The sequence below is a fragment of the Streptomyces flavochromogenes genome (assembly GCF_000717595.1).
Lineage (GTDB): Bacteria > Actinomycetota > Actinomycetes > Streptomycetales > Streptomycetaceae > Streptomyces > Streptomyces flavochromogenes.
Window position 1 is genome coordinate 1 of the sequence record NZ_JNZO01000005.1, and the last position, 55,695, is coordinate 55,695.

General features: G+C 72.2%; 53 protein-coding genes and 1 tRNA gene (1 of these 54 only partly in view). 22 read left to right on the top strand and 32 right to left on the bottom strand.

Annotation, left to right across the window (positions count from 1 at the left end):
* A partial coding sequence (locus IF00_RS43445; protein ID WP_167346846.1) for an acyl-CoA dehydrogenase family protein occupies window positions 1-135 on the bottom strand: 135 nt, incomplete at its 3' end.
* A gap of 126 nt (window positions 136-261) precedes the next feature.
* Here IF00_RS43445 and IF00_RS0106395 point away from each other — a divergent pair.
* Window positions 262-1,587 (top strand): UDP-glucose dehydrogenase family protein, encoded by a 1,326-nt coding sequence (locus IF00_RS0106395; protein WP_030315161.1) that lies wholly within the window; start codon window positions 262-264, stop codon window positions 1,585-1,587.
* Between the two features lie 55 nt (window positions 1,588-1,642).
* Here IF00_RS0106395 and IF00_RS0106400 read toward each other — a convergent pair whose 3' ends face one another.
* The 4 genes from IF00_RS0106400 to IF00_RS0106415 all read right to left on the bottom strand — a co-directional run bounded on the left by IF00_RS0106400 (window position 1,643) and on the right by IF00_RS0106415 (window position 5,619).
* On the bottom strand, window positions 1,643-2,575 hold the full coding sequence (locus IF00_RS0106400; RefSeq protein ID WP_030315164.1) for a membrane dipeptidase: 933 nt from the start codon (window positions 2,573-2,575) through the stop codon (window positions 1,643-1,645).
* Window positions 2,576-2,711: 136 nt separating this feature from the next.
* On the bottom strand, window positions 2,712-3,938 hold the full coding sequence (locus IF00_RS0106405; RefSeq protein ID WP_030315166.1) for a dipeptidase: 1,227 nt from the start codon (window positions 3,936-3,938) through the stop codon (window positions 2,712-2,714).
* The gene (gene purE / locus IF00_RS0106410) at window positions 3,935-4,432 is read right to left on the bottom strand and encodes a 5-(carboxyamino)imidazole ribonucleotide mutase (RefSeq protein ID WP_051819961.1); all 498 of its coding nucleotides are present in this window, start codon (window positions 4,430-4,432) and stop codon (window positions 3,935-3,937) included. The genes IF00_RS0106405 and purE overlap by 4 nt, the downstream gene beginning before the upstream one ends.
* Before the next feature lie 47 nt (window positions 4,433-4,479).
* Complete coding sequence (locus tag IF00_RS0106415; RefSeq protein WP_078944570.1) at window positions 4,480-5,619, bottom strand: 5-(carboxyamino)imidazole ribonucleotide synthase; 1,140 nt, start codon at window positions 5,617-5,619, stop codon at window positions 4,480-4,482.
* A gap of 188 nt (window positions 5,620-5,807) precedes the next feature.
* Here IF00_RS0106415 and IF00_RS0106420 point away from each other — a divergent pair, with 188 nt between their 5' ends.
* Window positions 5,808-6,323 carry a GtrA family protein gene (locus IF00_RS0106420; protein ID WP_030315173.1) on the top strand — a complete coding sequence of 172 codons (516 nt, stop codon included), beginning with the start codon at window positions 5,808-5,810 and terminating at the stop codon, window positions 6,321-6,323.
* 107 nt (window positions 6,324-6,430) lie between these two features.
* On the opposite strand, the gene IF00_RS0106425 is transcribed toward IF00_RS0106420, so the two are convergent.
* Window positions 6,431-7,702 (bottom strand): ATP-binding protein, encoded by a 1,272-nt coding sequence (locus IF00_RS0106425; protein WP_030315174.1) that lies wholly within the window; start codon window positions 7,700-7,702, stop codon window positions 6,431-6,433.
* A 51-nt stretch (window positions 7,703-7,753) separates the two neighbouring features.
* The gene (locus IF00_RS0106430; RefSeq protein ID WP_030315177.1) at window positions 7,754-8,431 is read right to left on the bottom strand and encodes a response regulator transcription factor; all 678 of its coding nucleotides are present in this window, start codon (window positions 8,429-8,431) and stop codon (window positions 7,754-7,756) included.
* A 429-nt stretch (window positions 8,432-8,860) separates the two neighbouring features.
* Here IF00_RS0106430 and IF00_RS0106435 point away from each other — a divergent pair, with 429 nt between their 5' ends.
* Window positions 8,861-10,381: a peptide MFS transporter gene (locus IF00_RS0106435; protein ID WP_030315178.1), complete on the top strand. Its 1,521-nt coding sequence runs from the start codon at window positions 8,861-8,863 to the stop codon at window positions 10,379-10,381.
* A gap of 72 nt (window positions 10,382-10,453) precedes the next feature.
* Here the strand turns inward: IF00_RS0106435 and IF00_RS0106440 are convergent, their stop codons facing one another.
* From IF00_RS0106440 to IF00_RS0106465, 6 genes are all read right to left on the bottom strand, one after another.
* Complete coding sequence (locus tag IF00_RS0106440) at window positions 10,454-11,890, bottom strand: hypothetical protein (RefSeq protein WP_030315180.1); 1,437 nt, start codon at window positions 11,888-11,890, stop codon at window positions 10,454-10,456.
* A 14-nt stretch (window positions 11,891-11,904) separates the two neighbouring features.
* Window positions 11,905-12,957 (bottom strand): hypothetical protein, encoded by a 1,053-nt coding sequence (locus tag IF00_RS0106445; RefSeq protein WP_030315182.1) that lies wholly within the window; start codon window positions 12,955-12,957, stop codon window positions 11,905-11,907.
* A complete protein-coding gene (locus IF00_RS0106450) occupies window positions 12,954-13,829 on the bottom strand; it encodes a COG1361 family protein (RefSeq protein WP_030315183.1) in 876 nt (291 codons plus the stop codon). Before IF00_RS0106450 ends, IF00_RS0106445 begins: the two co-directional genes overlap by 4 nt.
* On the bottom strand, window positions 13,829-14,530 hold the full coding sequence (locus tag IF00_RS0106455) for a peptidase (protein WP_037637713.1): 702 nt from the start codon (window positions 14,528-14,530) through the stop codon (window positions 13,829-13,831). The genes IF00_RS0106450 and IF00_RS0106455 overlap by 1 nt, the downstream gene beginning before the upstream one ends.
* A 100-nt stretch (window positions 14,531-14,630) precedes the next feature.
* The gene (locus IF00_RS0106460; protein WP_030315187.1) at window positions 14,631-15,050 is read right to left on the bottom strand and encodes an ATP-binding protein; all 420 of its coding nucleotides are present in this window, start codon (window positions 15,048-15,050) and stop codon (window positions 14,631-14,633) included.
* Between the two features lie 90 nt (window positions 15,051-15,140).
* On the bottom strand, window positions 15,141-15,509 hold the full coding sequence (locus IF00_RS0106465) for an STAS domain-containing protein (protein WP_030315190.1): 369 nt from the start codon (window positions 15,507-15,509) through the stop codon (window positions 15,141-15,143).
* A 219-nt stretch (window positions 15,510-15,728) separates the two neighbouring features.
* On the opposite strand from IF00_RS0106465, the gene IF00_RS0106470 reads away from it, so the two are divergent.
* The 3 genes from IF00_RS0106470 (at window position 15,729) to IF00_RS0106480 (ending at window position 20,250) form a co-directional block, all read left to right on the top strand.
* A complete protein-coding gene (locus tag IF00_RS0106470; RefSeq protein WP_030315192.1) occupies window positions 15,729-16,667 on the top strand; it encodes an RNA polymerase sigma factor SigF in 939 nt (312 codons plus the stop codon).
* 176 nt (window positions 16,668-16,843) lie between these two features.
* On the top strand, window positions 16,844-18,001 hold the full coding sequence (locus tag IF00_RS0106475; RefSeq protein WP_030315195.1) for a DegT/DnrJ/EryC1/StrS family aminotransferase: 1,158 nt from the start codon (window positions 16,844-16,846) through the stop codon (window positions 17,999-18,001).
* Window positions 17,998-20,250: a lipopolysaccharide biosynthesis protein gene (locus IF00_RS0106480; protein ID WP_030315196.1), complete on the top strand. Its 2,253-nt coding sequence runs from the start codon at window positions 17,998-18,000 to the stop codon at window positions 20,248-20,250. Before IF00_RS0106475 ends, IF00_RS0106480 begins: the two co-directional genes overlap by 4 nt.
* 45 nt (window positions 20,251-20,295) lie before the next feature.
* On the opposite strand, the gene IF00_RS0106485 is transcribed toward IF00_RS0106480, so the two are convergent.
* The 6 genes from IF00_RS0106485 to IF00_RS0106510 all read right to left on the bottom strand — a co-directional run bounded on the left by IF00_RS0106485 (window position 20,296) and on the right by IF00_RS0106510 (window position 27,511).
* Window positions 20,296-21,357: a glycosyl hydrolase gene (locus IF00_RS0106485; protein ID WP_030315198.1), complete on the bottom strand. Its 1,062-nt coding sequence runs from the start codon at window positions 21,355-21,357 to the stop codon at window positions 20,296-20,298.
* Window positions 21,354-21,818, bottom strand: a complete 465-nt coding sequence (locus tag IF00_RS0106490) for a hypothetical protein (RefSeq protein WP_030315200.1) — start codon at window positions 21,816-21,818, stop codon at window positions 21,354-21,356. Before IF00_RS0106490 ends, IF00_RS0106485 begins: the two co-directional genes overlap by 4 nt.
* Window positions 21,819-21,894: 76 nt before the next feature.
* Window positions 21,895-23,928, bottom strand: coding sequence for a hypothetical protein (locus IF00_RS0106495; RefSeq protein ID WP_245234447.1), 2,034 nt, complete (start codon window positions 23,926-23,928; stop codon window positions 21,895-21,897).
* 119 nt (window positions 23,929-24,047) lie between these two features.
* Complete coding sequence (locus IF00_RS0106500) at window positions 24,048-24,857, bottom strand: polysaccharide deacetylase family protein (RefSeq protein ID WP_030315206.1); 810 nt, start codon at window positions 24,855-24,857, stop codon at window positions 24,048-24,050.
* Window positions 24,854-26,221, bottom strand: a complete 1,368-nt coding sequence (locus IF00_RS0106505; protein WP_051819925.1) for a glycosyltransferase family 2 protein — start codon at window positions 26,219-26,221, stop codon at window positions 24,854-24,856. Before IF00_RS0106505 ends, IF00_RS0106500 begins: the two co-directional genes overlap by 4 nt.
* Window positions 26,222-26,428: 207 nt before the next feature.
* Window positions 26,429-27,511 carry a GNAT family N-acetyltransferase gene (locus tag IF00_RS0106510; protein ID WP_030315210.1) on the bottom strand — a complete coding sequence of 361 codons (1,083 nt, stop codon included), beginning with the start codon at window positions 27,509-27,511 and terminating at the stop codon, window positions 26,429-26,431.
* A 124-nt stretch (window positions 27,512-27,635) separates the two neighbouring features.
* Between IF00_RS0106510 and IF00_RS0106515 the strand changes: the two genes are divergently transcribed.
* From IF00_RS0106515 to IF00_RS0106530, 4 genes are all read left to right on the top strand, one after another.
* Entirely contained in the window at window positions 27,636-28,331 is a 696-nt protein-coding gene (locus IF00_RS0106515) for a phosphotransferase (RefSeq protein ID WP_051819926.1), read from the top strand.
* A 164-nt stretch (window positions 28,332-28,495) separates the two neighbouring features.
* Entirely contained in the window at window positions 28,496-28,867 is a 372-nt protein-coding gene (locus tag IF00_RS0106520; protein ID WP_030315219.1) for a hypothetical protein, read from the top strand.
* Between the two features lie 9 nt (window positions 28,868-28,876).
* The gene (locus tag IF00_RS47590; protein WP_280922605.1) at window positions 28,877-29,002 is read left to right on the top strand and encodes a hypothetical protein; all 126 of its coding nucleotides are present in this window, start codon (window positions 28,877-28,879) and stop codon (window positions 29,000-29,002) included.
* Window positions 28,999-29,349 carry a VOC family protein gene (locus IF00_RS0106530; RefSeq protein WP_030315221.1) on the top strand — a complete coding sequence of 117 codons (351 nt, stop codon included), beginning with the start codon at window positions 28,999-29,001 and terminating at the stop codon, window positions 29,347-29,349. The genes IF00_RS47590 and IF00_RS0106530 overlap by 4 nt, the downstream gene beginning before the upstream one ends.
* A 27-nt stretch (window positions 29,350-29,376) precedes the next feature.
* Here the strand turns inward: IF00_RS0106530 and IF00_RS46790 are convergent, their stop codons facing one another.
* From IF00_RS46790 to hutU, 5 genes are all read right to left on the bottom strand, one after another.
* Window positions 29,377-30,090, bottom strand: coding sequence for a hypothetical protein (locus IF00_RS46790; RefSeq protein ID WP_245234448.1), 714 nt, complete (start codon window positions 30,088-30,090; stop codon window positions 29,377-29,379).
* Window positions 30,091-30,158: 68 nt separating this feature from the next.
* Window positions 30,159-31,406: an imidazolonepropionase gene (hutI, locus tag IF00_RS0106540; protein ID WP_051819928.1), complete on the bottom strand. Its 1,248-nt coding sequence runs from the start codon at window positions 31,404-31,406 to the stop codon at window positions 30,159-30,161.
* A gap of 26 nt (window positions 31,407-31,432) precedes the next feature.
* Window positions 31,433-32,773 carry a formimidoylglutamate deiminase gene (locus tag IF00_RS0106545; protein ID WP_030315227.1) on the bottom strand — a complete coding sequence of 447 codons (1,341 nt, stop codon included), beginning with the start codon at window positions 32,771-32,773 and terminating at the stop codon, window positions 31,433-31,435.
* The gene (locus IF00_RS0106550; RefSeq protein ID WP_209439738.1) at window positions 32,764-33,960 is read right to left on the bottom strand and encodes an allantoate amidohydrolase; all 1,197 of its coding nucleotides are present in this window, start codon (window positions 33,958-33,960) and stop codon (window positions 32,764-32,766) included. Before IF00_RS0106550 ends, IF00_RS0106545 begins: the two co-directional genes overlap by 10 nt.
* Window positions 33,961-33,977: 17 nt before the next feature.
* Window positions 33,978-35,642 carry a urocanate hydratase gene (gene hutU / locus IF00_RS0106555; RefSeq protein ID WP_030315231.1) on the bottom strand — a complete coding sequence of 555 codons (1,665 nt, stop codon included), beginning with the start codon at window positions 35,640-35,642 and terminating at the stop codon, window positions 33,978-33,980.
* A 103-nt stretch (window positions 35,643-35,745) separates the two neighbouring features.
* Between hutU and IF00_RS0106560 the strand changes: the two genes are divergently transcribed.
* From IF00_RS0106560 to IF00_RS0106585, 6 genes are all read left to right on the top strand, one after another.
* On the top strand, window positions 35,746-37,086 hold the full coding sequence (locus tag IF00_RS0106560; protein WP_030315233.1) for a type III PLP-dependent enzyme domain-containing protein: 1,341 nt from the start codon (window positions 35,746-35,748) through the stop codon (window positions 37,084-37,086).
* Between the two features lie 32 nt (window positions 37,087-37,118).
* Window positions 37,119-37,604, top strand: coding sequence for an SRPBCC family protein (locus tag IF00_RS0106565; protein ID WP_030315236.1), 486 nt, complete (start codon window positions 37,119-37,121; stop codon window positions 37,602-37,604).
* A gap of 152 nt (window positions 37,605-37,756) precedes the next feature.
* The gene (locus IF00_RS0106570; protein ID WP_030315238.1) at window positions 37,757-38,149 is read left to right on the top strand and encodes a roadblock/LC7 domain-containing protein; all 393 of its coding nucleotides are present in this window, start codon (window positions 37,757-37,759) and stop codon (window positions 38,147-38,149) included.
* A complete protein-coding gene (locus IF00_RS0106575; RefSeq protein ID WP_030315241.1) occupies window positions 38,146-38,940 on the top strand; it encodes a hypothetical protein in 795 nt (264 codons plus the stop codon). The genes IF00_RS0106570 and IF00_RS0106575 overlap by 4 nt, the downstream gene beginning before the upstream one ends.
* Before the next feature lie 41 nt (window positions 38,941-38,981).
* A complete protein-coding gene (locus IF00_RS0106580; RefSeq protein ID WP_030315243.1) occupies window positions 38,982-39,374 on the top strand; it encodes a roadblock/LC7 domain-containing protein in 393 nt (130 codons plus the stop codon).
* A gap of 96 nt (window positions 39,375-39,470) precedes the next feature.
* Window positions 39,471-39,842, top strand: coding sequence for a hypothetical protein (locus IF00_RS0106585; RefSeq protein ID WP_030315245.1), 372 nt, complete (start codon window positions 39,471-39,473; stop codon window positions 39,840-39,842).
* A 22-nt stretch (window positions 39,843-39,864) separates the two neighbouring features.
* On the opposite strand, the gene IF00_RS0106590 is transcribed toward IF00_RS0106585, so the two are convergent.
* Window positions 39,865-40,710, bottom strand: coding sequence for a MurR/RpiR family transcriptional regulator (locus tag IF00_RS0106590; RefSeq protein WP_030315246.1), 846 nt, complete (start codon window positions 40,708-40,710; stop codon window positions 39,865-39,867).
* Window positions 40,711-41,171: 461 nt separating this feature from the next.
* Window positions 41,172-42,563 (bottom strand): cystathionine beta-synthase, encoded by a 1,392-nt coding sequence (locus IF00_RS0106595; RefSeq protein ID WP_030315247.1) that lies wholly within the window; start codon window positions 42,561-42,563, stop codon window positions 41,172-41,174.
* 103 nt (window positions 42,564-42,666) lie between these two features.
* Between IF00_RS0106595 and IF00_RS0106600 the strand changes: the two genes are divergently transcribed.
* From IF00_RS0106600 to IF00_RS0106610, 3 genes are all read left to right on the top strand, one after another.
* Window positions 42,667-43,692, top strand: a complete 1,026-nt coding sequence (locus tag IF00_RS0106600) for an SGNH/GDSL hydrolase family protein (protein WP_209439736.1) — start codon at window positions 42,667-42,669, stop codon at window positions 43,690-43,692.
* A gap of 112 nt (window positions 43,693-43,804) precedes the next feature.
* Entirely contained in the window at window positions 43,805-45,025 is a 1,221-nt protein-coding gene (locus tag IF00_RS0106605) for an acetyl-CoA C-acetyltransferase (RefSeq protein ID WP_030315249.1), read from the top strand.
* Window positions 45,026-45,323: 298 nt separating this feature from the next.
* Window positions 45,324-46,166: a hypothetical protein gene (locus IF00_RS0106610; protein ID WP_030315251.1), complete on the top strand. Its 843-nt coding sequence runs from the start codon at window positions 45,324-45,326 to the stop codon at window positions 46,164-46,166.
* A 121-nt stretch (window positions 46,167-46,287) separates the two neighbouring features.
* On the opposite strand, the gene IF00_RS0106615 is transcribed toward IF00_RS0106610, so the two are convergent.
* Window positions 46,288-46,617, bottom strand: a complete 330-nt coding sequence (locus IF00_RS0106615) for a hypothetical protein (protein WP_030315253.1) — start codon at window positions 46,615-46,617, stop codon at window positions 46,288-46,290.
* 118 nt (window positions 46,618-46,735) lie between these two features.
* Here IF00_RS0106615 and IF00_RS0106620 point away from each other — a divergent pair, with 118 nt between their 5' ends.
* Entirely contained in the window at window positions 46,736-46,966 is a 231-nt protein-coding gene (locus IF00_RS0106620; RefSeq protein ID WP_030315254.1) for a DUF4287 domain-containing protein, read from the top strand.
* A gap of 123 nt (window positions 46,967-47,089) precedes the next feature.
* Here IF00_RS0106620 and IF00_RS0106625 read toward each other — a convergent pair whose 3' ends face one another.
* A complete protein-coding gene (locus tag IF00_RS0106625) occupies window positions 47,090-47,992 on the bottom strand; it encodes a Bax inhibitor-1/YccA family protein (RefSeq protein ID WP_030315256.1) in 903 nt (300 codons plus the stop codon).
* Window positions 47,993-48,192: 200 nt separating this feature from the next.
* Window positions 48,193-48,277, bottom strand: a tRNA-Leu gene (locus IF00_RS0106630).
* A gap of 374 nt (window positions 48,278-48,651) precedes the next feature.
* Here IF00_RS0106630 and IF00_RS0106635 point away from each other — a divergent pair.
* Both IF00_RS0106635 and IF00_RS0106640 read left to right on the top strand, forming a co-directional pair.
* A complete protein-coding gene (locus tag IF00_RS0106635; protein ID WP_030315258.1) occupies window positions 48,652-49,422 on the top strand; it encodes an ABC transporter ATP-binding protein in 771 nt (256 codons plus the stop codon).
* Window positions 49,423-49,510: 88 nt separating this feature from the next.
* Window positions 49,511-52,042 carry an ABC transporter permease gene (locus IF00_RS0106640; protein ID WP_030315260.1) on the top strand — a complete coding sequence of 844 codons (2,532 nt, stop codon included), beginning with the start codon at window positions 49,511-49,513 and terminating at the stop codon, window positions 52,040-52,042.
* A gap of 62 nt (window positions 52,043-52,104) precedes the next feature.
* Here the strand turns inward: IF00_RS0106640 and IF00_RS0106645 are convergent, their stop codons facing one another.
* The 3 genes from IF00_RS0106645 to IF00_RS0106655 all read right to left on the bottom strand — a co-directional run.
* Entirely contained in the window at window positions 52,105-53,412 is a 1,308-nt protein-coding gene (locus IF00_RS0106645) for an SAM-dependent methyltransferase (protein WP_030315261.1), read from the bottom strand.
* Between the two features lie 204 nt (window positions 53,413-53,616).
* Complete coding sequence (locus IF00_RS0106650; protein WP_030315263.1) at window positions 53,617-54,996, bottom strand: NAD(P)/FAD-dependent oxidoreductase; 1,380 nt, start codon at window positions 54,994-54,996, stop codon at window positions 53,617-53,619.
* A gap of 370 nt (window positions 54,997-55,366) precedes the next feature.
* Window positions 55,367-55,695 carry the 3' portion of a Ppx/GppA phosphatase family protein gene (locus IF00_RS0106655; protein ID WP_030315264.1) on the bottom strand. 583 nt of this gene lie beyond the right edge of the window, so only the last 329 of its 912 coding nucleotides appear in the window; the start codon falls outside the window, past its right edge; it ends in the stop codon at window positions 55,367-55,369.

Below are 55,695 nucleotides of genomic sequence, written 5' to 3' on the forward strand. Positions count from 1 at the left end.
CGGGAACCGGCCCTCCTCGTCCACCGCCGCGGCGAACGGCACGATCTTCGCCTCCGCGAGCGCACGCACCGACTCCCGGAGCATGTCGTGCTCCTCGGACGGCCGATACAGGTCGAAATCAGACGAACCTGACACTCTCACTCACTCCCACGCTTGCTAACTACCGTTAAGTAACTCAAAGCGTAGGGCGTGCCCCGGCCTCGGGCCAGAGCGCGACTATGCTCGGGCAGGCATTCCGCCCGACGTTCACTGGAGACCCGCATGGCCCTCAAGATCACCGTGATCGGCACCGGCTACCTCGGCGCCACCCACGCCGCGGCCATGGCGGAACTGGGCTTCGAGGTCCTGGGGCTCGACGTCGTCCCCGAGAAGATCGAGCTGCTGTCCTCCGGCCGGGTCCCGATGTACGAGCCGGGCCTGGAGGAACTCCTCGCGAAGCACGTGGCCGGCATCGAGGGTTCGAGCGGCCGGCTGCGCTTCACCACCTCCTGGGAGGAGGTCGGCGCCTTCGGCGACGTGCACTTCGTCTGCGTGAACACCCCGCAGAAGCACGGCGAGTACGCCTGTGACATGAGCTACGTGGACGCCGCCTTCGCCTCCCTCGCCGAGGTCGTACGCGAAGGGGCCCTGGTCGTCGGCAAGTCGACCGTGCCCGTCGGCTCGGCCGAGCGGCTCGTGGGCGTGCTCCCGGAGGGTGTGGAGCTGGCCTGGAACCCGGAGTTCCTGCGCGAGGGCTTCGCCGTGCAGGACACCCTGCACCCGGACCGGATCGTCGTCGGCGTGCAGGACGAGCGGGCCGAGAAGCTGATGCGCGAGGTGTACGCGGGGCCGGTCGGCGACGGTTCGCCCTTCGTGGTGACCGACTTCCCCACCGCCGAGCTGGTGAAGACCTCCGCGAACTCCTTCCTCGCCACCAAGATCTCCTTCATCAACGCGATGGCCGAGGTGTGCGAGGCCGCCGGCGGCGACGTCGTCAAGCTGGCCGAGGCGATCGGGCACGACGACCGGATCGGCGCCAAGTTCCTGCGCGCCGGCATCGGCTTCGGCGGCGGCTGCCTGCCCAAGGACATCAGGGCCTTCATGGCCCGCGCAGGGGAGCTGGGCGCCGACCAGGCCCTGACCTTCCTCCGCGAGATCGACTCCATCAACATGCGGCGCCGCGGCCAGATGGTCGAGATGGCGCGCGAGGCCCTCGGCGGCAGCACCTTCCTGGGCCGCCGGGTCGCCGTCCTCGGTGCCACCTTCAAGCCGGACTCGGACGACGTCCGTGACTCCCCCGCGCTGAACGTGGCCGGTCAGATACACCTCCAGGGCGGCCAGGTCACCGTCTACGACCCGAAGGGCATGGACAACGCCCGCCGCCTCTTCCCGACCCTCGGCTACGCGGAGTCCGCCCTCGAAGCGGTGCGCGGGGCGGACGTCGTGCTGCACCTGACGGAGTGGCGCGAGTTCCGCGAGCTGGACCCGGCGGCGCTCGCCGAGGTCGCCGCCTCGCGGGTGATCCTGGACGGCCGCAACGCGCTGGACTCCGAGCGCTGGCGGACGGCCGGCTGGACCTACCGGGCGATGGGACGCCCCCGCGCCTGAGCCGCGGACACGAGGACGAGGGGGCGCCACGGCGCCCCCTCGTCCGTTCGCGCGGTCAGGCCGCCGCCGGCCTGATGCGGTTCGTCCGCGACAGGAACTCCGTCTCGCGCAGCGCCCGCGTCACGTTGGCGTGCGCGAGGCCGACCAGTTCCTGGGCCGACCAGCCCCGGCGGAGGAGCTCCGCGAAGAGCGGGACGTAGCCGACGGCCGGGGCGGTGGTGTGGGAGACGCCCACGCAGTGCGCGCCCGCCTCCGCACGCACCCGGTCCAGGACGTCGGCGACGGCGGCCGGGTCGTCGGTCACCGTGACCATGCAGACGGCGCCGTTCTCGCCGAGCAGGCCCAGGACGGCGTCGGGCAGGTCTTCCGGGGCCGCCCTGGTGAGCAGGGCGGGGGCGCGGGTGACCGCGAGGGCGCTGCGGAGCGTGTCCTGGTCGGCGCCGGAGAGGTCCACGGCCAGGCCGATGCGGTTCATCTCCCGTACCGCCTCGCGGGCGAAGGGGTCGAAGCGGGTGAGGTTGACGACCCGCACGCCCAGGGCGTGGTAGGCCCGCAGGGTCGCGGCGGAGGCGCCCAGCGCCGTCCAGCTGACCGGGCCGAGCAGGGCGGCCACGCGGCCGCAGTTGCGGGCGTGGGCCATCTCGGAGGTCGTGTGGGCGAGGCGCAGGTCCTCGGGGCAGGAGGCGACGAGCGCGCGGATCGCGTCGATGCGCCGCAGGGTCCCGATGACGCCCGCCGCGTCTTCGCCGGGTCCGACGAGCAGTGACCAGAACTGGGCTCCGGCCTCCGCCGCGCGGACGGGTGGGAGGTCCTCCGGGTCGAGGGACCGGGGCAGTTCGGTGTGGCCCTCGACGACGGGCTGGGCCGCCAGGATGGCGCGGGCGCGGGACGGCTCGTCGAGCGGCGGGGGTGGCTCCGGGGGGCCGGGCTCCCCGGCGGCGGCGGGGACGGTGGAGAGGGTGGGATGGTCGTCTAGCAGTTCCGCCATGGTCTTACTCCAACTCGGCGATGCAGTACCGCCCCGCCGAATCGGGCGGGGCGGTACCGTCCACCGTGCCACCGGGCCCGTGCGGGGGCTCGGCGGGCTGAGCCGTCCGGGTGAACGCCGGGGCGTTCACACGCCGTCAGGCGCCCGGCGCGTCCAGGGAGTCGATCGTCGCGTTCGACGGCGCCGTACGGCCGCGCAGGTCGCGCGAGACCGCTTCCGCGTCGCGGAGGGCGCGGACGGCGTTGGACCAGGTCAGCTTCGCCAGGTCCGGGTGCGACCAGCCGCGGTGCAGCAGCTCCGCGACCAGGTTCGGGTAGCCGGCGACGTCGTCCAGGCCGGCCGGGGTGAAGGCCGTGCCGTCGTAGTCGCCGCCGATGCCGATGTGGTCGATGCCGGCGGCCTCGCGCATGTGGTCGAGGTGATCGGCGGCCGTGGCGGCGGTGGCGATCGGACGCGGGTTCTCCTCCTCGAACGCGCGGTGCAGCTTCATCGCCTCGGCGGTGGTGTCGAGGTGGTCGAAGCCGTGCGCCCGGAGGTTCTCGTCGGCCCGCGCGGTCCACTCGACGGCCGCGGGGAGGATGAACTTGGGCACGAACGTGGCCATCGCGACCCCGCCGTTGGCGGGCAGCCGCTCCAGGACGTCGTCCGGGATGTTCCTCGGGTGGTCGCAGACGGCCAGGGCCGAGGAGTGCGAGAAGATCACCGGCGCCGCCGAGGCGTCGAGCGCGTCCCGCATGGTCGTCGCGGCGACGTGCGACAGGTCGACGAGCATGCCGGAGCGGTTCATCTCGCGGACGACCACCCGGCCGAAGGCGGAGAGCCCGCCGACGCCGGGCGCGTCGGTCGCCGAGTCCGCCCAGTCGTTGTTGTCGTTGTGGGTGAGCGTCATGTAGCGCACGCCGAGGGTGTGCAGGGCGCGCAGGGTGGCGAGGGAGTTGTTGATCGAGTGGCCGCCCTCGGCCCCCTTGAGGGAGGCGATACGGCCCTGCTCGCGGGCCGCCTCCATGTCGTCGGCGGTCAGGGCCGGGGCGAGGTCGCCCGCGTACCGCTCCAGGAGCTGGTCGACGATGTCGATCTGCTCCAGGGTCGCGCTGACCGCGTCGTCGCCGGCCAGGCGGCAGGGCACGTACACCGACCAGAACTGGGCGCCGACACCGCCGGCCCGCAGCCGCCCGAGGTCCGTGTGCAGCGCGCCGGTCTGGTCCGCGCCGATGTCCATCCGGTCCAGGTCGTAGCGAACGTGCTCGCGCAGCGCCCACGGCAGGTCGTTGTGGCCGTCCACGACGGGATGGGCGGCCAGCAGGTCGCGGGCCTCGGCGAGGCGGTCGGCCGCGCCGCCGGAGGCCCCGTCCGCGGCGCTCACTTGGCGAAGCCGAACGACTCCGCGCCCTCGACCTTGGCCCGCAGCCGCTTGCCCTTCTCGGTCGCCTGGTCGTTCAGCTCCTGCTGGAACTCACGCATCCGGACGAGCAGTTCGGGGTCGTGCGCGGCGAGGATGCGGGCCGCGAGCAGGCCGGCGTTCCGCGCGCCGCCGACGGAGACCGTGGCGACCGGCACACCGGCCGGCATCTGCACGATGGAGAGCAGCGAGTCCATGCCGTCGAGGTACTTCAGCGGTACCGGCACGCCGATGACCGGCAGCGGAGTGACGGAGGCGAGCATGCCGGGCAGGTGGGCGGCGCCGCCCGCGCCCGCGATGATCGCCTTGATGCCGCGGCCCGCGGCCTCCTCGCCGTACGCGATCATCTCGCGCGGCATCCGGTGCGCAGAGACGACGTCGACCTCGTAGGGGATCTCGAACTCGTCGAGGGCCTGCGCCGCGGCCTCCATGACGGGCCAGTCGGAGTCGGATCCCATGACGATGCCGATCACGGGGGCGGTGTCGGTGGCGGGGCTCGTGCTGCTCACTCGGTGATCGTTCCTCGCAGATAGCCGGCGGCGTGACGCGCGCGCTCCAGCACGTCGTCCAGGTCGTCGCCGTAGGTGTTGACGTGCCCCACCTTGCGGCCGGGCTTCACGTCCTTGCCATACATGTGGATCTTGAGCTGCGGGTCCCTGGCCATGCAGTGCAGGTACGCGGAGTACATGTCCGGGTAGTCGCCGCCCAGGACATTGCACATCACGGTCCATGTCGCGCGCGGGCGCGGATCGCCGAGGGGCAGGTCGAGGACCGCCCGGACGTGGTTGGCGAACTGCGAGGTGATCGCGCCGTCCTGGGTCCAGTGGCCGGAGTTGTGCGGGCGCATCGCCAGTTCGTTGACGAGGATGCGGCCGTCCGTGGTCTGGAACAGCTCGACGGCCAGGTGACCGACGACGCCGAGCTCCTTGGCGATGCGGAGGGCGAGCTCCTGGGCCTGTCCGGCGAGGTCGCCGTCGAGGTCGGGCGCCGGTGCGATCACCGTGTCGCAGACGCCGTCGACCTGCCGGGACTCGACGACCGGGTAGGCGACGGCCTGGCCGTGCGGGGAGCGGACGATGTTCGCGGCGAGCTCGCGTGTGAAGTCGACCTTCTCCTCGGCGAGGACCGGGACACCCGCCAGGAAGGGGTCGCGGGCGTCCTCGGGCTTGCGGACGAACCAGACGCCCTTGCCGTCGTAGCCGCCGCGCACCGTCTTGAGGATGATCGGGAAGCCCCCGACCTCGGCGGCGAAGGCCGCCGCGTCCTCGGGGTCCGCCACGATGCGGTGCCGGGGGCTGGGCGCGCCGATCTCGTCGAGCTTCGCGCGCATCACCCCCTTGTCCTGGGCGTGCACCAGCGCGTCGGGCCCAGGGCGGACGGGGATGCCGTCCGCTTCGAGGGCCCGCAGGTGCTCCGTGGGGACGTGCTCGTGATCGAAGGTGATCACGTCACATCCGCGCGCGAAGTCACGCAGCGTAGCCAGGTCGCGATAGTCGCCGATGACGACCTCGCTCACCACCTGCGCCGCAGAGTCCTGCGGGGTGTCACTGAGGAGCTTGAACTTGATGCCGAGGGGGATGCCCGCCTCGTGGGTCATTCGGGCGAGCTGACCGCCACCGACCATGCCGACTACCGGGAACGTCACCCTCTTAGGGTATCCGCACCATCCGGGAACACTCGTCCGGCTGTGGTTTGGCACAAGAACGACGCTGGTGGGGCGTGGGTTCGCCGGCGGTTTCCCAGGTACACGGGCGGGTGACAGGAGCGCTGGTTAGCATGGTTGGGTTGACGTCACCCGGACGTCATCCGGACGGACGGGACAGAGCCATCACCATGAGTGAACCCGGCGCGCTGCGCACGCGACTCGACCGGCTCGCCCGGGAGGTCGCCAAATTCGGGGTGGTGGGCGGTCTCGGCGTCCTGGTGAACCTCGGCGTCTTCAACATCGTCCGGGGTGCGACGGACATCCCGATGGTCCGCGCCAGCCTGATCGCCACCGTGGTCGCGATCGTCTTCAACTACGTGGGGTTCCGCTACTTCACGTACCGTGACCGGGACAAGTCCGGGCGCACCAAGGAGATGTCGCTGTTCCTGCTGTTCAGCGTCGTCGGCATGGTCATCGAGAACGGTGTGCTCTACGCGGCGACGTACGGCTTCGGCTGGGACGGCCCGCTCGCGAGCAACTTCTTCAAGTTCTTCGGCATCGGGATCGGGACGCTGTTCCGCTTCTGGTCGTACCGCACGTGGGTGTTCCGCGCGCTGCCGGCGAAGGAGGCGGTGCAGACCGCCGAATCGTTCCTTGAGCAGGCACCGCGACAGGCGGCCCGGCGGCAGCCCGACCGCGTCTGAGCCTCAGCTCTTCGAGACTCCGAAACCCCTGGCCGGAACATCCGGCCAGGGGTTTCGTCCGTGTGGGCGGGCCCCCGCCCGTGCGCCCGTGGGCGGGCACGCCCGTGTCAGCGAACGGGGCGCTCCCGCTGCCTGTCCGAGACGCTGCGGACCTCCCGGCTCAGGAACAGCGCGAAGACCGGCGGCTGCTGCTGGAGGAGCTCCAGACGGCCGCCGTCCGCCTCCGCGAGGTCCCTGGCGACCGCCAGGCCGATGCCCGTGGAGCTGCGGCCGCTGACGGCCCGCTCGAAGATCCGTGCGCCGAGGTCGGCCGGGACGCCCGGGCCCTCGTCGGTGACCTCGATCACCGACTGGTTGCCGGTGACACGGGTCCGCAGGGCGACCGTGCCGCCGCCGTGCATGAGCGAGTTCTCGATCAGGGCCGCGAGGACCTGGGCGACCGCGCCCGGGGTGCCGACGGCCCGCATGCCCTGCTTGCCGGAGTGGACGATGGCCCGGCCCGCGCTGCGGTAGGCGGGCCGCCACTCCTCGATCTGTTGCTTGATGACCTCGTCGAGGTCGAAGGCGACGGCGGAGCCGGTGCGGGGGTCGCGGGAGTTCGTGAGCAGTCGCTCGACGACGTCGGTGAGCCGCTCGACCTGGGTGAGCGCGATCGTCGCCTCCTCCTTGACAGTGTCCAGGTCGTCGGCGAGCGCGACCTCCTCCAGGCGCATGGAGAGGGCGGTGAGGGGCGTACGGAGCTGGTGCGAGGCGTCCGCGGCCAGGCGGCGCTCGGCGGTGAGCATCCGGGCGATGCGCTCGGCGGAGGCGTCCAGGACGTCCGCGACGCGGTCCAGCTCGGGCACGCCGTACCGCTTGTGCCGGGGACGCGGGTCGCCGGAGCCGAGGCGCTCGGCGGTCTCCGCGAGGTCGGTGAGCGGGGATGTCAGCTTGTTGGCCTGCCGTACGGCGAGGAGGACGGCCGCGATGACGGCGAGCAGCGCGACCGCGCCGATGATCATGAGGGTGCGGCCGACCTCGGCGGTGACCGCCGAGCGGGACTCCTCGACGACCACGGTCTCGCCGCGCTCGCCCTCGGCGAGGCCGCGGGTGACGTCGCCCTCCGGGCGGGTGCCGATCTCGATCGCGTCGCGGCCGGGGATGTGGATCTGGGCGTACCGCTTGGCGCCGCTCTGCTCGGCCAGGATGTCGGGGTTCACCGGCTCGCCGCCGATGAGCCGGCTGTCGACGATGGAGACGATGCGGAGCGCCTCCAGGTCCACGCTCTCCTGGGCGCTGCTGGAGATGGTGCGGGTCTCGACGATGACGAGGGAGACGCCGAAGACGGCGATGACGACGAGGACGACGGCGAGGGTGGAGTTGATGAGGCGGCGACGCACGGCTGCCCTCCGGGCGGGAACGGGAGACGCTCCCGACCTTACGGGCCCCGGCTAGCTCTTCTCGAAGCGGAAGCCGACGCCTCGCACCGTGGCGATGTAGCGGGGGTTCGCCGCGTCGTCCCCCAGCTTCTTGCGGAGCCAGGAGATGTGCATGTCCAGGGTCTTCGTGGAGGACCACCAGGTGGTGTCCCAGACCTCGCGCATCAGCTGGTCGCGGGTGACGACGCGGCCCGCGTCGCGGACCAGGACCCGCAGCAGGTCGAACTCCTTGGCCGTGAGCTGGAGCTCCTCGTCGCCCATCCAGGCACGGTGCGACTCGACGTCGATGCGTACGCCGTGGGTCGAGGGGGCGACGACGGGCTCGGTGGAGCCGCGCCGGAGCAGCGCCCGGACGCGGGCGAGGAGTTCGGCGAGCCGGAACGGCTTGGTGACGTAGTCGTCGGCGCCCGCGTCGAGCCCCACGACCGTGTCCACCTCGTCGGCGCGGGCGGTGAGCACCAGGATCGGGACCGTGTGGCCCTCGGCGCGCAGTCGCCTGGCGACCTCCAGGCCGTCCATGCCGGGCAGGCCCAGGTCGAGGACGACCAGGTCCACCCCGCCCTGGAGGCCGGCGTCGAGGGCGGTCGGGCCGTCCTCGCGGACCTCGACCTCGTACCCCTCCCTCCGCAGGGCGCGGGCCAGCGGCTCCGAGATGGATGCGTCGTCCTCGGCGAGCAGTACACGGGTCATGGGGTGATGGTAGTCCGCACGGGTGGGGGGCCGGGGTGTGATCCTCGGGGATGACGGGAACCCTGGAGATCTTGTGGGTATCTTGCACATGACCTTCGAATGACCCTGCGCGGTTGCATCCTCACCTGTGATCCATCTCTCAAGTCCTTCCATATCCGGCACTGTCGTGTCGTATGGTGGCTCGACGTCTGTAGCGGTAATCGGGGACCTTTGGCCAGCTTCGCGCGCCAAGGTCCTCTTTCTGCGTGAGGTCGGCTCAGCCGAACCTCGAGGACGGTGAACGACCTGTGGGCCGGGTTCCGGGACGCGAAGACGCATCTCCCGGGGCGTGGATCCCGGTGGAGTCCACTCCGATTCCGCCGGTGCCGGCCTCCCCCACCGGGCGCACCACGCTCACAAGGCGCGCGTCCCGACAGAGCAAGGATCGACATGGCGTCCAGCCTGACGAAGGACTCGGCCGAACCCCTCGGCTACGAGAAGACCTTCCTCGGCCACCCCCGTGGTCTGGCCACTCTCTTCATGACCGAGATGTGGGAGCGTTTCTCCTACTACGGCATGAGGGCCCTTCTCGTTCTGTACCTGGTCTCCGGCGGCGTGGACGCCGCGACGGGCAGCCAGGGCGGCGGCCTCGCGATGACCGCGGCGACGGCGACGGCGATCTACTCCGTCTACGTCTCGATGGTCTACCTGATGGCCATGCCCGGCGGATGGTTCGGCGACCGCGTCTGGGGCGCCCGCAAGACCGTCGCGATCGCGGCCTCCGTGATCATGCTCGGCCATGTCTCGCTGGCCCTCCCGGGCCAGGCGATGTTCTTCGTCGGCCTCGCGCTCGTCGCGGTCGGCTCCGGCCTCCTGAAGGCCAACATCTCGACGATGGTCGGCCACCTCTACAAGGGCGCGGACGACCCGCGCCGTGACGGTGGCTTCACGCTCTTCTACATCGGCATCAACCTCGGCGCGTTCTTCGCCCCGCTGGTCATCGGCACCGTCGGCGAGAAGGTCAACTGGCACCTCGGCTTCGCCCTCGCCGCCATCGGCATGGGCCTCGGCCTCGCCGTCTTCCTGATCTTCGGCAAGACGCTGAACCCGAAGAGCAGCGAGGTCCCGAACCCGCTGTCCGGCGAGGAGCGCAAGTCGGTCATCACCAAGGTCGCCGTCGGCGCCGTCGTGATCGCCGCCTTCTACGGCGCCGTCGTCGCGATGGGCATGTACACCCTGAACTGGGCGATGGTCCCGATCACCCTCGCCGGCCTGATCATCCCGGTCGCCGTCCTGGCGCGCATCAAGCGCGACAAGGACCTCGACTCGGGCGAGAAGTCGCGGGTGACCGGCTACATCTGGTTCTTCGTCGCCGCCGCCATCTTCTGGATGATCTACGACCAGGGCGGCTCGACGCTGTCGCTGTTCGCGGACGACAAGACCGCCGACACGATCTTCGGCCTCGGCTTCCCGGCCACCTGGTACCAGTCGCTGAACCCGCTGTTCGTGATGGCGCTGGCCCCGGTCTTCGCCTGGCTGTGGCTGTGGCTGGCCCGCAAGAACCAGGAGCCGAACACCATCGTGAAGTTCGCGATGGGTCTGGTCCTCGTCGGCGCCTCGTTCTTCGTCTTCATCGTCCCGATGAACATGGCGGGCGACGGCACCAAGGTCTCCCCGATGTGGCTGGTCACGATCTACATGATCCAGACCATCGGTGAGCTGTGTCTCTCCCCCGTCGGCCTCTCCGTCACCACGAAGATGGCGCCGAAGAAGTACGCCTCCCAGATGATGGGTGTCTGGTTCCTCGCCGTCACCGCCGGTGACTGCACCACGGGTCTGCTCTCCATCGCGGGCGTGGACCTGAACGGGACAGGGATCATCGCCATGCAGGCGGCGCTCGCCGTCGCCGCGGGCTTCGCGATCTACATGTACCGCAAGAAGGTCCAGACGCTCATGGGCAGCGTCCACTGACCTTCCCCGTACGGCCGTGAGGGCCGCCGCACCGATCCGGTGCGGCGGCCCTCCGCCGTTTCCGGCCCCGCGTCAGCGCCTGAGGCGTGCCCAGGGGGTGAAGGTGAACACGGCGCCGCCGAGCAGGATCACCGTGCCGGCGACGAGGGCGAGGGCACGCAGGGCGCCGTCGCTCTCGGCACCGGTCTCGGCGAGGTTCCCGCCGTCGGAGCCGCCGGAACCGCTGCCGGAGCCGCTGCCGCTGCCCGACCCGCTGCCGGCGCCCGAGTCGTCGCCGGAGCCGCCCGAGGCGCCGCCCGCCTGCTTGCTCGTGTCCAGTTCGAGGGAGGCCTTGACGGCGCCCTTCACCTGGCACGGGATGTCCATCCCCGAGCTGCCGAGGGTGACCTTGATGGTCAGCGTGCCGGGGCTGAGCGTGGACTTGCCGGTCGCTCCGGGCTTGTACGTGCCCTTCATGTCCGGCAGGTCCACCGGGTCGCCCAGCTTCAGCGCGGTGGGGTTCGGGGGTCCCGAGACGTTCACCGTGCCGCTGTCGGCCCCGCCGATCCTGACCGCCATGGAGCCCCTCAGTGCGCCCGCGGGGAGGGCGGCAGGGCTGTTCATGACGCCCTTGGCCGTCCTGACCGTGAGGTCGTACACGCCGCCGTTCTTCTTCGCGTCGATCGTCACCTTGCCGTTGATCGGGTCCGGGCCGGGGGCCTGACAGCCGAACGTGACGGAGACCTCCTTGCCGGGGAAGGACGTCTCCCCGCCGCCACCGCCGCTGGAGGATCCGCCGGAGGAGGATGCGGAGCCCGAGCCGGAGGATCCACCGGATCCGCCGGAGGACGAGCTCGCCGAGCCGCCGGTGTTGTTCGAGCCGCCGCCGGTCGTGGTCGAGCCGCCCGTGGTGCTGCCGCTCGCGTTCCCGCCCGACGTCGTCGTACCGCCGGTGGTCGTCGTGGACCCGCCGTTCGTGCCGCCGGTCGTCGTACCGCCGCCACCGGCGGTGACCTTGATCCTGGCGGCGACCGGCACCGTCTCCTTCGGGGCGCACTTCGTGTCCGTCGACAGCGGCTTGGACACGTTGATCGTGTACTTGTCGGGGGTGAGGGTGATCTCGCCCGCCTTCGTCAGCTTCAGCTTCCCCTTCATCTCGGGCAGCACCATCGGGCTGTTCTTGGGGATCGGCGGGTTCTTCCGGGGGCCCTCCATCGCGACGGTGCCGGTCCCCGCGCCGCCCACGGTGAGGACGCCGGTCGGCTTGACCGTGTCCGCGCCGAGGTCGAGCACGTCGGGGTTCTTCGAGGCGGCCTGGACCGTCTTCCAGACGATCTCGACCTCGTCTCCGACCTTGGCCTCCGCGGGCGCCGTGATCAGCACCTTCGTCGTGCCCTGCACGGGCGGAAGCCCGGAGATGGACGGCGGGATGCACTCCGTCTTGTACGAGACCTCGGCGGCCTGGGCGGGGCCGGCGGAAATCATGATCCCCGCGCCGCCGAGCATCAGCGCGACTCCGGCCGCGCTCATCCTCCGTTGCGTACTCACGCATGTCCCTTCGTCGTCGGGCTGCTCTCTGGGGCTGACGGTGCGGAGTCAGGACTGAACCACGGCAGGACCGCGGTCGGTTCGTCGTCCCCCGGGCCCCGCGGCGCGGAGTCGCGGGCGGGGTCGGGGGCACGTGTACGGAGCCGGGCCAGGGGCGCGGTCCGGGGCCGGGGCCGGGCGGGGTTCGTCGCCGGGCGGACCCGGTCCACCACGGCCATCCCGATCCGGAACAGCGCCGCCGGGACGACCACGGCGAGCAGCAGCCAGAAGAGCGTCACGCCCCAGGGCCTGCCGACCCCCCACGGCTGCTCGACCAGGACCTTGCCCCCGTACCGCACGGAGACCTGGTAGTCGCCGTGCGCGCCCGCCGTCAGTTCGACGGGGAGCCGGACGAGGGCCTTCGCGCCGGGGGCGATCGTGCCGCGCCACTGCCGTTCCTCGTACTGCGGCGCGAACACGCCGTGGCTGGAGCCGACCTGGAAGACCGGGTCCTGCACGGGGGCGGAGCCGAGGTTGCCGACGGTGAAGACCACATGGCGGCTCGGCGGTGCCCCGAACCAGGTGAGGAGGCCACTGGAGCCGTCGAGGCGTACGGCGGCGAGGACCGCGAGCCGGCCGTCGCCCGAGGCCTCGGGGAGCGGCGCGACGGGGTGTCCGGCGACGGTGAACTCCCGGTCGACGGCGTCCTGCCGGCCGGTCACCCCGGCGACGTGCACCACGCAGGGACACGGCTTGGGCGGTTCGGCGACCGGAAGCTTCGCGCTGAAGCCGCCCCGGGCGTCGACGGTGGCGGCCCGTCCCTCGGTGTTGGCACAGGAGTTGGTGCCGCCGATGACGCCCTTGCCGGGCGCGGCCTGGCCGCAGATCAGCAGCATGAGCAGCGCGCCCGGTTTCCAGCCGCTGCCGCTGACGGTGACCTCGCCGCCCTTGCCGCCCTCCGCCTGGGAGAGCTCGACGGCGGGACCGGGGGCCGCGACGGCGGGGACGGCCGGGAGGAGACCGAGGGCGAGCACGGTCACCAGCGCCGCCGCTGTACGTATCCACCTCATGTGTTCGCTCCCGCCGAGGCTCGCTGGGTACGGGACCTGCCGCGCCGCCGTACCGCGTATCCGCCGCCGCCCGCCACGAGCAGCAGCGATCCGGCCGCCCCGGCGAGCGCCGGGCCCGAGGTGAAGGAGGCCTCGGCGCGGGCGGTGGCCGGGGCCGCGCCCTCGGCGGTGGCGGTCAGCCGGACGGTGACGGAGTCGAGGGCCGGCGGGTCGGGCCAGGCTTCGATGCGGGTGGCCCGCTGACCGGGCTTCAGGGTGAGCGGCAGGGGTCTGCCCGGCCGGTCGAGGACGGTGCCGAGGACGCCTTCGGCGCGCACCGCGAGGTGCGGGGCGAGGACGGTGGTGCCCCGGTTGACCAGGGTGTAGCGGAGGGCGCCCGTCGCGGTGTCGACGTGGACGTCCTCGACGGTGAGCGCGGCGAGCCGTGGGCCGCTGACCCGTAGCCGCAGGTCGACGCGTAGCTCCCGGCCGGCCGCCGAGGCCCGTACCGTCCCCCGGTGTTCGCCGGGCGGGGTGTCCGCGGTGACGGTCACGGCGAACGGCACGTCCGCCCGGGTCCTGGCGGGCACGGTCACCGTCCGGGCGGCGAAGGACACCGGTGCGCCCTGCCCGCTGAGCCGTACCGTGAGCGGCCGGGCGCCCGGATTGGTCAGCGACAGGGTGTCCTGGAGGACGCTGCCCGCGGGGCCCTCCAGGTAGGCGTACGGCCGCCCGGCGGCGGGCGCCGCCGTCCAGGTGGCCGTGGCGCCGGACGAGGCGAAGGCCCGGACGTCCGAGGGGGCCGCGGTCCGGGCGTCCGAAGGCGCCGCCGCGACCGCGCCGACGAGGGCGGTCGCGACGGCCACGAGCCCGGTGCGTGCCGCCGTCCGCATCAGCGAGCCGTGCGCCGCGTGAGCCAGAGGACTCCGGCCGCGCCGGTGAGGAGGACGGTGCCGCCGAGGGTGCCGAGGGCCATGGCGGAGTCGAGCGGTCCGGTCTTGGGCAGCTCGGCGCCCGTGCTCTCGTCGTCGCCCCCGTCGGCGGGCGGCGGGGTGTCGGAGCCCCCGGAGAGCCCCGTCACCTCCAGTTCGAGGGAGGGCCCGGGGTTGTTCTTCGGGGTGCAGACGGCCGCGTCCATGCCGAGCGCGTGCACGGTCAGCGTCCCGGCCGTGAAGGTGACCTTGCCGTTCTTCTTCGGGGTGTACGTGCCCGTGAGCGTGCCGATGCTGATCGGGGTGTCGGGCGGGATGGCGGCCGTGTTCGGCGTTCCCTTGACCTTCACGGTGCCGGAGTCGGCGCCGCCGAGGACGAGGTCGGCGCGCGGCGTCATGACGCCCTTGGGCAGCTCGACCGGGCTGTCGGAGACGCCCTTCTCGAACGACATCGTGATCGTGTACGCGCTGCCGTTCTTGACGGCCTTGATGTCGACGGGCGAGACGGCGCCCTTGGGGCCGATCTTCGTCTCACAGGCGTAGTTGACGTCGACGACGGCCGCCTGGGCGGTCGGCGCGCCGGCGAGCACGGCCGCGCCCGCCACCGCGACCGCAGCCGTGAGCGCGGCGGTCGTTCTCCTCCGGTTCGGCTCCTTGGACACCCCGAGCACCCCTCACCGCAATGGAACTGACGGTCTTTCAGATTGGGCGTCAAGGTACGCCCGGGGCCTTGCGGAGGGAAGAAGAGGGACGGTGAAAGTCCTAGGCGGGTGCGGAGAGTTCGGCCCAGACCGTCTTGCCGGGGGCGCCGGGGGTGCGCTCGATGCCCCAGTCGAGGCAGAGCCGCTGCACGATGAACATGCCGTGGCCGCCCGGGCGCCCGGACCGGTGCGGGGTGCGGGGCGCGGGAGTTCCGGCGCCCCGGTCGGTGACTTCGAGGCGCAGGGCCTTGGGCAGGCGCAGCACACGGAGGCGTTCGGGGCCGTCGGCGTGCAGACAGGCATTGGTGACGAGCTCGGAGACCACGAGCAGGACGTCCTCGGCGGCGGCCCTGCGGTCGGCGGTGGCGGCCGGCAGCCAGCCCCACTCGTGGAGCGCGGACCGCGTGAAGTCACGGGCGAGCGGCACGGTGCCGCTGGTCTCGCCGAGGGCGAGCGTACGGACGTCGGAAGCTTGGTCCATCAGCGCTTCACCTCACCGATCGACGGGACAGAGGGCGGGACGTGCGGGCGGTGCGGGGACGGGTCGTGGGGACGGGCCCGGCCGGACGGCTCAGCCGGGCAGGGCTGTGGCGAGTGTCTCGTGCACGGTGAAGACGGCCTCCGCGCCCGTGATGTGGAACACCCGGGCCACCGCGGGCCGCATCCCCACGAGATGGACGCCACCACCGGCGGCCTCCGCCCTCAGCCGGGCGCCGAGGAGCACGTTGAGCCCGGTCGAGTCACAGAACTCCAGACCCGAGCAGTCGACGACGAGCCGCGCACGGCCCGCGTCCAGCGCCTGGTCCAGGGGGGAGCGCAGCAGTTCGGACGTGTAGTGATCGAGCTCACCCACCGGAGCGAGGAGTTCACTCTCGTCCACGGTCCGGACCTCGACCCGCAGCCGCGCGGGCGGTGCGCTGCCGATGTTCTCGCGGTCCATGGCCGTGCCTCTTTCGCTCTCGCGGTTGCCGACTGACGTGTCCCGAACCCTACAAGCGGGGCACCCTCCTCTGCACACGAGGTCCACCACATAACCGGACAAAGCGGATTATCGATACTTGCGGCCTCCGCCGTTGAGCAGGTAGGGCTAGTAGGGAACACCCGACACGACCGGCTCGGAGGCGCCGCAAACCGCAGCAAGAACCCACGAAGGAGACCCATGTCACCCCGGCTCGACGCCACGCGTACCCCCGACGCGCCGTCGGCAGCAGTCCCCCACGACCACTCGTTCGGCCACCCCGCCGAACTCCCCCACGAGATCCTCCCCGAGCTCCCTCACGACCGGGCGCTCGGACTCCCCTTCGACCGGTCCCTCGACGGCATCGGACCGGTCGACGCGCGCGCCCTGTCGAAGCAGCTCTTCGCCCGGCTCGCCGAGCTCGAAGAGGGCACCCACGACCACGCGTACGTCCGCAACACCCTCGTCGAACTGAACCTGGCCCTGGTCAGGTTCGCCGCAGCGCGCTTCGGCACCCGCAGCGAGCCGATGGAGGACATCGTCCAGGTCGGCACCATCGGCCTCATCAAGGCGATCGACCGCTTCGAGCTCACCCGCGGCGTGGAGTTCCCCACCTTCGCGATGCCCACGATCATCGGCGAGATCAAGCGGTTCTTCCGCGACACGTCGTGGTCGGTGCACGTGCCCCGCAGGCTCCAGGAGCTGCGGCTCGACCTCGCCAAGGCGGGCGACGCGCTCGCCCAGCGCCTGGACCGCGCCCCGACCGTCGCCGAACTCGCCGAGGAACTCGGCATCGCGCCGGAGGAGGTCGTCGAGGGCATGGCCGCGAGCAACGCGTACACCGCGAGCTCGCTCGACGCGCAGCCCGACGAGGAGGAGGGCCCCGGCGGCGAAGCCACGCTCGCCGACCGGCTGGGCTACGAGGACCACGGCCTCACCGGGATCGAGTACATCGCCTCCCTGAAGCCGATGATCGCCTCGCTGCCCCTTCGCGAGCGGCACATCCTCTCCCTCCGCTTCGTCTCCGGCATGACCCAGTCGGAGATCGGCACGGAGCTCGGCATCTCACAGATGCACGTGTCCCGTCTGCTCGCCCGCACGCTTTCCAAACTGCGCCGGGGGCTCACTCTGGAGGAATGACCTCCACCGGCTTCCCCGAGCCGCCAAAATGGCTGCGGAAAGGGCCCGTTCACGGTCTTTCGACCCGTGGCGGGCCCTTCCGCATTCCCCCTCCCGAGCCCCTCCGGGGGCCGCGCGCCGGACCCCACCGCGCCACCGGAGGGCCTTGTTGACGCGGCGGCAGGGAGTGCCTCTACGTGCCGTCGTGCCGCTTCGGGCTCTATCTCGCACTGCGGCACTGGTGCCGGCCCGGCGGGAAGGTGCTGATGTCTCCGGTCAACGACGACGTCATCTTCTTCGTCGTCCTGGCCGCCGGGCTGCGCCCCGTCCAGGCACCGCTCGACCCCCGGGACGGCTCGATCGACACGGCCGCCGTGCCCGAGTCCGTCTGGCGGGACCTCTCCGCCGTCCTCACCACCAATCTGTACGGGAACCCCGACCCGGCTCCCGAGCTGCGGGGCCACTGCGACCGGCTCGGCATCCCGCTGATCGAGGACGCGGCCCACGCGATCGGGTCCACCGTCGGCGGGCGTCCGGTCGGCACGTACGGCGAGGCGTCCGTCTTCAGCCTCTCGAAGCACACCGGCGCCAAGACCGGCGGCTTCCTGTCCCTCGCCGACCCGTCGCTGCGCGAGGAACTCGCCGCCGCCCGCGACGCCTTGCTGCACCCGACCCGCCCCTCCGCCGAACTCGCCCACCTCGTACGGCCGTACGCCGAGTCCACCCTGCGCGGACTGCGCCTGGTCGGGGCCGCGCGGGCGGCCGTCCGGCGGCTCGGCCTGGAGGAACGGGAGGAGATCCGGATGCCGCTCCGCGCCGAGGAGCTGGCGCGGGCCCTCACGGCGGCGCCCGCGCTCGAACCCTTCCACTCCTGGGTCCGGGTCGACATGCACGACTACCGGCTGCGGCCCGGAGCCGGCCGGCTCCGCCGCACCACCCGCAGGTTCGCCCGGCTCGACGACGTCCTCGACGCCCACCGGGCGGGCACCGCCCTGCTTCTGGCCGGCGGGTACGGCACGGCGGAGGCGTTCCCCGGCGGCGTGCCGGAGGAGTCCCCGGCCGGCACGTCGCCGCAGCCGCTCTACCGGGTGCCGCTGCTCGTCGAGGACCGGGACGCCGCCGTCGCCGCCCTCGCCCGGCGCCGCATCACCACCGGGTACCTCTACGACCCGCCGCTCGACAGCTACGCGGGAGCGGCCTTCACGGACCCCTCCCCCGCGCCGGAGCCGGCCGCCTGGTTCGCCCGGCACGCCCTGCCGGTGGACCCGCGCCGCGCGGCCGAGGCCCTCGCGGTACTGCGCGGCGCCGGGATCAGCCCGGCGCGGCCTTCGATGGTCCCCGGCGGGTCACGGTGACGGAGACGGTACGGCTGCGGGGGTCCGACCGGGACGACGCGGCCGGTACGGCGGCCACGGAAGGCACGTCAGGCACGTCAGGCACGTCAGCCACGGAAGGCACGTCAGGCACGGCGAGCCACGAACCGGAGCCGGCCGGGGCGAGGAACGGTGAAGACCGCGGCAGCGGCGGGGACGGCACGGTCTCCGGCGCGGGCCCGGCCTCCGGTCCCGGCTCCGGCTCCGGCGACAACTCCATGTTCCGCAACGCCTACGCCCTGATGCTCTCCACCGGCGTCTCGGCGGCACTCGGGCTCGGCTTCTGGCTGATCGCCGCCCGCTACTACTCCGAGGAGGCCGTCGGCCAGGGCTCCGCCGCCATCGCCGCGCAGCGGATGCTCGCCTCGATCACGGCGACCACCCTGTCCGGCGCGGTCGTCCGGTACGTGCCCCGGGCCGGCCGCGCCACCGGCCCGCTGGTCGTGCGCCTGTACCTGGTCAGCACGGTCGTCGTCGCCGTGGCCTGCGGGATCTTCCTGCTCACCCTCGATCTGTGGGGACCCTCGTACGCCCCGCTCGGCACCGTCTCCGCCGGGATCTTCTTCACCGCGTCCGCGGTCGGCTGGGCCCTGCTCACCCTCCAGGACGGGGTGCTCACCGGGCTGAGACGGGCGTTCTGGGTCCCCGTCGGCAACGCCGTCTTCTCGCTCGGCAAGCTCGTCCTGCTCGTCCTGCTCGCGACCGCCGTGCCGATCCTCGGCGTCTTCGTGTCCTGGGCGGCGGCGATCGTGCTCTCCGTCCTGCCGCTGGGCTGGCTCGTGTTCCGCCGGCTCATCCCCCAGCAGGCCCGTGCCGACCGGGACCGCGAGCCGCCGAGCATGCGGGAGATCGGCCGGTTCATCGCAGGGGACTCCGTCGGCGCCTTCTTCAGCCTCGTCATGATCAGCCTGCTGCCGGTGATGGTCGCCGTCCGCTTCGACGCCGCCCACAACGCCTTCTTCTACACGGCGTACACCGTCGGCGGCACCATGGAGTTCATGGCCATCAACATGGCCTCCTCGCTCACCGCGCACGCCTCGCACAGCCCCGAGTCCCTCGCCGAAGGGGTGCGGGGCGCGCTGCGCCGCATGGTGCTGCTGCTCGTCCCCGTCGTCCTCGTCCTCGTCGTCTTCGCGCCGCTGATCCTGGCCCCCTTCGGCCAGGGCTACCAGGAGAACGGCTCCACCGTGCTGCGGCTCCTCGCCGCGGCCGCGCTCCCCCGGGTCGCCGTGGAGCTCTACATCGGCGTGCTGCGGGTCCAGGGCCGTACGGGCATGCTCGCCGTCCTCCAGGGCGCCATGTGCGTCCTCGTGCTCGGCAGCGCGACCGTGCTGCTCGGCCCGTACGGCATCAGCGGGGCCGGGATCGCCGTCCTCGGCGCGATGACCCTGATGGCGGTGGCCTGTGTGCCGGGCCTGCGGGCCACCCTCAAGGGCCGGACACCGGCCGAGCGCCCCCGGGCGGCGGCCCGGGTGAAGGAGCGCGAGGAGGACGGCTACGGCACCAACTGGGCCCGGGAGAGCGCCTATCTGCGCGGGGCGCACGAGTCGGTGACGCCGGCCTTCGGCATCCCGGTGTACGTACCCCGGCAGCGCGACGACGGGCCCACTGGCCCGCTCGCCCGGCCCCTGCCGCCCCCGGTGTCCCGGCCGGGGGCGCCGGACGCGCCCGACCGGTGGGGGACCTGGCTGTGGCTGTCGCTCGGCCTGGCGGCCGGGCTCTTCTGGTTCCCGCTCGCCCGGTCCGGCGAGCTGGACGTGGCGACGCTGTCCGGCACCGGACTGCTCGCCGCGCTGCCCCCCGTCACCCTCCTCGCCGGGCTGCTCCTGGTGGCCCTCCAGGGCGCCGCCGTCGGACTCCGCTTCTTCCGGCCCCCGTTCGCCGCGGCGGTCCTGCTCGCCACCTTCCTGGCCCTGCACACGGCCCCGCCTCTCCTCGGCCTGCGGCCGGCCGACGCGGCGGGTCCCGGGGCGACGCTCCTGGGCGAAGGCGTCGAGCGGGCGGTCGTCCCGATCGCGCTCCAGGCCCTGAGCCTGCTCCTGACGGCCGTGCTGCTGCGGGTGGTCGGGGTGGGCGCGCGGGTCACGGCCGGTGTCGTGTGGGTCCTGGTCTGGGCGGGCTGGGCGGGCCAGCAGGCCTTCGCCACCGCCCCGCTCCCGCTCTTCCTGGGCCTGGCCGGCGGCACGATGGCGGTGTGCGCCTTCCGGGGCCTGACGTCGGGGCGCCGCTGAGCGCACCTGCCCGCCGGTCGCCGGTTCGGTGCGGGAGGCCGTGCGTCAGCGGTCCGGTACGTCCTGCCGGAAGTACGGGTCGCGCCCGGCGGTCCGGTAACCGTCCAGGCCGGGCCCGGAGTCGACGGTCAGATCGCAGCCGGGCCCGGGAACGGCGCGGTTCCAGTGCACGTACGCCCGTGCTTCCGGCAGGGTCGGCGCCACCTTCGGGATCGCGGTGTACCAGTCGCGCTGCCGCTCGGGGTTCTTCGGGTCGGGGGCGGTGGAGAACTCGGAGAGCATGATCGGCTTGTCGTCGGAGATGTTCTTCCGGAACCAGTCGTAGCTGGGTCGCTGGCTCCTGTCGAAGTCGAGCCAGTCCGGCGATTTGTGGCAGAGGTAGTAGTTGTACTGATCCATGCCGATCCAGTCGACGTAGTCGTCGCCCGGGTAAAGCGCCTTCATCTGCTCGGCGTTGCCGAGCCAGCCGGACACGGTCCACACCCACACCACGTTGGTGACGCCCAGCTTCCGGAAGCGGTCGTGGAGGTGACGGTAGGCGGCGACGTACTCCTCGGGGGTCCCGGCGCCCTCGGGGATGCGGAAGTCCGCCTCCTGGTCGAAGGAGAAGAAGACCCGCTTGCCGTACTCCTTGATCCGCCGGGCCTGCGGGTCGATGACGGAGGCGTCGTACCTGCCCGAGGCGATGTTCTTCCAGCCGAGCTGTCTCTCGGTCCAGTCGGCGTGGTGCTTCTCTGTCCACACGGTGGACTCCCAGGCCAGCATGAGGAGTCGCTCGCGGCCGAGTTCGCGCTCGTCGGGGGTGAGCAGTTCTCCGTCGGCCTTGCTCCCCGACATGTCGTGGTACGTGTACACGAGGTCGAGCTTGCGGCCGATCTTCTTCTCGAAGGCGTACACGGGCCGGGTGAGCGAGCTGTCCTCGTCGTGCGGGATGTACGCGCCCCACCAGGCCCCGCACGGGGCGACGAGGGTGGCGCCGGGGGTGCAGCGGTCGTCGCCCTCGGCGAGGGTCGACCAGACCCCGATGCCGGCGGTCACCGCCCCGACGGCGGCGAGCGTGATCACGAGCCGGGTCCAGGGGCCGCCCTGGGCGTGCCGCCCGGTCATCCGCCCCCACCGGCCCCTCGTTTGCGGAACGGCGGCACACGGAACCGCGGTGTGCGGGTCCGGGAGGGCCGGGCGCCGTCGCGCTCGACGGCTCCGCGCGTGGCGGCGGGCAGCGGGACTCCGGGGAGGATCGCGACGACGCTGACGAAGAGGGCGAGGACGACGACGAAGAGGGTGAGCGAGAAGGCCTTCGTCAGGAACAGGGTGGTCGCGACGAGGGTGGCCACGGACAGGCTGACGGGCGCGGCCAGCGCCAGCGCTTCGAGACGGGCGCCGGGGCGCAGCCCGAGCGGCTGCGGGAGCAGCAGGGCCAGGCCGGGCGCGAGGACGACGAAGGCGAGGACGGGGATCCAGCGCGCCGGGGAGCCGCCGGGGAGCGCGGTCGCCGCGAGGGCGACCCATCCGGAGGCCGCGAGCGCGGCTCTGCGCTGGACGCGCGGGGTCAGGCGTGGGTGGGCCATGGCGTACCTGCTCCTCGTACGGGTGGGCCGACGGGCGTGCCGTCGGAAGGGTTCGGCCGGCGGTGGGCGGTCGTGTTCAGCCGGTGGTCGTGGGCCGGTAGCGCAGGACGAGCCCGTACCGGCTCTCCTCCACGACCGCGAACAGCGGCGAAGCCTTCAGCGCCTTGCCGAGGCGGTCGAAGCCGCCCTCCGGGAGGTAGCCCTCGCCGATGACGGCCTCGCCCTGGGTGGGGGTGAGGATCACATAGGCCGGGCGGCCCGCGGGAATGCCGCCGGAGAGGTAGCCGGCCGGGTCCTTCAGCATGCGGAGGTTCTCGTCGACCTCCTGCTCGGTGAAGAACCAGCGCTCGTAGTGGTCGTAGCGGTAGTACGAGTCGGCGAACGCGCCGGTCGCGGCGAGGATCAGCGCCCCCTCGGGCGCCCGGTCGAAGGCGCGGCGGGTGAGCGCGGTCTCGCCGGGCGGCGCGTAGTGCATGCCCTCCTTGCCGTAGTACGAGGGCAGGAAGCCGGCGAGCATGGCGACGAGGGTGAGGGGCAGGGCGACGGTGGCCGTGCGGCGGGCGATCGTGGCGGCGCGGCTCGCGGCCCCGGCGGCGGGGACGAGCGCGGCGGCCGCGAAGAAGGCGGCGCCGGGAAGACCGAAGAGATAGACCCGGAAGATCATCTCGCCGCCGTAGTCGTTCACGGCGAACATCGGGAGCGGCGCCGCGGCGGCGAGCAGCAGCGGCAGCGCGCTGCGGACCAGCCTGCGGCGGAGGAGCACGGCGGCGGCGGCGAGACCGCCGAGGGCGAGCACCATCAGGATGTTGGCGCTGCCGACGAGTTCGGGGCCCGGCCCGGTGGGGTCGCCCGCGAAGCCGGGGCGCGAGTTGCCGAGCAGGTCGCCGGCCTTCTCTCGCAGGGTGCCGAGCGTGTCGAGGAACAGCTCCCGGCCCATGGTCAGGTTCCAGATCAGCATGATCAGGCCGCTGACGGCGAGGAGCCCCAGGTTGCGGTAACGCCGGGTGAGGCAGAGGGCGAAGAGGCTCGCGCACAGCATCACCGGGGTGAGCTGGTGCGAGGCGTTGATGGTGGCGATGACCGGTACGAGGAAGAGGACGGCGACGGCCCGCTGCCGGGTGGTCGTGGGCGGCGGCACGGCCGCGGCGGCCGGGTCGAGCGTGGCGCGGTCGCGGAGCGTTCCCGCCGAGCCGGGCAGGACGAAGTGCCGGACGACGACGGCGAAGACGGTGAGGTAGAGCAGGTACGAGAAGCCCTGCGGGGAGAGGTAGTCCTGGCCCACCCAGTTCGCGAGCTGGAAGATCCACACGCCGGTCCACACGAGCCGCCAGTCGTCGCTGAACGTGCGGTAGACGAGGATCAGGACGGGGACGGTCAGCAGGCCGAGCGCGACGGGCGCCCAGTTGATGAACGAGGCGGCGGCGTCCACGCCGAAGGCCCGGACGAGGGCGGCGTCCAGCGAGAAGAAGCCGGGCCACTGGTCGTAGGCGGACATGCCGCCGGAGAGCTCGGTGCCGGGGTGGACGGTGCCCTGGTCGAGCAGCCTGCTGATGATCGCGTCGTGCTTGGACGCCCAGGCGTAGCGGACGGTGTCGTAGAGGATCGCGGGCGGCGCCTTGAGGGCGACGAGCATCGCCGCGCAGTAGGTGGCCGGCCAGAGGGGCGCGGTGCCGGCCCGGCGCAGGGTGATGACGAAACCACAGGTGAGGACGGCGAGGGCGGCGTAGAAGGTGAGCGGGAAGCGGTCGAGGAGGCCGAACTCGTCCATGCTCCGGAAGTCGATGCCGGGCAGGGCCCAGAGCCAGAGGGCGCCGGCGACGAGGAGGGGGACGAGGTTGAGGGCGTCGGGGGAACGAAGGGCTGCGGTGAGCCGGCCCCGGGCGGCGGCGCCGCCGGTCCGGCCGTTCTCGCCGTCGGGGCGCGCCGCTCCGGCCTCCGGCCCGGCCGTCCGCCGGCCCGCCGTCTCCCGGCCGGCCGTCTCCTGCCCTCCGGTGTCCCGCTCCCCTGCCGCCCGCTCGCTTGTCTCCCGGTCCTCCGCCCCCCGGTCCGTGGCGGAGGGCTGCGGTGGCACACCGCTCCCGGTCACCGGTGCGGGCCCCTGACGCTGCACGGCCTCTCCCCCCACGAACTGTCCCTTTCGCCGAAGTACAGGAAAGTACTTCGGTTTTGTTCGGGCTTTCAACTGCCGGACCGATCGCCGGAGTTGTCGATCTTCGGACACACCGGCACTCAACCGGCGAACTCGGGCCCCTTCATCAGGGCACGGGCTCTGCGGTACATCCGCCAGCCGACCGTGGGCAGCGAGTCGGGGTACGGTGCGGCCTTCGCGCCGCGGCCCTCCATCCACTGCTCGACGTCGGCGACGGTGTGACCGCGGCGCAGGATCAGCCGGGCGATGCGGTAGATCTCGTCGTTCCCGGAGCTGAGGGCGTGCCGGACGGCGACGGCCGAGGTGTACCCGGCGGCCGCGGCGGCCCGCCGTACGGCCGGGCTGTTGTAGCCGTGCGGGTAGGCGAGATGGCGGACCTCGTGCCCGAGGACGTCCTCCAGCACCGCTTTGGACTCGCGCAGTTCCCTGCGGAGCGCGGCCGGCGCGAGGGTGTCGAGCTGCGGGTGGGTGGCGGTGTGCGCGCCGACCTCCATCCCGTACTGCTCCAGGAGCGGAGCCTGGGCGAGGGTCATCATCGGCGCGGGCGGCAGCAGACAGGGCCGGCCGCGGGTGATGGCCCCGGTGGTGAGGTAGGCGGTGGACGGCAGGCCGCGGGCGGCGAGGGCCTCGGCGGTCGGCCCCACCAGGTCGGCGAAGCCGTCGTCGAAGGTGAGGACGACCGGCCGGGGCGGCAGCGGGGCGCCGGTGGCGAAGTACGCGGCGAGGGTGCCGACGGTGACGGCGGTACGGCCGCTGGCGACGATCGCGTCGAGCTGGGCGGCGAACTCCTTGGGCGAGACGGTGAACTCGGCGATCCAGTCCGGGGGGTCCTCCATCACGGCGTGGTAGAGGAGGACGGGTATGCGGGAGCGCGCCGCGGTGCCGGTCATCGGGCCACCGCCGCACCACCGCGCGGTGCCTGCGCGCCGGCCCCTGCGCGAGCCGTGGCGCGGGCCTGCGTACGGGCCCGTGTGCGGGCCTTGGCGTATCCGATCGGGCCGTAGAGCATGCCGCGCCGCTCCAGCCGGGAGAGCGAGGCGGGCCAGGGGTGGTGCTGGGTCCCGTGCTCACCGGGAACGCCGCCCTCGGGGGTCTTCTCCCCCCGCTGGGCGGTCATGGTCCGGGCGTACGCGAGGCCGCGCGGCAGCCGGGCGAGCAGGGCGGGCAGCAGGCGGGGGCTGCGTACCAGGGTGGCGGTGAGGTACGCGGTGAGCCCGGCGCCGTAGCCGTACGCCTGATTCCGGAGGTCCTGCCAGGTGTCGCGGTGGTGGTGCCAGACGAGGGCCTCGGAGGTGTAGCGGAGGCGGAAGCCGGCGGAGAGGACGGCGACGAAGGCGTACAGGTCGTCGCCGCCGCGGGCGGCGGTCCCCGTGCCGGTCGCCGGGTCGAAGCCGCCGGCCCGGCGGAGCGCTTCGGCGCGGAAGGCCATGTTGGCGCCGGAGCCGAAGCTGCCGGCGGTGAAGGGGAAGAGCGGCTCGTCGGCGGGCGGGTGCGCCGGGTCGTAGAGACGGGGCGCGAAGCCCTTGGCGAAGCCGCCGTGCGATTCGAGGAGGATCTGGGCGGGGGTGCCGAGGCGGGCGGGCAGGATCAGTCCGGTGACACAGCCGAGTCCGGGATCGGCGGCGAAGGGCGCGGTGAGGGCGCTCAGCCAGCGTGGGTCGGCGATCACGTCGTCGTCGGTGAAGGCGAGGACGGCCCCCTCGGCGGCGGCGAGGCCGGTGTTGTGGGCGGTGGCGAGGCCGGGCGTGTCCTCGCGCACGTAGCGGACGCGGTCGGCGTGCTCGGCGTACTTCCGGGTGACGAGCTCGTGGGTGTCGGTGGTGCGGGGCGCGTTGTCGACGACGATCAGCTCGAAGTCCGGGTGGTCCTGGGCGAGCAGCGAGTCGAGGGCGCGGGCGAGGGACGCGGGGCGCTCGCGGGTGGCGACGACGACGGAGGTGCGCGGCGGGGTGGACACGTCGAGAGCGAGGGGCCGCGTGGCGGCGAGGTGTTCGGCGTCGGTTCCGGGCCCGCCCGCCTCGGCGAGCCGTCGCCGGGCGAGGGCGGCGAGCACCTCGGCGGGGTCCTCACCGGCGGGGACGGTCCCGACGACGGTGGCGGCGGGTCGGCCCCGGAGCCGTACGAGCGCGTAGACGTCACCGGGCACGACGGCCGGCGCGCCGGGCGCGGGCCGGAAGTCGAGGAGGGGCCCGTCGGGCGCGTCGAGATCGAGCTCGGCGACGGAGAGGGGCCGGGGGGCGGGGGTGCTGCTCATCGGGGGTCTCCCCAGAGACGTACGGAGGCGGGTGCGACGGGTGCGACGGGTGGGGTGGATGGGGCGCGTTCGGCGAATGGGACGGGCACGGCGGGCGTCCGCCCGGCGCACGCGGACGCGCACACGGGAACGGACGCAGGCACCGGCACAGGCACGGATGCGTACACGGGCACGGGCACGGACGCGATCGGCGGCACCGTGGTGGGGCTAACGGTGGCCCCGCAGGCGCGCGAGACCGTTGAGGACGGCGCGCCCTCGGGCGGCGAGCGCCGGCCGGGTGCGGACGAACCGGTGTACGCGCAGCGGGGGTTCCCGGCGCAGCCAGTGCACCGCGCCCAGCACACCCGGCCGGACGACGGCACCCTCGTGCACCGTCAACTCCCCCGTCTTCAGAGCGTCCTTGTACTCGGCGGCGCCGCGCCCCAGATCCAGCATCCCGATTCCGGCGGCGGCCGCGGCCTCCGCCATCCGCAGATGGAGGACGAGCCCCGGCGAGTACTTCGCGAACTCGGTGTCGTACGCCGGGAACCAGCAGGACAGCACGGTCCGGGACCGCAGCCCGAAGTGGGCGGCGATCGGGCGCTCCCCCACGTACAGCACGGACAGGACGCCGGAACAGCCGGGCGTACGGAGCGTGTGGAGACGGCGGACGAGCGCGCTGATCCACTCCTGGGCGAAGCGGTCGCCGCGGCCGGTCCTGCGGTACTGGGCGGACTTCCACGCCATGAGGGTGCGCAGGGCGGCCGGATCGCGTTCGTCGAAGACGAAACGCACCTCGCCGTCCGCCTGGCGGCCGAGCTTGCGCTCCTTGGCGAGGGTGGTCCTGAGGAACTTGGGCGACTGGACGCGGAGCAGGGCCTCGTAGGCCGCGTACCCCTCGCCGACGTCGATCACGGGCGAGGCGAAGGACTCGGTGGCGGCGCCCTCGAAGACCGGCTGCCCGTCCTCCAGGTTGTCGAACTGCCAGACGGCGAGACCGCAGGCGCGCAGCAACGCCCGTGCGCCCGGCCGCAGTCCGGAACGCAGGACTGCTCCCTGGCTGTCGGAGACCCCGAAGCCGATGGCACGGCCCCCGCCGAACAGGCCCTTCTCGTACGGGAAGAAGCCGACCGGCTCGCCGTCCTCCCACCAGACGGCGACCCGCGAGCGCGGGCGGACCTCGGCGACCGCGCGGGTGAACTCCGGTTCCATGAAGGGATTCGCTGGCCCGTCGGCTTTGGCGCGCAACTCCCGCCACACCTCGACCTCGCGCTCGCGCAGCTCCCCCGGCCGCACGACGCGCACGCTCACAGCACCCACTTGCCGACCCCCCGGTCTACCCCCTGAGCACTACCAGGACAGGACGGTACCGGTCCGTGGTCACCCGTGACAGGGATACTGGGCCTTTCCGTGACCAACCCGTGAAGGAGGGGACATGACGGGGATCCGTGGTGATCAAGAGGCTCGCGGGGTGGACGAGTGGGAGATCATCGGGTGGGGCAGGGCCGCGGACGTGTACGCGCTGCCGGGGGACGGCGCGTGGGTGCTGCGGCGCAACCGGAACGGTGGTGACACGGCCCGGGAGGCCGCGGTCATGGCGCGCCTGGCACGCCGGGGATACCCGGTCCCGGCGGTGCTGCGCGCGGAGGGCCCCGATCTGGTGATGGAGCGCCTCGCGGGGCCGTCGCTCCTGGACGCCCTGCTGGCCGGCACGTACGAACCGGAACCGGCGGGCGCACTGATCGCGGAGCTCCTGGCGAGGCTGCACGCGCTGCCGGGGACGCCGCCCGCGCATCTGGACCTGCACCCCGGCAACGTCCTCCTGACGGCCGACCGGGGGCCCGTCGTCATCGACTGGGAGACGGCCGAGGAGGGCCACCCGCCGGGCCTCGACCACGCGATGTCGGCGCTGCTCCTCGCGGAGGTGGCGGCCTCCCCGGCGCCGTACGCCCCGGGCGCCCGGGCGGGCCTGGCCGCGCTCCTGTCGGCCGCCAAGGCCCCGGTCCTTCCGCACATCGGCGCGGCACGGGTCCGTCGCGCGGCGGACCCGTGCCTCACGGAGGGGGAGGTGGCGGCGCTGGGCGCGGCGTCGGAACTGGTGACGGAGCTGGCGGCGTCCCGGGCCGCCTGAACGGCGGGGCGTGACGACCACGGGCCGCACGCGTGCCCGGCCCACCGGTCGGCACCCCGCCGCCCGGCGCACCCACCGGAATCCGGTGGCCCGCCGACCGGCCCGTCGGTACCGTCGAGCCCCACCGACCGCGGCCGCGGCCGCCCCGCCTGGAGAGTGAACCCGTGACCGCCGCCCACCGCCCGACGACGACCCTGTGGCGCCCCACCGGCCCGGCCGAGCTGGACCTCGTGCGGGAGCTGGACTGGCGGGCCTGGCCGCCGCGGCTGCCCGAGCAGCCGATCTTCTACCCGGTCCTCAACGAGGAGTACGCGGTGATGATCGCGCGTGACTGGAACGTCGGGCACGACGGCGCCGGCTTCGTCACGCGCTTCGAGGTCGACACGGAGTTCCTGCGCAGGTACCCGGTCCGGCAGGCGGGCGGCCGGACGATCCTGGAACTGTGGGTGCCGGCCGAGGAGCTCGACGAGTTCAACGCGCACATCGTGGGTGTGATCGAGCTGGTTCACGAGTTCCGTCAGGCCCCCGCTCGCTAGGGTGCGGCCATGGGAGAACTGCTGACCGCCGTCCGTGAGCGCGAGGAAGCCGCCCGGCCCCTCGCCCGGCCCCTCGACTTCGGCGTCGAGAACGAGCCCCGCGAGCCGCTCCTGCCGTCGGGGAGCGCCCGATGACGATCCGCCGCGTGGTTCCCGACCTCCACACCGCCTCCCCCGAGGAGAACCGTGACTTCTACGGGCTGCTCGGGTTCGAGGCGGTCATGGACCACGGCTGGATCACCACCCTCGCCTCCCCGTCGGCCCCCACGGCTCAGATCAGCCTGATGACCCACGACCCGACCGCCCCGGTCACCCCGGACCTGAGCGTGGAGGTCGACGACGTGGACACGGCGTACGCGACGCTGCGTGCGGCGGGCGCCGAGATCGTCCACCCCCTGACCGACGAACCCTGGGGCGTGCGCCGCTTCTTCACCCGTGACCCGGACGGCCGGGTGATCAACGTCCTGAGCCACCGGTCCTAGGGGCTGAGCGCCGCGCCACGGCCGCGCTCAGCCGCGGCGCTTCACGTCCGTGCAGTACACCGCCGGATGGACGCCGTACGGGTCGAAGGTCGTGCGCGTTCCGTCGTAGGTGCCGTCGAGGCACAGCTCGCCGCCCCGGAGGTCGAGGGTGAACCGGACCCTCCCCCCGGCTTCCTCGGGGCCGTGGAGGCGGTAGGGGAGGTTGTAGCCGATCTCGGCGAGGGCCTTCTCGACGTGGGCGGCGGTCGGGTCACCGGACCCGTCCAGGGCCTTCGCTATCCGGCTGCCGTGACGAAGCGCCGCACACTTCTCGGTGTCGCCCAACTCGACCTCCTGACGCACGCGTTCGAAGTTCCAGGAGGTATCGCCGAGCGGGGGCAGGTCCTCGACGGGAACGGGGACTCCCGAGTCGCCGGGGCGGGGCGGCGGTTGCATGCTCGGGGATCCGGCGGGGAGGCCCTTGGAGCTCCCCTCGCAGGGCGCGGCGACCTCGGTCACGAGTCTCATGAACGCGAGCGCGTCCCTGTGTTCCTCGACGGTGAGGCCGGGGTCGTCCATGGGGTCGGGCCTCGCGGCCGTGGGCGTGGGCGAAGCGGTCGGCGTCGCGGCCATGGCGGCTCCCGCCGCCGCCTCCCTCGCCCCCTCCGTGCCGCAGGCCGTGAGCGCCAGGGCGCACAGCGCCGCCGCGAGCACGCCGCCGACTCGCCTGGTCTTTCCGGTGGTTGAGCGCTCTGAAGTCATGCCCTCAGTCTGTGCGCGGCGTCCGGGCCGCACCTGAGTACCGCTACTCAACCGCCGCGCCCGCGTGCTCAGGCCACCCGTACGCCCGCCCGCCAGACCTCCGTGACCAGCGGGACGCCCGGGCGGTACGCCAGGTGCACGTGGGACGGAGCGTCGAGGAGCGTGAGGTCCGCGCGCGTGCCGGGCGTCAGCCGGCCGACGTCCGTGCGGCGCAGGGCCGCCGCGCCGCCCGCCGTGGCCGACCAGACCGCCTCGTCCGGGGTCATGCCCATGTCCCTTACCGCGAGGGCGATGCAGAAGGGGACCGAGGAGGTGAAGGACGAGCCCGGGTTGCAGTCCGTGGACAGGGCGACCGTCACGCCCGCGTCCAGGAGGCGGCGGGCGTCCGGCCACTGGGCGCGGGTGGAGAACTCCGCTCCCGGGAGGAGGGTCGCGACCGTCGATCCGTTCGCCAGCGCGTCCACGTCGGCGTCCGTGAGGTGCGTGCAGTGGTCCGCGCTCGCGGCGTCCAGCTCCACCGCGAGCTGGACCCCGGGGCCGTACGTGAGCTGGTTCGCGTGCACCCGGGGGTGCAGGCCCTTCGCCTTGCCGGCGGTCAGGATCGCACGCGCCTGGTCGCCGTCGAAGGCGCCCTTCTCGCAGAAGACGTCCACCCAACGGGCGTAGGGGGCACACGCGTCCAGCATCTCGCCCGTCACGAGGTCCACGTACGCGGCCGGGTCGTCGGCGTAGTCCGGGGAGACGATGTGCGCACCGAGGTACGTGACCTCGTCGGTGTGCTCGGCCGCGATGCGCAGCGCACGCGCCTCGTCCTCGACTGTGAGGCCGTAGCCGGACTTCGTCTCGAAGGTCGTCGTGCCCTGGCGGAGGGCCTCGCGGAGGTAGCGGGCGACGTTCGCCGAGAGCTCGGCGTCGGTCGCCGCGCGGGTCGCCGCGACCGTGGTGCGGATGCCGCCGGCCTTGTAGGGCTGGCCGGACATGCGGGCGTTGAACTCGGCGGTGCGGTCGCCCGCGAAGACGAGGTGCGAGTGGGAGTCCACGAAGCCGGGGATCACCGCCCGTCCACCGGCGTCGACCCGGTTGTCAGTGGCCGGTGCTTTGCTGGATTCACCGACCCAGACGACGCGGTCGCCGTCGATGACGACGGCCGCGTCCTGGATCAGGCCCAGGGCACTTCCATCACCGAGGGAGGGATCGTTCGTGACGAGGCTGGCGATGTTGACGATGGCGGTGGCGGCCTTCGCCACGGCGCTGTTCGCGCTCGTGGGGGCGGAGCTCGCCACCGGGTTGTTCGTCGCCGCGGGGCCCGTGTTCATGGTGAGAGGTGTCTCCTTCAGGCGCTTCAGCCGCGCAGTGCGGCGATCGAGTCCGCGAGGGCACGGGGCACGTCCGGCACGGTCTGGTGGACCCCGTCCCGTACGACGTGACGCCCGCCCACGACCGTGTGCCGGACGTCCGCTGCCGACGCTGCGAATACCGCCGTCTCGGCTGCCAGACGCGGTACCGGTCCCGCTGTCCTGACCGAGTCCAGCGCGATCGTGGTGAAGTCGGCGAGGGCGCCGGCCTCCAGGGTGCCCGCGTCCGGCAGGCCGAGGGCCGCGTGGCCGTCCGCCGTGGCCGCGCGGAGGAGCGCCGCCGCCGTCCAGTGACCGCGGGTGCGGGTGCGGAGGCGTTCGTTCAGTTCCATCGCGCGCGCCTCCTCCAGGAGGTCGATCACCGCGTGGCTGTCGCTGCCCAGGGACAGCGGGGAGCCGGCCCGCTGGAGGGCGACGGCCGGGCCGATGCCGTCGGCCAGGTCACGTTCCGTCGTGGGGCACATGCACGTGCCGGTGGACGTCGAGCCGATCAGGGCGATGTCGGCGTCCGTCATGTGGGTGTTGTGGACGCCCGTCGTCCGGGCTCCGAGCACTCCGTGGTCGGCGAGGAGCTGGGTGGGCGTGCGCCCGTGGGCCGCCAGACAGGCGTCGTTCTCCGCGGTCTGCTCCGAGAGGTGGACGTGGAGGGGGGCCTGCCGGTCCTGGGCCCAGCGGGCCACCGTCGACAGCTGGTCCGCCGGGACCGCGCGCACCGAGTGGATCGCCGCCCCGATCCGTACGCCGTCGCGTTCCTTCAGGCCGCTCACCCGCTCGGCCCAGGCCTCGGCCGTGCCGTCGGAGAAGCGCAGCTGGTGGGGGTCGGGTGCGGCGCCGAAGCCGGCGGAGAGGTACGCCGTGTCGAGGAGGGTGATGCGGATGCCCGCCTCGCCGGCGGCGGCGATCAGGGCCTCGCCCATGGCGTTGGGGTCGGCGTACGGGGTGCCGCCGGGCGCGTGGTGGAGGTAGTGGAACTCGCCGACGGCCGTGATGCCCGCCAGCGCCATCTCCGCGTACACGGCGCGGGCGAGGGTGAAGTAGCTGTCGGGGGTGAGCCGCTGGGCCACGTTGTACATGACCTCGCGCCAGGTCCAGAACGTGCCGGAGCCGACCTGGACCGTGCCGCGCAGGGCACGGTGGAAGGCGTGCGAGTGGGCGTTGGCCAGGCCCGGGATGGTCAGGCCGCGCAGGACGACGGCACCGGGCGGCGGGGCGTCCGCCCCCGTGCGGACGGCCGCGATCCGGCCGTCGGAGTCCACGTCCAGGGCCACGCCCGGCTCGACGTTCGTGTCGAGCCAGGCGTGCTCCAGCCAGTACGTCGTCAGCGGCACGCCAGCTCCTCCAGTACGTCGGCGAGTGCGAGGACCCCGGCCACGCAGTCGTCCTCGGCCGCGAACTCGGCCGGGGAGTGCGAGACGCCGGTGGGGTTCCGTACGAACAGCATGGCGGTCGGAATCGATTCGGAGAGGATTCCCGCGTCGTGTCCGGCACCGGTACCGAGGACCGGGACCTTTCCGGAGTCGCCCAGGATCCGGGACAGCTCGTCGCGCAGGGCGTGCGAGAAGTCCACGACCGGGGTGAAGGACTCCCGGACGACCGTGAGGTCGATGCCGTGCCGCCGGGCGTAGTCGCGAGCCGCCGTCTCGACGCCCGCCACGACCGTGTCGAGCGAGTCCTGGTCGGCGGCGCGGGCGTCGAGCCAGCCGCGGACCATGGACGGGATGGCGTTGACGCCGTTCGGCTCGACCGCGATCTTGCCGAAGGTGGCGACGGCGCCCGCGAGCTCCGCCTCGCGGCGGGCGGCGAGGACCGTCTCCGCGTAGGTGAGCATCGGGTCGCGGCGGTCGACGAGGCGGGTGGTGCCCGCGTGGTTGGCCTCGCCCGCGAAGTCGTACCGCCAGCGGCCGTGCGGCCAGATGGAGGAGGCGATGCCGACGGAGTCCCCGGACAGGTCGAGGGCGCGGCCCTGCTCGACGTGGAGTTCGACGAACGCACCGATACGGGCGAGCCGTTCGGGGTCGGGGCCGATGGTCGAGGGGTCGTACCCGGCCGCCTCCATGGCCTGCGGGAGGCTGATGCCGGAGGCGTCGCGGAGCTCGTACGCCTGCTCCTTCGTCAGCCGGCCGGCGGTGAGGCGGGAGCCGACGCAGGCGAGGCCGAAGCGGGCGCCCTCCTCGTCGCCGAAGTTGGTGATGGCGAGCGGGCGCTTGAACGAGACGCCGCGCGAGCGGAGTTCGTCGAGGGCGGCGAAGGCGGAGACGACGCCGAGGGGCCCGTCGAAGGCGCCGCCGTCCGGGACGGAGTCCAGGTGGGAGCCGGTGACGACGGCGTCCCCTGCCGTGGGGTCGCCGAGCCAGGCCCACTGGTTGCCGTTGCGGTCGGTCTCGACGTCCATGCGGCGGGCCTCTGCCTGCATGCGGAACCAGAGGCGGCAGTCGGCGTCGGCCTCGGTCCAGGCGTAGCGCCGGTAGCCACCGGAGGCGGCGCTGCGGCCGAGGGGCCGCAGCGACCGCCACATGGCGTCGAAGCTCGCGCTCACGCGTCGTCGCCCTCGCGCATCGGGACGCGGACGCCGCGCTCGTCGGCGACCCGCTCCGCGATGTCGTAGCCCGCGTCGACGTGACGGATGACGCCCATGCCGGGGTCGTTCGTCAGGACGCGGCGGATCTTCTCGCCCGCGAGCTTCGTGCCGTCGGCCACCGAGACCTGGCCGGCGTGGATCGAGCGGCCCATGCCGACGCCGCCGCCGTGGTGGATGGAGACCCAGGACGCGCCGGAGGCGACGTTCACCATCGCGTTGAGGAGCGGCCAGTCGGCGATGGCGTCGGAGCCGTCGAGCATGGCCTCGGTCTCGCGGTACGGGGAGGCCACCGAGCCGCAGTCGAGGTGGTCGCGGCCGATCGCGAGGGGCGCGGCGAGGGTGCCGTTGCCGACCATGTCGTTGAACATGTCGCCGGCCTTGTCGCGCTCGCCCTGGCCGAGCCAGCAGATGCGGGCGGGCAGGCCCTGGAAGTGGACGCGCTCGCCGGCCATCTTGATCCAGCGGTGCAGGGACTCGTTCTCCGGGAAGAGGTCGAGGATCGCCTTGTCCGTCTTGTGGATGTCCGAGGCCTCGCCGGACAGGGCCGCCCAGCGGAACGGGCCCTTGCCCTCGCAGAACAGCGGGCGGATGTAGGCCGGGACGAAGCCGGGGAAGGCGAACGCGCGGTCGTAGCCGGCCAGCTGGGCCTCGCCGCGGATCGAGTTGCCGTAGTCGAAGACCTCGGCGCCGGCGTCCATGAAGCCGACCATGGCCTCGACGTGCTTGGCCATCGACTCGCGGGCCCGCACCGTGAACCCGGCCGGGTCCTTCGCGGCGGCGTCGGCCATGTCGTCGAAGGCGACGCCGACCGGCAGGTAGGACAGCGGGTCGTGGGCGGAGGTCTGGTCCGTCACGATGTCGATCGGGGCGCCCTCGGCGAGCATCTGCGGGAGCAGCTCGGCGGCGTTGCCGAGGAGGCCGATGGAGAGCGGGCGGCGGGCGTCGCGGGCCTCGGTGGCCAGCTGGAGGGCGTGGGCGAGGTTGTCGGCCTTCACGTCCAGGTAGCGGTGCTCGATGCGGCGCTCGATGGCGCGCGGGTCGACGTCGATGCAGATCGCGACGCCGTCGTTCATCGTCACGGCGAGGGGCTGGGCGCCGCCCATGCCGCCGAGGCCGGCGGTGAGGGTGATCGTGCCGGCCAGGGTGCCGTTGAACTTCTTGGCGGCGACGGCGGCGAAGGTCTCGTACGTGCCCTGGAGGATGCCCTGGGTGCCGATGTAGATCCAGGACCCGGCGGTCATCTGGCCGTACATGGTGAGGCCGAGCTGCTCCAGGCGCCGGAACTCCTCCCAGTTGGCCCAGTCGCCGACCAGGTTGGAGTTGGCGATGAGGACGCGCGGGGCCCACTCGTGGGTCTGCATGACGCCGACGGGGCGGCCGGACTGGACGAGCATGGTCTCGTCCTGCTTCAGCGTCCGCAGGGTGCGGACCATGGCGTCGAAGGAGCGCCAGTCGCGGGCGGCCTTGCCGGTGCCGCCGTAGACGACGAGCTTGTCGGGGTGCTCGGCGACCTCGGGGTCGAGGTTGTTCTGGAGCATCCGGAGGGCGGCCTCCTGCTGCCATCCCAGGGCGCTCAGTTCCGTACCGCGCGGGGCCCGTACGGGGCGGGGTCCTGACATGGCGGTGCCTCCTCGAATGTCGTTTAGATATTCACATCCTGGCGGCTTGAATAGTTGTAGTCAACAGCTGCGGGGCCGCACGTCCCGGTGATGGGATGGACACATGGCCTCCTCCCGCCGCGATCTCGCCGTCCGAGCCTCCGTCGACCAAGGACTCCTCTCCCCCGCCGAACCGGTCGTCGCCCTCCTCGACACGGCCGGCATCCGCGCCTCCGCAGCCGCCCTGACCAGCGCGTTCGCCGCCGTCACCGACGCGCCCGTGCTGCACGCCTTCGCCGTCAAGGCCGCCCCGCTCGTCCCCGTGCTGCGCCTCCTGCACGAGGCCGGGCTCGGCGCCGAGGTCGCCAGCCCCGGCGAGCTGGCCCTCGCACGCGCCGCCGGAGTCCCGCCCACCGACACGGTGCTCGACTCCCCCGCCAAGACCCCCGCCGAGCTGCGCCAGGCCCTCGCGCTCGGCATCGCCGTCAACGCCGACAACCTCCAGGAACTGGACAGGCTCGACGCGCTCGTCGCCTCCGCCCCCACCGCCTCACCGCTCGGGATCCGGGTGAACCCGCAGGTCGGAGCCGGTTCCATCGGCGCACTCTCGACCGCGACCGCCACCTCCAAGTTCGGCGTGGCGCTCCGCGACGAGGGCGCCCGCAAGGCCGTCGTCCAGGCGTACCTGGAGCGGCCCTGGCTGACCCGGCTGCACACCCACACCGGCTCCCAGGGCGTCCCGCTCGCCCTGATGGCCGAAGGCGTCGGGGAGGCGTACGCGCTCGCCGAGGAGATCAACCGCACGGTCGGCCGGCAGCAGATCGACACCCTCGACATCGGTGGCGGCCTCCCGGTCAACTTCCACTCCGACGAGGAGACGCCGACGTACGCGGAGTACGCCCGGCTGCTCGCCGACACCGTCCCCGGACTCTTCGACGGCCGCTACGGCCTGGTCACCGAGTTCGGCCGGTCGCTGCTCGCCAAGCACGGCACGGTCCTCACCCGGGTGGAGTACACCAAGACCTCCGGCGGCCGCCCCATCGCCGTCACCCACGCGGGCGTACAGCTGGCCACCCGGACGGTCTACGCGCCGGACGCCTGGCCTCTGCGCGTCCTCGCCTACGACTCCGAGGGACGCCGCCGCACCGGGGAGGACACCGTCCAGGACGTGGCGGGCCCCGCCTGCTTCGCCGGGGACCTGCTCGCCACCGGCCGGGCACTGCCGCTGCTGCGCCAGGGCGACGTGGTGGCCGTCCCGGACACCGGCGCCTACTGCTTCGCCCACCACTACGCGTACAACAGCCTGCCCCGGCCGGGCATCCACGGCTTCACGGTGGCGGAGGACGGCGACGGGGGTGGGGGCGGCGACGGGGTGGTCACCTTCACGACCGTACGGAAGCCCCAGACGCTCGCGGAGATCGTCGCCGAGTCGGGCGGGGCGCACGCGGACGCCCTCGTCGGGTAGCGCGGGCCGTGCGCCGCGGTTTCGATGAAGCCATGACTGGAACGGGAACCGGCTCGAACACCACGACCGTCGTCGTCGAACGGCGGGTCGACGCCTCCCCCGGGCGGGTCTGGGAGTCGATCACCGACCTGCCGGACATGCCCCGCGTCCTCTCGGGCGTCGAGCGGGTCGAGGTGCTCACCGAAGGCGGCTTCGCCGTGGGCACCCGCTGGCGCGAGACCCGGCGGATGCTGGGCAAGGAGGCCACCGAGGAGATGCTGGTGACGGAGTGCGAGCCGCCCGACCGGTACGTCACGGTCGCCGACTCGCACGGCATGCACTACGTCTCCGAGATCGCCCTCACGCCCGACGGGGCGGGGGCGACCACCCTGCGGATGACGTTCTCCGCCCGGCCCTCCCACGGTCGCCGGCAGGGTTTCCTGGGGCGGCTGATCGCCCGCTTCGGCGCTAAGGCGGTCGCCAGGGCGCTCACGAAGGACCTGTCCGAGATCGCGAGCGCGGTGGAATCCAGGACCTGACAGGCGACCTGACACACAATCCCGGGCTGATTGCGGTCGGGTACTGGCATGTTCCGATGGAAAATGCCAGAACCCCTCCCCCGGAGCGCTGCGTTCAGTAACGTCACCGTCACTGCCGCACGTTCGCACGCCGCATCGGGAGGGGAATCCGCGTGCCCGGAATCGACGAGTGCCTTATCGAGGCCATGGCCCTACCGGGCGCTCGCGGGGCCTCCCTGGTCGACTGGACCAGCGGGCTCGCCCTCGGGACGGCGGGTGACTCACCGGTCGGCGACCATGAGACGACGGCCGCCGAGACCGCTGAACTCGCCCGCGCCGCCGCCGAGTTCGACTCGTTCGCGGCCGCCGGGGAGGACCCCGGCGACGAACCGCCCGTCGAGGACCTGATCGTCACCACCCGCGCCGGCTACCACGTCCTGCGCTTCGTCGAGACGTCCTTCGACAGCAGCGTCTTCCTCCACCTCTGGCTCGACCGCGACACCGGCAACCTCGCCCTCGCCCGGATGCGCCTCCGCGACCTCGCCGAACGGCTGGTCCTGGGATGAGCGGGGCCACAGCGACCGCGGTCGCCACCCCCGTCTCCCCGATGCTGGTCCGGCTCGCCGCCGAGAAGGCCACCGGTGCCCTGCTCCGCGACCACGGCACCCTCTACCTCGTCGACGGCCGCGTCGTGCACGCCGAGAGCCCCGCAGCCCCCGGCGTCGACGTCCTCCTCACCACCGGCGGACGGCTGCCCCGCGAGGGCTGGGACGAGGCCGTCGACCGGGCCGGTGCCCACCGCGCCGTCGGCCGCTTCCTCGTCGACAGCGGCCGGCTCCACGACGGCGAGCTGGAGATCTGCCACCTCGGCGCCGTCTTCGACGCGGCCTTCTTCGCCCTCTCCCCCACCAGCGGACCGACCCGCTTCCGGTACGGGGTCGGGCACTGGTTCGGTACGGTGCGGCCGGTGTCGGCCGAGGCCGTGGAGCGCGAGACGGTACGCCGCCGTGAACTCCTCGACGCCGTCTGGCCGTACGCCACCGTGGACAGCTCCCCCGTCGTGCCGCGCCGCGCCGCCCCGGGACAGACCGTGGGGGCGCGCCAGCGGGCCCTGCTCGCCGCCGCGGACGGGCAGCGGACCCCGGCGGAGCTGGCGCTGGTACTCGGCCGCCCCGCCTTCCACACCCTCCTCGACGTCCGACGGCTCGCGGCCGCCGGGCTCGTCGAGACGCCGCTCGACCCCATCCCCGCACCGCTGCCACCGCCCTTGCCTGCCCTGTTACCGGCCCTGCCGGTGGCCGATCCCGACATCGCCCTGCTGCGCCGGCTCCGTGACGCCCTGGAGGCACACCTGTGATGAGGCGTGCCCTGCGCCTGCGCGCCGAAAGGAAACAGCTCATGACGGCAGAAGCCGAGGTCCTCGGCGAGCTCAGACGGCTGCGGGCCCGGCTGCCCCAGCTGACCGGCGCACTCGCGGCCAGTGCCGACGGGCTCGTCCTGGCCCACGACACCGTGGACGGCGAGGCGGAGAGCGTGGCCGCGCTGACCGCGGCGGCGCTCGGCGTCGGCCAGCGGCTGACCGACAGCACCGGCCAGGGCCGGTTCCGGGAGCTGCTGGTACGCGGCGAGAACGGCTATGTGGCGACGTACGCGGCGGGCGGTTCCGCCGTCCTGACGCTGCTCGCCGAGCCCCGGATCAACGTCGGGCGACTCCATCTGGAGGCCCGCAGATCCAGCGTTCGGATAGGCGAACTCGTCGACGGAGCGCTGGAGCGCAGAGACCTGAACTGACGCACCGCACCACGCACAACGAGCACCGCAGAACGAGCACCACGCACAACGAGCACCACGTAGAAGACACGTACACGAGAAGGAAGTGCGACACCCATGGCGAACACCGAGACCTCCCTCAAGGAAGCTGCCTCCATCGAAGGCGCCATCGGCGCGGCCCTCGTCGACTACACGAGCGGCATGGCACTCGGCACGATCGGCGGCGGCAAGGAACTCGACCTCAACATGGCCGCGGCCGGCAACACCGACGTCGTCCGGGCCAAGGTCCGGACGATGGAGATGCTCGGCCTCGGCGACGAGATCGAGGACATCCTGATCACCCTCGGCCGGCAGTACCACTTGATCCGGCTGCTCAAGGGACAGGGCAAGAACGGCCTGTTCCTGTACCTCGCCCTGGACAAGGACCGGGCGAACCTGGCGATGGCCCGCCACCAGCTCAAGAAGATCGAGGCCGAGCTGGACGTCTGACCGGCCTGTGCGGGCGCGGGGCCTATTCGACGAACAGGCCCCGCGCCGCCGCCTTCGTGTCGAACTCCTCCAGGCGCGCCTGCGCGTCCGGGAGTTCGTCGGCCATGGCCTCCAGGAGGACCCGGCCGAGCATCATCGGCGCACACGCGGTGTCGAAGGCGAGCCCGGTGCCGACGGCGGCCGGGATGAGCAGGTCGCTGTGGGCGGCGACGGGCGCGAACGCCGACTCGGCGACGGTCACGACCGTGAGCCCGGCCGCACGCGCGTATTCCAGGGCCTCGACGACCTCCCGCGGGTGCCGGGGCAGCGCGAAGCACAGCAGGGCCGTGGCCCCGGCGCGCACGGCGGCGTCGACGCGGTCCGTGAGCATGGAGCCGGCCTCGTCGAGGAGCCGGACGTCCGGGTGCACCTTGGCGGCGAAGTAGGCGAAGCCACGCGCCTGCGAGGAGGCGGCCCGCAGGCCGAGCACGGGCAGCGGGCGGGAGCGGGCGAGCAGCCGGCCGGCCCGCTCGACGGGCGCGGGGTCGGCGAGGAGTCCGGCGAGGTGCTTGAGGTTCTCGATCTCGGCGAGGACGGCCTGCTGGTACTCGTTGAGCTCCTCGTCCTCCCTCTCGGCCGCACCGGGCTCGGGGGGCGCGACCTCGCGCAGATGGCGGCGGAGGGCCGGGTACCCGTCGAAGCCCAGGGCGACGGCGAAGCGGGTGACGGAGGGCTGGCTGACCCCGGCGAGCTCGGCGAGCTCGACGCTGGACAGGAAGGGCACGTCACCGGCGCGCCGCACCATGCAGTGCGCGATCCGCCGCTGTGTCGGTGTCAGCCGGTGCCCCTCGAAGAGCGCCTGCAGCCGACCGGCCGGGCTGTCGCTCATGCCGCCGCCCCCTCTCTCTCACCTATTCACCCATGAAGGGCCCTGCATAAGGATATGCAGGGCGTGCTCCGGAGAGAAGCACGAGAGGGAAGCCGGCCGGGAATCACGACGGGGAGTCCGGCGGGCGTCACGGCGGGCATCGCTGCGGTGACGCCCGCAGTGCGTCACGGCAGGCATCACGGCAGGGAACCCGGCGGGGCCGGAAGAAGTCGGCGCGGGGACCGCCGCACCCCCGAAACGGGGGGCGGGACGACGGCGGTCCCCGCGAGGACACGGGCCCGGGTCAGAACCGGCCTCCGCGTCCGCGGCGTCGTCAGGAGTCCGGGAGCCGCTCCGGAAGTCCGTGACGCCGACAACGACCACTGTGCCGGACGCGTGTTAAGCGGGTACTGCGCGCACGTGTCGCGCTCGTACCGATTGCGCGAACGCGCCCGCAGCACCCACCACGCCGGCCGGGGGAACTACTTCGCGCCGCCGTTGGCCAGGAAGGCCAGCAGGTCCTGGCGGCTGACGACGCCGGTCGGCTTGCCCTCGACCAGGACGATCGCCGCGTCGGCGGCCTCGCCGAGGACGGACATCAGGTCGGCGACCGGCTCGCCGGAACCGACCTGCGGCAGCGGCGCGCTCATGTGGCTCTCCAGCGGGTCCTCCAGGGAGGCGCGCTTGGTGAAGAGGGCGTCGAGCAGCTCGCGCTCGACGACCGAGCCGACGACCTCGGCGGCCATCACGTCGGGGTGGCCGGCACCGGGCTTCACGATGGGCATCTGGGAGACGCCGTACTCGCGGAGCACCTCGATGGCCTGGCCGACCGTCTCGTCCGGGTGCATGTGGACGAGGGAGGGCATGGTGCCGCCCTCCTTGTGGCGCAGGACGTCGGCGACGGTGGCCGTGGAGGTGTCCTCCAGGAAGCCGTGGCCGGCCATCCACTCGTCGCTGAAGATCTTCGACATGTAGCCGCGGCCGGAGTCCGGCAGCAGGACGACGACGACGTCGTCCGGGCCGAGCTCCTTGGCGACCTCCAGCGCGGCCACGACGGCCATGCCGCAGGAACCGCCGACGAGGAGGCCCTCCTCCTTGGCGAGGCGGCGGGTCATCTGGAACGAGTCCTTGTCGGACACGGCGACGATCCGGTCCGTGACGTTCCGGTCGTACGCGGTCGGCCAGAAGTCCTCGCCGACGCCCTCGACGAGGTACGGACGACCGGAGCCGCCCGAGTAGACCGAACCCTCCGGGTCGGCGCCGATGACCTGCACGGAGCCGCCGCTGACCTCCTTGAGGTAGTTGCCGGTGCCGGAGATGGTGCCGCCGGTGCCGACGCCCGCGACGAAGTGGGTGATCTTCCGGTCCGTCTGCTCCCAGAGCTCGGGGCCGGTGGTCTCGTAGTGGGAGCGCGGGTTGTTCGGGTTGGAGTACTGGTCGGGCTTCCAGGCACCGGGCGTCTCACGGACCAGACGGTCCGAGACGTTGTAGTACGAGTCCGGGTGCTCCGGGTCGACCGCGGTGGGGCAGACGACGACCTCGGCGCCGTACGCCCGCAGTACGTTGATCTTGTCGAGGGACACCTTGTCGGGGCAGACGAAGATGCACTTGTAGCCCTTCGTCTGCGCCACGATCGCCAGGCCGACGCCGGTGTTGCCGGACGTGGGCTCGACGATGGTTCCGCCGGGCTTGAGCTCACCGCTCTGCTCGGCCGCCTCGATCATCCGCAGGGCGATCCGGTCCTTGACCGAGCCTCCGGGGTTGAAGTACTCGACCTTGGCCAGAACGGTCGCCTGAATGCCCGCTGTGACGCTGTTGAGCTTCACCAGCGGGGTGTTGCCGACGAGGCTGATCATCGAGTCGTGGAATTGCACCGTAATCTCCGGGGTCTCCGTAATGGTGTGGCCAGCGTATGCGTAGTCGGAGCGGGTTACGGGGCAGTTAGACCCTGAACGGCTTGAAGGAGGTGACGGCCCCATGTCGAGGGCGAGGGTGGCGCGGCGGATCGCGGCGGGTGCGGCGTACGGCGGCGGGAGCATCGGACTGCTGGGTGTGGCGGCGGTGGGCGTCCTGCTGGCCGAGATGCAGATCGCGAAGCGGACGGTGGGCGGCGGCGCGGCCCCCCTGCCACCGGGAGCGGACGGCCTCTACGGCCGCGCGTTCGGCACGGACGACCCGCTGCGGCTGGCCCTTCTGGGTGATTCCACGGCGGCGGGCCAGGGGGTGCGCCGCTCGGGCCAGACGCCGGGCGCGCTGCTCGCCTCCGGGCTCGCGGCGGTGGCGGAGCGGCCGGTGGTGCTGAGGAACGTGGCGCTCTCCGGTGCCCGCTCGGACGACCTGGAGCGCCAGGTGTCGCTGCTGCTGGCCCAGCCGCTCGGCCCGCCCGACGTCTGCGTGATCATGATCGGGGCGAACGACGTGACGCACCGGATGCCGCCGACGGAGTCGGTACGGCTCCTGGCGTCGGCGGTCCGGCGGCTGCGGACGGCCGGCGCGGAGGTGGTGGTCGGGACCTGCCCGGACCTCGGGACGATCGAGCCGGTCTACCAGCCGCTGCGCTGGCTGGCCCGGCGGGCCTCCCGGCAGCTGGCGGCGGCGCAGACGATCGTGGTGATCGAGCAGGGCGGGCGGACGGTGTCGCTGGGCGACCTGCTCGGGCCCGAGTTCGCGGCGAACCCGCGCGAGATGTTCGGGGTGGACAACTTCCACCCCTCGGCGGAGGGGTACGCGACGGCGGCGATGGCCGTGCTGCCGACGATGTGCGCGGTGCTGGGGGTGTGGCCGGAGACGGACCGCCTGGAACCGGCACGGCGGGAGAACATGCTGCCGGTCGCCAAGGCGGCCGCGGAGGCGGCGAAGGAGGCGGGCACGGAGGTCACGGGCGCCCGCGCGCCCTGGGCCCTCCTGAAGCACCGCCGGAGGCGGCGTCTGCCGGTCGCGACGGACGCGTCGCCGGAGGCGCAGGGGGAAGGAGCCACGGAGACCCCCGCCCCCACCAACTGAGCGCTCGCTTAGAAAAGAGGTCCGCATCACATGCCCAGGCCGGTGACCCCATGCGGTACGTACGGGTAACTTCCCTTTCAGTCCGCCCACTCCGCACCCTCATGGAGCCGTGATGCCCGAAGCCGTGATCGTCTCGACCGCCCGCTCGCCCATCGGCCGGGCCTTCAAGGGCTCCCTCAAGGACCTGCGGCCGGACGACCTCACCGCGACCATCGTCAAGGCCGCCCTGGCCAAGGTGCCGGAGCTCGACCCGCGCGACATCGACGACCTGATGCTGGGCTGCGGTCTGCCCGGCGGCGAGCAGGGCAACAACCTGGGCCGCATCGTGGCCGTGCAGATGGGCATGGACCACCTGCCGGGCTGCACGATCACCCGCTACTGCTCCTCCTCGCTGCAGACCTCCCGCATGGCGCTGCACGCGATCAAGGCCGGCGAGGGCGACGTCTTCATCTCGGCCGGTGTCGAGATGGTGTCCCGCTTCGTGAAGGGCAACTCGGACTCCCTGCCCGACACGCACAACCCCTTCTTCGCCGAGGCCGAGGCCCGTACCGCCGAGGTCGCCGCCTCCGAGGGCTCCACGTGGCACGACCCGCGCGAGGACGGCATCGTCCCGGACGCGTACATCGCCATGGGCCAGACCGCGGAGAACCTGGCCCGCCTCAAGGGCATCAGCCGCCAGGAGATGGACGAGTTCGGCGTCCGCTCGCAGAACCTCGCCGAGCAGGCCATCAAGAACGGCTTCTGGGAGCGCGAGATCACCCCGGTGACGCTCCCGGACGGCACCGTCGTCTCCACGGACGACGGCCCGCGCGCCGGCGTCACCCTGGAGGGCGTGCAGGGCCTCAAGCCGGTCTTCCGCCCCGACGGCCTGGTCACCGCCGCCAACTGCTGCCCGCTGAACGACGGCGCCGCCGCGCTCGTCATCATGTCGGACACGAAGGCCCGCGAGCTCGGCCTGACCCCGCTCGCCCGCATCGTCTCCACCGGCGTCTCCGGGCTCTCCCCCGAGATCATGGGCCTCGGCCCGGTCGAGGCGTCGAAGCAGGCCCTCAAGCGCGCCGGCCTGACCATCGGCGACATCGACCTGGCCGAGATCAACGAGGCCTTCGCGGCCCAGGTGATCCCGTCCTACCAGGACCTGGGCCTGGACCTGGACAAGGTGAACGTCAACGGTGGCGCCATCGCCGTCGGCCACCCCTTCGGCATGACCGGCGCCCGGATCACCGGCACGCTGATCAACAGCCTCCAGTTCCACGACAAGCAGTTCGGCCTGGAGACCATGTGCGTCGGCGGCGGCCAGGGCATGGCGATGGTGATCGAGCGCCTCTCGTAGGACCGGGCCACCGGGCCTGGCGCCCCTCGCGGGTCGGGGAGTGCGCCGGGGCGCGTCTCCTCGTACCGAGGGCTCCAACCGCACCGCGTCCGAGCCGTGACCGAATCTCCCCCAGGATGTGACCTACATCCCGGGGGAGTTCGTTTTCCCAGGTCAGAGCCGTTTCGGGACTAAACACCTGGTAGAAATACCTGTCCAATTCGTGACGTAATGCACTGACAGCGAGCCCCACCCCAGGACAAGCTGATGTAGGAAGTCGGGGGATCGACTCGGAATCGGGAGTACGTCAGTGAGCGCCATGCCTCTTGCCCTGCTGCTGACCACGGCCGCTGCCACGGCCGTGGGCGCTGCCGCCCTGCACGCCGTCCACGGTCTCCGCAAGCAGGTCACCGCCCTGCGGAGCGAACTGGCGGCCGGACACGGCGTCACCGTTCCCGCGGCCCGTGCCACGCCCGCCGCCGAGATACGGGCCGCGGTCGCTGAGGCGCTGGCCGAGGAGCGCGAGCGCGAGCTCGCCGAGGCGCGGGCCTTCTGGGCCGCGCAGGAGGCCAGGGACGCGGCCGACGCCCCCTCCCTGCTGGGCGGTCTCGGCGGCCCGGTCGACGACGGCACCTTCTTCGTCCCGCGCCAGGCCGACTTCGTGGGCCTCGAGGCGATGGCCCTGGAGGCCATGGAGGCGGAGGCGGCGGCGCTCGACGGCCCCGACGCACTGGACCCGCTCGACTCGGTCGACGCCTTCGAGGAGTACCCGGAGGACTCGGCCGAGCTGGCCGCGGCCCGCCGCCGGCACCCCTCGCACCCGGACTTCGTGCCGGTGCAGACCCCCGTCGTCACCGACCACGAGCGGACGGTGGCCCGTCTCGAGGAGCTGGCCGACACCGCCACCGCGCTGACCGACGTGCGCCCGGGTCCGCTCGGCACGCTCGACGTGTACGTCTTCGCGGACGGTACGACGCTCTGCATGACCCCGGGGCACCGCGAGACCGCGGAGCGCCTCGCGGAGGCCCTGCGCTCCGGCCGTACGCCGGTGCTGCTCGGCGGCTCGGGCGTCTCGGGCGCCTTCGCCCTCACGTTCTCGTACGGCGAGGCGGACGACGAGAACGTCTACATCCTGGCGGACCGCGTCATCGCGTCGCTGTAAGGCCGTTCCAGGCCTCTCCAGGGCCTCTTCAGGCCACCCCAAGGCCATTCCAGGCCTCTCCGAGCCGCTCCAAGACCCCTGTGAGACCTTCTGAGGGCCCCGGCCCCGTGCCCGGCCCTCCTTACAGGCCCGAGCGCTCCGCAGCCTCACGGACCAGCCCCACGGCCTCCGCCAGTTCCCCCTCGCGGGAGTCGGCCGGGGCCGTTCGCAGGATTTCGGCCAGATCGTTCCCGGCGACGACCAGCTGGTCGGCCACGGTGAAGACCCCCGCGTCCGGCATCGTCCTCGGCTCCCGCGCCGGTTCCTCGGCGCGCTGGGCGCGCACCGCGAGCTCGCGGGCGAGGGCAAGTCCCTCGGCCGCCGCACCGCGCTGGAGGCGGCTCTGCGGGGCGGCCCGCAGCCGGTCGGCGAAGCGTTCGACGGCGGCGGTCAGTTCACTCGTATCGCGCACCCCGCGACCCTACGCGCCGTCCCGGGCCTCTTGCCAACGGGCGAACACTTGGGCACGGTGACGTGAAGAAGTGCCAGGAGTACGAGGAGCACACGGTACGACGCGTCCGGAGGCGCCGATGTCCCACACATTCTCCGAAGAGACCCACCGCAACATGCTGGCCCGCATCCCGGGCCGCACCGGTCGTGAGATCGCCGACTGGATGCGCACCGTCGAGGAGGGCCCCTCCCTCCTCCGTTTCGAGGAGCGGGTGAGCTGGCTCCGCGGGGCCCACGAGCTGGCGTACGGCCACGCGAAGGCGATCCTGCACGAGTACGACCTGCGGCGGGCGGCTCGGAGACTGCTCTGAGGTCCGGGAGCCACCCTCGTCCGACAGGGGAGGGTCCGAGCACCATCCCCGTCCCCACCGGGAACGCGGAAGGGCCCGCCCGGCACGAAGCCGGACGGGCCCTTCCCCCCGAGTCGGGACGCGTCAGTCGTCGCCCTGCAGGATCGACAGCAGACGCAGCATCTCCAGGTAGATCCACACCAGGGTCATGGTGAGACCGAAGGCGGCCAGCCAGGCCTCCTCGCGCGGCGCGCCGTAGGTCACGCCGTCCTCGACCTGCTTGAAGTCGAGGGCGAGGAAGCAGGCACCGAGGATGATGCCGATGACACCGAAGAGGATGCCGAGGCCACCGCTGCGGAAGCCGAGGCCGTCACCGCCGGCGAAGACGGCGAACAGCAGGTTGGTCACCATGAGGAGCATGAAGCCCATCGCGGCGGCCATCACGAAGCCGTAGAAGCGCCGGTTGACCCGGATCCAGCCCATCTTGTAGGCGACCAGCACGCCGGCGAAGACCGCCATCGTGCCGAGGACCGCCTGGATGACCACGCCGTCGGCGATGTACGTCGAGACGGCGGCCGAGATCACTCCGAGGAAGACGCCCTCGAAGGCCGCGTAGCCCAGGATGAGCGCCGGCGACGGCTTGCGCTTGAACGACTGCACGAGCGACAGCACCAGGGCGACCAGGGCGGCGCCGATGGCGATGCCGTAGGACTTGCCCAGGTTGGCGGGGTCGACCGGCAGGAGCAGCCAGGACAGCACGGCGGTGAGCACGACCGTGCCGAGCGTCATGGCCGTACGGCTCACGACGTCGTCGATCGTCATCACGTTGCCGCGGGCCTGCTGCGGGGCGCCGAGCTGCGTGTCCTGCGGGGCGTACGGGTTGGTGGCGTACGGGTTCGTCGCACCCTCGGCATACGGGTTGCCGGTGGCGTACGGGTTGGTTCCGACGGCGGGGCCCCCGGCCTGCGGCTGCTGGCCGTTGAAGCCCGCGGTGCCGTTGTCGCGGCTGAACCCCCGTCGCGAGAAGACCGGGTTGCTGCTCCTCATCTCACTCCTCCATGGCGTGCCGCATGCGCGCGGCCTCGCGTCAAGAGTAATGCGTAGGCAAAAGAAACTCTCTAGTGCTCGGGGAGGATCTTTTCCCGTACGTTTTCGATCTTCGCGCGGGCCGTCGCGGTGGTCGCGAGGGCTCGCGCGGTGAAGTGAGGGGCTTCGCCGGGCCACAGGTGTGACACCTGGGGCCCGGGTGGTGCCCGGAACCGGACTCGAACCGGTACGGCCCGAAGGCCAGCGAGGTTTAAGCTCGCCGTGTCTGCATTCCACCATCCGGGCGTCGCGAAGCTCCGCGTTGGCACATGAGCCTATCGGGGCGCTTCCCTCGTTCAGCGGAACATCCTCCCGATGTTGTCTTATTTTATTGACGCCTGAGGGTGCGTCAGTGCAGGTGGGAGCCATTTCGCCGAACTGTGACAGGGGTCGCAGGCGCAAAGCCGCACCCCCTGGAATGACGAAAAGTCGTCGCACGTGTGTCACCTCGGCGTGAAGCCCTCTCTCAGGGGCGCCGTCATACCTCAGGAGGAGGATCGGGGTCCCCGGTCCGACTCGAGACTGCCTCGGGAACGGGCATGTGGGCGGACGATCCGAGCGCGAACGCTCGACACGATGGAGGGGTTCCCACAGAAGCCCCGCAGTGACAGGAGTCCCTCGTGACCACCACTCCCACCGTGTCCCGCGCCACCGCGGTGGCCGCCCGCGCCACGGATCTCTCGAAGGTCTACGGACACGGCGAGACCCAGGTGGTCGCGCTCGATCACGTCACCGTGGACTTCCGCCAGGGCGAGTTCACCGCGATCATGGGCCCCTCCGGCTCCGGCAAGTCGACGCTCATGCACTGCGTCGCCGGCCTCGACTCCTTCTCCTCCGGCTCGGTCCGGATCGGCGAGACGGAGCTCTCCACCCTGAAGGACAAGCAGCTCACCCAGCTGCGCCGCGACAAGATCGGCTTCATCTTCCAGGCCTTCAACCTGCTGCCGACGCTGACGGCCCTGGAGAACATCACGCTGCCGATGGACATCGCCGGCCGGAAGCCCGACAAGCAGTGGGTCCAGCAGGTCATCGACATGCTCGGGCTCTCCGCCCGGCTCAGCCACCGTCCGACCGAGCTCTCCGGCGGCCAGCAGCAGCGCGTGGCCGTGGCCCGCGCCCTCGCCTCCCGCCCCGAGATCATCTTCGGTGACGAGCCCACCGGAAACCTGGACTCCCGCTCGGGCGCCGAGGTCCTCGGCTTCCTGCGCAACTCGGTCCGCGAGCTCGGCCAGACCGTCGTCATGGTCACCCACGACCCGGTCGCCGCCTCCTACGCGGACCGCGTGATCTTCCTCGCCGACGGCCGGATCGTCGACGAGATGCTGCACCCGACGGCGGACGGCGTGCTCGACCGCATGAAGGCCTTCGACGCCAAGGGCCGCACGAGCTGACGCCGTAGCGCCGGAACCGGACCCGAACCGGTACGGCCCGCGCCTCGCGCTCCCGCCCGCCGCCCCTCCCTTCCTCCAGGACACACCCATGTTCCGTACCGCCCTGCGCAACGTCCTCGCGCACAAGGCGAGACTGCTGATGACCGTCCTCGCCGTGATGCTCGGCGTGGCCTTCGTCTCCGGCACCCTCGTCTTCACCGACACCCTCGGCCAGGCCTTCCGCAACCAGTCGGCCAAGAGCTACGACGACGTCGCCGTCGCCGTCGAGATGTACCCGTCCCCCGAGGAGGCCCGGAAGACCCCCGGCCTCTCCCAGCAGGACGTCGACAAGGTCGCGAAGCTCGACGGGGTCGCCTCCGTCACCCCGCGCGTCGACGGCTTCGCCGGGGTGCCCGACAAGAACGGCAAGCTGATCGGCGTCGGCTGGTCCAACAAGGGCACCAACTTCGCCCCCGGCAAGGACGGCAAGGACCGCGCGTACGCCTTCGTCTCCGGGAACGGCCCGGCCTCCGCCGGTCAGGTCGCGCTCGACAAGGACACCGCGGACAAGGGCGGCTACAAGATCGGCGACACCGTCCGCGTCGCGACCACGGGCCCGGTGAAGGAGTACGAGCTCTCGGGCGTCTTCACCACCGAGGACGGCGCCGTCAACGCCGGCGGCAGCCTCGTCGTCTTCGACACCGCCGTCGCTCAGAAGCTCTACCTCAAGCCCGGCTACTTCCGGGACCTGGCCGTGAGCGCCACGCCCGGCACGGACGACGAGAAGCTCCTCGCCGAGGTCCTGAAGGTCGTCCCGAAGGCTGCCGACGCGCAGACCGGCGAGGCCCTCGCCGAGCAGCAGGCCAAGGACATCGAGGCCGGTCTCGGCGCGCTCAACCAGGTGCTCCTCGGCTTCGCGGGCATCGCGCTCTTCGTCGGGATCTTCCTGATCTCCAACACCTTCACCATGCTGGTCGCGCAGCGCACCAAGGAACTCGCCCTGATGCGCGCCGTCGGCGCCTCGCGCAAGCAGATCACCCGGTCCGTCCTCGCCGAGGCCGCCCTGGTCGGCCTGGTCGCCTCCGCCGTCGGCTACGTGCTCGGCATCGGCCTGGCCGTCTCCCTCCGCTCGGCCATGAGCGCCTTCGAGATGAAGGTCCCCGGCGGCGGCCTCGTCCTCACCGCCACCCCGGCCGTCAGCGCGTTCGCCGTCGGCGTCCTGATCACGATGCTCGCCGCCTGGCTGCCCGGCCGCCGTGCCGCGAAGATCCCGCCGGTCGCCGCCATGAGCAGCGTCCACGCCACCGCGAGCACCAAGTCGCTCATCGTGCGGAACTCCATCGGTGCGGCGATCACCGCGCTCGGCGCGGTCCTGATCGTGCTCGGCGCCGGCCAGGGCGGCGACGAGGGCCGCATGTTCATCGCGGGCGGCGCCTTCCTCGCCCTCATCGGCGTGATCGTGCTGATCCCGTTCCTGTCCCGGCCCGTGATCGCCGTGATCCGTCCCGTCTTCGTGAACCTCTTCGGGGTCTCGGGCAAGCTCGCCGGACTCAACGCGGTCCGCAACCCGCGCCGCACCGGCGCCACCGCCTCCGCCCTCGCCATCGGCCTGACCCTGGTCACCGGCCTCTCGGTGCTCGGCGCCACGGTCGGCACGGCCCTCGACAAGGCCACCACGGACCAGATCAAGGCCGACTACATGGTCACCATGGCCAGCGGCAACAGCCTGAGCCCGGAGGCGCTGACCGCCCTGGAGAAGGCTCCGGGCGTCACCGCGATCTCCCCGCAGCAGGCGGGCGCGCTGGACATCAAGGGCTCGTACGTCTCGGCCTCCGGCGTCACCCCCGGCGACATCGACAAGGTCCTCAAGCTCACCGTCGTGAACGGCTCGCTGTCCTCCCTCGACAAGGGCGCGATCGCCGTCGACGAGAAGACCGCCGCGAAGCGCGGCCTGAAGGTCGGCGACACGGTCCCGGTCGAGTTCCTCGACAAGCAGAAGGCCAAGCTGACGGTCGGCGCGGTCTTCGAGCCCAGCGAGTTCGTCTCGCCGGTCCTGATCGACCACAAGCTGGTCACCGCGCACGAGGAGCGGGCGGAGATCCGTCAGATCTTCGTCTCGACCGAGGGCGGCGCGAGCGCCGCCAACGAGCGGGCCCTGGCGAAGGCCATGGGCGACAACCCCGACATCACCGTGATGGACCACAAGGGCATCCGCGACTCCTTCGGCGGCCCGATCAACCTGATGCTCAACATCATGTACGGCCTGCTCGGCATGGCCCTGATCATCGCGGTCCTCGGCGTCGTCAACACCCTCGCGATGTCCGTCTTCGAGCGGCAGCAGGAGATCGGCATGCTGCGGGCGATCGGCCTCGACCGGCGCCGGGTGAAGCGGATGGTCCGTCTGGAGGCCGTGGTCATCTCGGTGTTCGGCGCGGTCGTCGGCATCGGCCTCGGCTCGTTCCTCGGCTGGGCGATCGGCGAGACCATCAGGGAGCAGATCCCCGGCTACGCCCTGGTCCTGCCCTGGGACCGGATCGGGATCTTCCTGGTCCTGGCCGGCCTGGTCGGTGTCCTCGCCTCCCTGTGGCCGGCCCGGAGCGCGGCCAAGCTGAACATGCTCGCCGCCATCAAGGCCGAGTGACGGAAGCAGCGGTACGAAGGGCCGGTCCCCCCCACCCGGGGGGGCCGGCCCTTCGGCGTACGTCAGGTCTTCTCGTTCCAGACCCGCGGCCGCAGCGCCGTGCCGCTCTTCCCCGACACCGGGGTCTTCACGGCGAGGAACTGGTTCACGCCGATCCGGTTGCGCTCGAAGGAGACCGCCGAGGCCGCCATGTAGAGCCGCCAGATCCTCGCCCGGCCCGGCGAGGTGAGCCGGACCGCCCGGTCCCACTGCCGCTCCAGGTTGGCCACCCAGCGGCGCAGGGTGAGGGCGTAGTGCTCGCGGATCGCCTCCACGTCCCTGACCTCGAAGCCGGCGTCCTCCAGGGTGCTCAGCGTGCGGCCCATGGGGGCGAGTTCGCCGTCGGGGAAGACGTACGCGTCGATGAAGGGGTCGATCTCGTACGCCTTCTCGTCGGGCTCGGGGCGCCGCGAGATCTGGTGGTTGAGGAGCCGTCCGCCGGGCTTGAGGAGCCCGTACAGGATGTCGGCGTACTCCCGGTACCGGACGGCGCCGACGTGCTCGGCCATGCCGATCGAGGAGATCGCGTCGTACGGGCCGTCCGTGACGTCCCGGTAGTCCTGGACGCGGATCTCGATCAGCTCGGTCAGGCCCTCGTCGGCGATCCGCTTGCGGGCGTACGCGGCCTGCTCCCGGGAGAGGGTGATGCCGACGACCCTGGCCCCGTACTCCCGGGCGGCGTGGAGGGCCATGGAGCCCCATCCGCAGCCCACGTCGAGGAGCCGGTCGCCCTCCTTCAGGTTCAGCTTGCGGGCGATCAGGTCCAGCTTGTCGCGCTGGGCGTCCTCCAGGGTCGCGTCGGGGCCGTCGGAGGCCCAGTACGCGCACGAGTAGACCATCGACGGGCCGAGGACCAGCTCGTAGAAGTCGTTGCCCACGTCGTAGTGGTGACTGATCGCCTGCTTGTCGCGGCGCCGGGTGTGCCGACCGCCGCTGCGGCCGCGCATCTCCTCGGCCGGCGGCTGCGGCGGCAGCGGCGGACCGGACAGTTTGAGCAGGGCGCCGGCGGCGGCGCGCAGCCGCGGGTCGCGCGCGGACGCGAGCAGCCCCCTGGTGTCCTCGTCACGCTCCCAGAGAAGGCCCGAGAGCCCGTCCAGAAGGGCGTACAGGTCTCCCTCGACATCCAGCTCTCCGGCCACCCAGGCGCGGGCCAGGCCCAGTTCGCCGGGTTTCCAGATCATCCTCCGCAGGGCGCGGCGATCGCGGACGATCAGGACGGGGCCGCCCACTGGTCCGGCTTCACTGCCGTCCCAGGCTCGCAGCCGGACCGGGAGCGGTCCGCCCAGCAGCTCCTCTGCGAGACTCGTCAGCCGCGACGCGGCGTCGGCCATGGTGCACACCTCCGTGATCTCGTGCCCCAGAAATGCTCGTCACCAAGGGAACACCGTCCGTAGGCGTTTGCAGTCCCGGCGCAGCGCAATCAGTCGGCAAAACACGCGAAGGGCCGTCCGCACCACGGATGGCGGACGGCCCTTTTACGGCCTTGCGTGTACTGCTTGGTCCTGCTCGGGTACTGCTGGTCCTGCGGGTGCCGCTTAGGAGGCCTTGGCCTTCTCCTGCGCCGGGGCGGCCGGCGCGGGGGCGGGCTTGGCCGCCTCGTAGAACTCCTCGCGCGGCGTCTCCATGGCACCCAGGGAGACGACCTCGCGCTTGAGGAACATCGCGAGGGTCCAGTCGGCGAAGACGCGGATCTTGCGGTTCCAGGTCGGCATCGCCATGCCGTGGTAGCCACGGTGCATGTACCAGGCGAGACGGCCCTTGAGCTTGATCTTCACCTTGCCCATGACGATCATCGCCACGCCCTTGTGCAGGCCGAGGCCGGCCACCGCGCCCTTGTTGGCGTGGCTGTACTCCTTCTGCGGGAAGCCGCGCATGCCGGCCACCACGTTGTCGCCGAGGACCTTGGCCTGGCGCAGGGCGTGCTGGGCGTTCGGCGGGCACCAGGCGTTCGGGTTGCCCGCCTTGCGGCCGACCATGTCCGGGACCTGGGCGTTGTCGCCCGCGGCCCACGCGTAGTCGAGACCGTTGATCTGGAGCTTCTCGTTGCAGTCCACGTGGCCGCGGGGGCCGAGCGGCAGACCGAAGCGGGAGAGCGCCGGGTTCGGCTTCACGCCGGCGGTCCACACGATCGTGTTGGAGTCGACCTCGAGGCCGTTCTTCAGCACGACGTGGCCGTCGACGCAGGAGTCCATGGAGGTCTCGAGGTAGATCTCGATCCCGCGGCTCTCCAGGTGCTCCTTGCCGTACTGGCCGAGCTTGGGGCCCACCTCGGGAAGGATCTTGTCGGCCGCGTCGACCAGGACGAAGCGCATGTCCTCGCGCGACACGTTCTGGTAGTACTTCGCGGCGTCCCGGGCCAGGTCCTCGACCTCGCCGATGGTCTCCGCGCCGGCGAAGCCGCCGCCCACGAAGACGAAGGTCAGCGCCTTGCGGCGGACCTCCTCGTCGGTGGTCGAGTCGGCCTTGTCGAGCTGCTCGAGGACGTGGTTGCGCAGGCCGATGGCCTCCTCGATGCCCTTCATTCCGATGCCCTGCTCGGCGAGGCCGGGGATCGGGAAGGTACGGGAGACTGCGCCCATCGCGATGACGAGGTAGTCGAAAGGCAGCTCGTACGCCTCGCCGACGAGCGGCGCGATCGTGGCGACCTTGCGGTCCTGGTCGATGGTGGTGACCCGGCCGGTGAGCACCTCGGCTCCGCGCACGACGCGTCGCAGCGGGACGACGACGTGGCGCGGCGAGATGCTGCCGGCGGCGGCTTCGGGGAGGAAGGGCTGGTAGGTCATGTACGACCGCGGGTCGACGACCGTGACGGTCGCCTCCGCGTAGCGCATCTTCTTGAGGATGCGCCGAGCTGCGTACAGGCCTACGTACCCGCCGCCTACTACGAGGATCCTGGGACGCTCCGTGGTGCTCATGAGATCGAGTATCCACCCCTCCTGAGGGGGGTGCTCGTGCGCCCCTTCACAAGGTCTCCGGACACCTCTGCTACACTCCGCCGCCCACGTGATCCATGTCATGGTGCTGCAAAGGAACCGGGGTACCGGGGCGAACGTTGTTCACCCCTTGTGAACTGGCCCGGAGAGCTTCCGTTAACGCTGTACCAGGGGGGCCGTTCACGCGATGGAAACAACGAGCGAATCGGGCCCCACGCCTGCGAAAGGGCCCTGAGGCACCCCCCGGAAGGCCCAAAGACCCCCTTCGGGCGCCGCCAGGGCCCTTTTCCTTGTGAAGAACTTCACGAACTTTCCCGACGACATGTCGTCGGAGGGCGTCGATAGGTGCCCGCTATGCCACGGATAGGGCGATCCCATCGAGGATGTCGTGCTCGCTGACGACGACCTCGTGGGCTCCGACCCGCTCGACGATCTCCCTCAGGACGATCGCGCCGGCGATGATCACGTCGACCCGACCGGGGTGGATGACGGGGATCGCGGCCCGCTCCGCGTGCGTGGAGGCGAGCAGCCGGTCGGTGACCTCGGCGACCTGGGCGGCGGAGATCCGGGCGTGGTGGATCTTCTCGGAGTCGTACTCCGGGAGCCCGAGGGCGATGGCGGCGACCGTGGTGACCGATCCGGCGAGCCCGACGAGGGTCTCGGCGCTGTCGATCGGGACGG

Bases quoted from the DNA above. Each gene is read 5' to 3' on its own strand.
- IF00_RS0106605 (WP_030315249.1), top strand. From the start codon at position 43,805: ATGCCCGAAGCCGTGATCGTCTCGACCGCCCGCTCGCCCATCGGCCGG.
- IF00_RS0106580 (WP_030315243.1), top strand. From the start codon at position 38,982: ATGACGGCAGAAGCCGAGGTCCTCGGCGAGCTCAGACGGCTGCGGGCC.
- IF00_RS0106610 (WP_030315251.1), top strand. From the start codon at position 45,324: ATGCCTCTTGCCCTGCTGCTGACCACGGCCGCTGCCACGGCCGTGGGC.
- IF00_RS0106515 (WP_051819926.1), top strand. From the start codon at position 27,636: ATGACGGGGATCCGTGGTGATCAAGAGGCTCGCGGGGTGGACGAGTGG.
- hutI (WP_051819928.1), bottom strand. From the start codon at position 31,406: ATGAACACGGGCCCCGCGGCGACGAACAACCCGGTGGCGAGCTCCGCC.
- IF00_RS0106650 (WP_030315263.1), bottom strand. From the start codon at position 54,996: ATGAGCACCACGGAGCGTCCCAGGATCCTCGTAGTAGGCGGCGGGTAC.
- IF00_RS0106485 (WP_030315198.1), bottom strand. From the start codon at position 21,357: ATGACCGGGCGGCACGCCCAGGGCGGCCCCTGGACCCGGCTCGTGATC.
- IF00_RS0106640 (WP_030315260.1), top strand. From the start codon at position 49,511: ATGTTCCGTACCGCCCTGCGCAACGTCCTCGCGCACAAGGCGAGACTG.
- IF00_RS0106645 (WP_030315261.1), bottom strand. From the start codon at position 53,412: ATGGCCGACGCCGCGTCGCGGCTGACGAGTCTCGCAGAGGAGCTGCTG.
- IF00_RS0106575 (WP_030315241.1), top strand. From the start codon at position 38,146: ATGAGCGGGGCCACAGCGACCGCGGTCGCCACCCCCGTCTCCCCGATG.
- purE (WP_051819961.1), bottom strand. From the start codon at position 4,432: ATGGGATCCGACTCCGACTGGCCCGTCATGGAGGCCGCGGCGCAGGCC.
- IF00_RS0106560 (WP_030315233.1), top strand. From the start codon at position 35,746: ATGGCCTCCTCCCGCCGCGATCTCGCCGTCCGAGCCTCCGTCGACCAA.
- IF00_RS0106620 (WP_030315254.1), top strand. From the start codon at position 46,736: ATGTCCCACACATTCTCCGAAGAGACCCACCGCAACATGCTGGCCCGC.
- IF00_RS0106440 (WP_030315180.1), bottom strand. From the start codon at position 11,890: ATGAGCGCGGCCGGAGTCGCGCTGATGCTCGGCGGCGCGGGGATCATG.
- IF00_RS0106490 (WP_030315200.1), bottom strand. From the start codon at position 21,818: ATGGCCCACCCACGCCTGACCCCGCGCGTCCAGCGCAGAGCCGCGCTC.
- IF00_RS0106470 (WP_030315192.1), top strand. From the start codon at position 15,729: ATGTCACCCCGGCTCGACGCCACGCGTACCCCCGACGCGCCGTCGGCA.
- IF00_RS0106395 (WP_030315161.1), top strand. From the start codon at position 262: ATGGCCCTCAAGATCACCGTGATCGGCACCGGCTACCTCGGCGCCACC.
- IF00_RS0106450 (WP_030315183.1), bottom strand. From the start codon at position 13,829: ATGCGGACGGCGGCACGCACCGGGCTCGTGGCCGTCGCGACCGCCCTC.
- IF00_RS0106530 (WP_030315221.1), top strand. From the start codon at position 28,999: ATGACGATCCGCCGCGTGGTTCCCGACCTCCACACCGCCTCCCCCGAG.
- IF00_RS0106500 (WP_030315206.1), bottom strand. From the start codon at position 24,857: ATGACCGGCACCGCGGCGCGCTCCCGCATACCCGTCCTCCTCTACCAC.
- IF00_RS0106465 (WP_030315190.1), bottom strand. From the start codon at position 15,509: ATGGACCGCGAGAACATCGGCAGCGCACCGCCCGCGCGGCTGCGGGTC.
- IF00_RS0106400 (WP_030315164.1), bottom strand. From the start codon at position 2,575: ATGGCGGAACTGCTAGACGACCATCCCACCCTCTCCACCGTCCCCGCC.
- IF00_RS47590 (WP_280922605.1), top strand. From the start codon at position 28,877: ATGGGAGAACTGCTGACCGCCGTCCGTGAGCGCGAGGAAGCCGCCCGG.
- IF00_RS0106420 (WP_030315173.1), top strand. From the start codon at position 5,808: ATGAGTGAACCCGGCGCGCTGCGCACGCGACTCGACCGGCTCGCCCGG.
- IF00_RS0106600 (WP_209439736.1), top strand. From the start codon at position 42,667: ATGTCGAGGGCGAGGGTGGCGCGGCGGATCGCGGCGGGTGCGGCGTAC.
- hutU (WP_030315231.1), bottom strand. From the start codon at position 35,642: ATGTCAGGACCCCGCCCCGTACGGGCCCCGCGCGGTACGGAACTGAGC.
- IF00_RS46790 (WP_245234448.1), bottom strand. From the start codon at position 30,090: ATGACTTCAGAGCGCTCAACCACCGGAAAGACCAGGCGAGTCGGCGGC.
- IF00_RS0106445 (WP_030315182.1), bottom strand. From the start codon at position 12,957: ATGAGGTGGATACGTACAGCGGCGGCGCTGGTGACCGTGCTCGCCCTC.
- IF00_RS0106590 (WP_030315246.1), bottom strand. From the start codon at position 40,710: ATGAGCGACAGCCCGGCCGGTCGGCTGCAGGCGCTCTTCGAGGGGCAC.
- IF00_RS0106565 (WP_030315236.1), top strand. From the start codon at position 37,119: ATGACTGGAACGGGAACCGGCTCGAACACCACGACCGTCGTCGTCGAA.
- IF00_RS0106550 (WP_209439738.1), bottom strand. From the start codon at position 33,960: ATGTGGCGGTCGCTGCGGCCCCTCGGCCGCAGCGCCGCCTCCGGTGGC.
- IF00_RS0106625 (WP_030315256.1), bottom strand. From the start codon at position 47,992: ATGAGGAGCAGCAACCCGGTCTTCTCGCGACGGGGGTTCAGCCGCGAC.
- IF00_RS0106435 (WP_030315178.1), top strand. From the start codon at position 8,861: ATGGCGTCCAGCCTGACGAAGGACTCGGCCGAACCCCTCGGCTACGAG.
- IF00_RS0106430 (WP_030315177.1), bottom strand. From the start codon at position 8,431: ATGACCCGTGTACTGCTCGCCGAGGACGACGCATCCATCTCGGAGCCG.
- IF00_RS0106460 (WP_030315187.1), bottom strand. From the start codon at position 15,050: ATGGACCAAGCTTCCGACGTCCGTACGCTCGCCCTCGGCGAGACCAGC.
- IF00_RS0106505 (WP_051819925.1), bottom strand. From the start codon at position 26,221: ATGAGCAGCACCCCCGCCCCCCGGCCCCTCTCCGTCGCCGAGCTCGAT.
- IF00_RS0106585 (WP_030315245.1), top strand. From the start codon at position 39,471: ATGGCGAACACCGAGACCTCCCTCAAGGAAGCTGCCTCCATCGAAGGC.